Genomic DNA, 57,671 nt, shown 5'->3' with positions numbered 1-57,671 from the left:
TAATCCGTATATATATATGGATTATTTTTCCTTTAATTTACAAAAAAATAAATTTCGAAATTGAAAAAACCTCTCAGATTCCTTTGTAATAAACTTTTTTAGTTGTATTAATGACATAGGTATCAAAAGATAATCAACCCGATACGAACAATGTATGGGCCCTTAAAAGAGTTTTGGTGTTATTTGCAATTTTAATTTCATAATACTTAAGCCGATATAATAAAATGTTTTATGTCTAAATTGATATAAAGTAATAATTATTAAGTGATATTTCTTTTTTATAGAATAAGTAAAAACTGATATTGTAGTAATTACTGTTTTGAGGTCAATTTACTGTGCACCTTAATTATTGAAGTTTTTTTGTTGATTAACAACTATTATATTTGGAAATTAATAATAAGTTTATCCCGCTATTTGCCGGGCAGTAAGACCTCCACCTCAAAATTCAGCGGAAGCAAAGAAGTTAGGTGGGGGCGGGCTGCCCGTAAAAGCCCGATTGGTGAGGGCTAATAATCAGTGGGGGATGAACAAAGCCCCCACCGATTAAAGTTTCACTTTATGTGATGCGGTAATAAAACTATCTAGTTTGCTATTCTTAGTATTTGTAAAGTCTATATATTTTTCCTCTTTTGTGGAAAGTAAAACTATTGTTACGACTAGTAATATAGTGTCATGTTTTTGAATATTCCATTCGTTTTTTATTTTTAGTTGATGAAAAGACCTTTCTCTCAATTAAATATTTAATTGAGTACTTGAATTTCCTCCACCTTGTACTTTTCAAAGCATAGTGCTTCAAAAATAGCCGTATCGCTTTCATCTGTTTCCAATTTCACAAATTCTTTATTATCTTTTTCTAAAATTTGGAGCAAAATAGTTTTTCAGTTTCACATTTAAATTAGCAGTATTTATTTTTTGAATTCAATTTGTATAAATGATTGAATTGGAACTTTGACTGTTGTTTCTTGCGGTGGTACAGTATCTCCTGTTACTTTCGCTTTATTTTAAATCTTTTTCCAGCTTGGTCCTCGCATTGACTACCACTGTATTTTGAAGTACTTCACTGTTTTCTCAAGTTCAATAATTATATTTTGTAGAATTAAGAAAAGAACTTAGTGTATTTCCTTTACTTATCTACTCTGATATTTAGATGCTAACTACAATTAAATAATATATGATTTTTATAAAAAAGATATAGTAATATTTTGTTGTGAATTGTACTAATTTGATATTTTATAGTATTATTTGTCGTGAATTATATATAACAAAATATATTTTATGGATCTATAAAGGAGAATGTAATGAATACTTCTATCGATATACAACACTTGTGTGATCTTGCACATAAAGCATTTAATGCCCCTGTACATATTTTATCTGCAGACAGAAAAATTTTATATCATTCTACATCTGATAATGTTTGTAGTCCTTTTTATTCTTCAAAAGAAGAACATCTTAGTGATATTTATCAAGAAAACGATCCCTGTAACTTGCCACTTTTTCGAAGCAACAACTATCTTGAAAATTTTGTTCTAATTCATATAGAAAATCATGATGATATTAAAGGGACTATTATAATCGGTCCTACTATACATTCAAAAGATTCAGATGATATGATCATAAAATTTCAGAAAGAATTTAAATCAAATGATAACATTCAAGAAAGACTTGCCTATTATCAGTGTTTATCTGAGATTAAAAAAACTACATTAATTGATATGGGAATTTTATTACATTACATGATTTTCAATGAAAAGTTAGATGTAGATATTGTCTTGGAAAAAAATAAAGTACTAGAGGAAACTCCTAATAAAAATGTGAAACCTGATTTATATATTTTAAAACGTCGACAAAACAAACCTAAAACGCACAATATGGCATTAGTAAATGATTTCTTTTCGACTATCAAAGAAGGAAATAAAAAAAAGTTAATACAGTATATGTATGCGGTTTCGCAAGAAGATGTTGAACTTATGCTAGTAGAGGATCCGCTCAGGAATCAAAAAAACCTTGGAATTATTGCGATTACCTTAGCCACTCGATATGCAATAGAAGGAAATCTGCCACCAGATATTGCTTTTGCCCATAGTATTTTATATATACAAACCCTAGAACAATTAGATAATGTAGAATCTGTAAAGCGATTATCAGGGGACGCTTTACGTACCTTTGCAGATCGTGTGAAAGAATACAATGCAAAAAAGTATTCTTACGCGGTTACTACATGTATAAAACATATTAATAAAAATGTTTACGATGGAATATCTCTGAATGAACTTGCTAATCATTTAGAAATTACGCCTACTTATCTGTCTAAACTATTTAAAAAAGAAATGGGAATTACTTTAAGCGAATATATTCAAAGGGAACGAGTGGAAGAAGCAAAGAAATTATTAACCCTCACTACTTATTCGTTATCAGATATCTGTGCTTGGCTTAACTTTAATGACCAAAGTTATTTTATAAGAGTTTTCAAAAAAATCACTAGCATGACTCCTAGGCAGTACCGTGAAAAATATACAATAATATAAGCTTGTTATTTGCTGTCTCCAATGTAAAGACTTAAACATGGGTGTAAGTATCCCAAAAGATGAAAATACTGGACTTATTACTCTAGAAAGAGTTTGTGATTTGTCTAGAAAAAGAACTTGTATTCAAATAGACGTATGAGATTAACCAGATATTATCTTGTTAGCAGAACAGTTTCAATTTTTAGGAGTTAGAAAAATAATGGAGAAACAAAGTATATCTATTTTTTAAATAACAATCATGTGCTGAATTTATCCCGCTATTTGCCGGGCAGTAAGACCTCCATCTAAAAATTCAGCGAAAGCAAAGAAGTTAGGTGGGGGGCGGGCTGCCCGTAAAAGCCCGATTGGTGTGGGCTAATAATCAGTGGGGATGAACAAAACCCCCACTGATTAAAGTTGCACTTTATCGGTATAGTTCTGAATCAGATAAACTAGTCTGATGTCAGCTCAAACAAATAGCTCTTGAAGACTTTATAAACACATATGTGAGCAAAAGCTCAATGGAAATCTTTGTACCATATTGTTAATTTGAAAAAATACACTAACCGTTATTTTGCTAAAGGAAATAAAAAGACAGAAGGCTGCAAAGTGTTCCAAGGAAGCTTTGCAGCTTTTTTGTAATTTAAAACCTATGTTTATAACGAAGATAAGTTTATAGACTAATATCTTCATACTGTATATTTATTAATAATGATATTAGGATTTTTTGTTAAAAATCAACAATATAACATATATTACTAAATATATCTACATTTTATGCAATTATACATAAGTAAATAAAGGTAAAAAAGTATAAAAAGACCTATTATATTATTCTATAAGTATTTTTTCTAAAATAAAATTTCTTGGTTGAGCTAAAATAGTTATTTTTAACCGTATACACATTAATTTGTAATCATTCCAATTACAGAAATGAAATTTACGAATAACTATATTTATATAATTTTTTTCGGGACATATTTTTATTTAACAGTGAATTATCGAGCTTAATCGACAAAATTTTTCTATTTACGCATTAAAAATTTAATGTTTTAATGAACAACATAACTGGTATGACCATACAGAAAGGAGAAGGTTACGCTAATAGGAATTATAGTAAAGTTGTAAGTAACATTATGTCTTTAATAATTTTCTAAATAGTCAATTCATTTACAAGAGGTCAAGAATCAAATTGGTAATAAACGTGTTCTAAGTTTCTGCGTAACAAAAGTGAAGTTATTCCGCAATAAAAGTATAAGCAATGTACAGTATAATTTCATCTTTTGTTGTCTAGTAAGGAGTTTGCTGACAAAACTAAGAGGGATATTATCAAATTGAAATTAAACAATGTTATGACAAGATTAACTGTAAGCATTGGTTTATTGATCCTCACGATTCTGTAAGTTAAACCGCAACTTTAGGAAAGAATTAATAATTTACTACTCATAAGGTGCCTGATTCAAATATAGTTAATAAATTTTTGTTATTTATATTTTAAAAAATAGAGTATCGAAATGAGAGATAAATAAAATCCTTATATCCTATTAGAAGTAAAAAACAACGATATTAACGTATCTGAAAGATTTCTCCTTCTTATCCAGTTTACAAAGAGAGCGGTCGTACAAGTTATATGAATTAAGTTATAAAAACAATGGTAAAGGAGTGTACGGAATGAAAACTAAAATAATGACAGGATTTTTAATAACATCCATTGTAACTGGAGCAACTATTCCTATCAATACTCTCGCAACACCAATCGTTCAAGCAGAAACTCAACAAGAAAACATGGATATTTCTTCATCATTACGAAAATTAGGTGCGCATTCCAAATTAGTCCAAACGTATATTGATCAATCTTTAATGAGTCCTAATGTACAGCTAGAGGAAGTCCCAGCTTTAAATACCAATCAATTCCTAATCAAACAAGATATGAAGGAATGGTCATCGGAACTCTATCCACAGTTAATTCTATTAAATTCAAAAAGTAAAGGATTTGTAACAAAATTTAATAGTTATTACCCGACATTAAAATCGTTTGTAGACAATAAAGAAGATAGAGAAGGGTTTTCGGATAGACTTGAAGTACTTCAAGAAATGGCTATGACGAATCAAGAAAATGCGCAACGACAAATCAATGAATTAACAGATCTTAAATTACAGCTTGATAAAAAATTAAAAGATTTTGATACTAATGTGGCAACTGCGCAAGGCATACTAAGTACAGATGGAACAGGAAAAATAGATCAGTTAAAAAATGAAATATTAAATACCAAAAAAGCAATTCAAAATGATTTACAGCAAATTGCATTAATACCAGGGGCTTTAAATGAACAGGGATTTGCTATATTCAAAGAAGTTTATAGTCTTTCAAAAGAAATTATTGAACCGGCTGCTCAAGCAGGGGTGGCAGCGTATAACAAAGGAAAAGAAATTAACAACTCTATTTTAGAAGCGGAGAAAAAAGCGGCGCAAGAAGCGACAGAACAAGGTAAAACTGCTCTAGAGATTGAAGCAGCAAAAAAAGCAGCTCGTGAAGCAATTGAGAAAAGCAAACAAGGTGAAATAGCAGCCGCAGCCGCAGCAAAAACACAAGAGTATGACCTGATGAAGGTCATTGATACCGAAAAGATTAAGAAAACATTTGGCGTTTTTGCTGAAGTAAATAAATTAACAGCAGAACAGCGAGCATATTTAGATGATTTAGAGAAACAAAATCAAAAAATATATGATTTAACAACGAAATTATCAATAGCTGATTTACAAAAATCAATGCTTCTTCTTACACAAAATGATTTGCATACGTTTGCAAATCAAGTAGATGTAGAACTGGATCTACTAAAGCGCTATAAAGAAGATTTAAATCTAATAAAAAATAGTATTACAAAATTATCCACTAATGTTGATACAACTAACGAGCAGTCTCAAAAAGATACATTAAGACAATTAAAAAATGTAATAAGTTACCTTGAAGAACAAGTATATAAATTTTAATATTGCGTTTTTTGGTAATTCATAAAGATTATAAGCATTTAGCGAAAGAAGGAGAATAGTCATGAAAAAATTTCCATTCAAAGTATTAACTTTAGCTACATTAGCAACAGTTATAACTGCTACTACCGGTAACACTATTCATGCATTTGCACAAGAAACGACCGCTCAAGAACAAAAAGTAGGCAATTATGCATTAGGCCCCGAAGGACTGAAGAAAGCATTAGCTGAAACAGGGTCTCATATTCTAGTAATGGATTTATACGCAAAAACAATGATTAAGCAACCAAATGTAAATTTATCTAATATCGATTTAGGCTCAGAGGGGGGAGAGTTGCTCAAAAATATTCACCTTAATCAAGAGCTGTCACGAATCAATGCGAATTACTGGTTAGATACAGCGAAGCCACAGATTCAAAAAACTGCTCGTAATATTGTAAATTACGATGAACAATTTCAAAATTATTACGACACATTAGTAGAAACTGTACAAAAGAAAGATAAGGCAGGTCTAAAAGAGGGTATAAATGATTTAATTACTACAATCAATACAAATTCAAAAGAAGTTACAGATGTGATTAAGATGCTACAAGACTTCAAAGGGAAACTATATCAAAATTCTACAGATTTTAAAAATAATGTTGGTGGTCCGGATGGGAAAGGTGGATTAACTGCAATATTAGCAGGTCAACAGGCAACGATTCCACAACTTCAAGCTGAAATTGAGCAACTTCGTTCTACTCAGAAAAAACATTTTGATGATGTATTAGCATGGTCAATTGGTGGTGGATTGGGAGCAGCTATTTTAGTTATTGCAGCTATTGGAGGAGCGGTAGTTATTGTTGTAACTGGCGGTACAGCAACACCGGCTGTTGTTGGTGGACTCTCGGCTCTTGGTGCAGCTGGTATCGGTCTAGGAACAGCGGCTGGTGTCACAGCATCTAAGCATATGGACTCCTATAATGAAATTTCTAACAAAATCGGAGAATTAAGTATGAAAGCAGATCGTGCTAATCAAGCAGTTCTTTCGCTTACTAACGCGAAAGAAACATTGGCATATCTATATCAGACTGTAGATCAAGCGATATTGTCTCTAACAAATATTCAAAAGCAATGGAATACAATGGGTGCAAATTATACAGATTTATTGGATAATATCGATTCTATGCAAGACCACAAATTCTCTTTAATACCAGATGATTTAAAAGCCGCTAAAGAAAGTTGGAATGATATTCATAAAGATGCAGAATTCATTTCAAAAGATATTGCTTTTAAACAGGAGTAGAACTGAAATTTAAAACCTAAATTGGAGGAAAATGAAATGATAAAAAAAATCCCTTACAAATTACTCGCTGTATCGACGTTATTAACTATTACAACTGCTAATGTAGTTTCACCAGTAACAACTTTTGCAAGTGAAATTGAACAAACGAACAATGAAGATACAGCACTTTCTGCAAATGAAGCGAGAATGAAAGAGACCTTGCAAAAGGCTGGATTATTTGCAAAATCTATGAATGCCTATTCTTATATGTTAATTAAGAATCCTGATGTGAATTTTGAGGGAATTACCATTAATGGGTATGTAGATTTACCTGGTAGAATCGTACAAGATCAAAAGAATGCAAGGGCACATGCCGTTACTTGGGATACGAAAGTAAAAAAACAGCTTTTAGATACATTGAATGGTATTGTTGAATACGATACAACATTTGATAATTATTATGAAACAATGATAGAGGCGATTAATACAGGGGATGGAGAAACTTTAAAAGAAGGGATTACAGATTTACGAGGTGAAATTCAACAAAATCAAAAGTATGCACAACAACTAATAGAAGAATTAACTAAATTAAGAGACTCTATTGGACACGATGTTAGAGCATTTGGAAGTAATAAAGAGCTCTTGCAGTCAATTTTAAAAAATCAAGGTGCAGATGTTGATGCCGATCAAAAGCGTCTAGAAGAAGTATTAGGATCAGTAAACTATTATAAACAATTAGAATCTGATGGGTTTAATGTAATGAAGGGTGCTATTTTGGGTCTACCAATAATTGGCGGTATCATAGTGGGAGTAGCAAGGGATAATTTAGGTAAGTTAGAGCCTTTATTAGCAGAATTACGTCAGACCGTGGATTATAAAGTAACCTTAAATCGTGTAGTTGGAGTTGCTTACAGTAATATTAATGAAATGCACAAGGCGCTTGATGATGCTATTAACGCTCTTACTTATATGTCCACACAGTGGCATGATTTAGATTCTCAATATTCGGGCGTTCTAGGGCATATTGAGAATGCAGCTCAAAAAGCCGATCAAAATAAATTTAAATTCTTAAAACCTAATTTAAATGCAGCGAAAGACAGTTGGAAAACATTACGAACAGATGCTGTTACATTAAAAGAAGGAATAAAGGAATTAAAAGTGGAAACTGTTACTCCACAAAAATAGGGAAATATTAATTCTGTTGTAAAGTGAACTAAAACATAGAAAGTCTATGATTACACTGTTAAACAGAAAAGTAATAATTAATAAATCCTTATATAACAGAAAGGCGGAGTCTCATTAAAGACTTCGCCTTTCAATTATATATAAGTATGATTCGAATAAAAAATAACCTTGTAGTTTAATTGCTTTTTTAAAATTTGCAACAGAATCGGTTAATTTGAAGCAGATTATATACATTTTCTTTAATACTTAATGATTTGAAGGCTGCTAAAGAAAGTTCAAACGATACTGATAAAAGATGTAGAACTCATTTTGAAAGACATCGCTTTTTAATAAGATTAGAACTTGAAACCATACCTTATATAGGAGGAATACGAAATGATGAAAAAAATCCCTCATAAACTACTCGCTGTATCAGCATTTTTAACTATAACAACTACTTATGCAGTCATACCACTAGAAACTTTTGCAATTGAAATTGAACAAACGAACACTGAAAATATGTCTCTTTCAGCAAATGAAGAACAGATGAAAAAAGCTTTGCAAGATGCTGGTTTATTTGCAAAAGCTATGAATGAATATTCTTATTTGCTAATTAATAATCCAGATGTGAGTTTTGAAGGAATAACTATTAATGGAAATGCAGATTTACCTAGTAAAATTGTACAAGATCAAAAGAATGCAAGAGCACATGCTGTTACATGGAATACACAAGTAAAAAAACAGCTTTTTGATACATTGACAGGCATTATAGAATACGATACAAAATTTGAAAATTATTATGAAACATTAGTAGAGGCGATCAATACTGGAAATGGAGATACTTTAAAAAAAGGGATTACAGATTTACAGGGAGGAATTCAACAAAATCAAAAGTCTGCAAAAGCATTAAAAGAAGAATTAATTCAATTAAAAAATGCTATTGGAGAAGATGTTAGAACATTTGGAAGTCATAAAGAGACATTGCAATCGATTTTAAAAAACCAAGGTGCTGATGTGGAGGCTGACCAAAAGCGTCTAGAGGACCTTTTAGGACAAGTAAAATATCAGAAAGACATAGAATCTAAGGGCTTAGACATGGTGAAAATCCCCTTTATTCCAACCTTGATTGCTGGTGGCATAATGATAGGTGATGCAAGAGGTAAGTTAGGTTGGCTAGAACCTGAATTAGCAAAATTGCGTCAGACTGTAGATTATAAAATAACATTGAATCGTGTAGTTGGAGTTGCATTTCATAATATTAGTGATATGCATAGTATGCTTGATAGTGCTATCACTGCTCTTACTTATATGTCTACGCAATGGGAGGATTTAGATTCTCAATATTCGGGTGTACTGGGACATATTGATAAAGCTGATCAAAAAGCTGATCAAAATAAATATAAATTCTTAACCCCTAGCTTGAATGCAGCGGAAAACAGTTGGAAAACATTAAAAACAGATGTTGTCACTTTGCAAGAAGGGATAAAAATTGCAGAGAAAAAAGAACAGGATTTTTTGAATCAGCTTCGTCCATCAAACGTTTTCTACTTTTATAAAAAAATTCATAACGCATACACTTTTGAAATAAAGACTGGAACAAATGCGCCAAATGCGTCTTATAAAGTTATGAATTTAACTAAAAACACTGTTCATAATATGTGGAGTGGAGGGGCTAATACTAACATGTGGGCTGATTGGCTTTCATTCAATCCAAATGATGAATTTGCGGTAGTAGCAGTAGTGGATGGTAAAGAATATGTTGTGTATAAAGACAAAGTACAAAATATAATGAACTGAATCTGAAAGTAACGAAGTAATTGGAGCTGGACAATAAACTAGACAACAAGTTAATTGAAAAATCTCCTTATATCCTAGAATATTTTGCTCAAGAAAAAGAATTTGTTCAGCGAAAAAGTAAATATTGAACAAAGGAGTTAGTTGTCTTATGTGTATGGTTTTACCGAAAGGTTTCAAGTACATTACTCATACAATTATGTAGTTATCCTGAAGCATCTACAGGTGTTCTTATCGACCTTGAAGAACTACTTAGCTTCCTAAGTTGAGTGATTTTATGCAAAATTAAGTAAACGTTTTTGTACATAGATTAGTTGACATTTATATAGTTTTTTTCCATTTTTAAAGATAGTTTTGTTTTTTATGTTATTTTTCAAAAATTACTGCTGAAATTTCTATATTCATCACTCAGCATATAATCATTGTTTGATGAAATGACATACCACGTCCCTTAGAGTTTCAGACATATTACGATAAATTAAAGAAAAAAGATAATAGTAGTCAACGGTTACTATTATCTTTTTTGAACTATTTTTCATTAAAATATCTCATCTGCTGTGCCCCTTATTTACTTTTCTAGATTTTATCCTAGTTTAAAATTTATGTATTTGAACTGTTTATACAATTTGTAGGATTTTTAGCTTTTTTGTCGAATACACTTAATGCAAGGAGGGACATTACATGATTATTAAAGATTATTTCATCAACCTTTCTATTTTTTCTTTATTAGTTAGCGCAGCAATATTTATTCAAGTGTTTACAATTAATTCTAGTCGATATTTTGAAAAGCTCTATGGAGGGATTATTGCAGTTACGTTAATGTTCTTTTCTTTTCCATACATGGGATTTTCCTACGATCTTCGAGTTGTTCCTCTTATTCTATCTTTTATTTACTTTGGTCGTATTGCTGGTTGGATTACGTTAATTAGCATAATTGTAATGCGTATCTTTTACACAGGAGGGTACTGGGAACCTCCTGTGATTGCTTATTTAGGTATGGGGATTCTATTTTCTACCTTTAAAACTTATTTTAAAAAACTACATCCTTTTAAAAGTGCATCGTTATATTTTTCTGTTTTTATTGGAATAAAGTGGCTAGTTGGCGTATTATTTAATACTACATTACTTTACACAGGAGGCTTATTATATATAGCGTTAGGACTTTTAATTGGGCTATTTCTTATGGAAGCCTACCAGAGATTGTATTATTTAACACAGGACTTATCTAAAATGAATCGAGAATTAAAAAAATCGAAGCAAGAACTTGCAGATACCGTACATGAGCTTCAAGGAGGAATTTTTAAATTTAAAAAAGTGGGTAAGCACTTTATACACACTTTATGTGATGGACAGTTTTATTATCAAAACGGATTTTATTCTGAACAGGTGGTAGGAAAAAGCTTACGTACTATTGATGCTTCTATTGTTCCTCCACATTTAGTTCCACAATTGATGAAGTACTATCTTCAGGCATGGGAAGGAAAAGAAATTATATTTGAATTACCTTGGCCAAATGATAAAACTATTATTCTTATTGCGCTTAGGCCGATTAAACGAAATGGACAAGTTATTGAAGTTGTTGGTTCTACAGTTGATATAACCGAAAGGAAAAAGGTAGAATCAGAATTAAGCGCTACCAAAGAATTATTGGAATCATTTATAAAGCACAATCTAGATGCTATTACCATTTCTGATCGAGAAGGGCATATTTTACAAGCGAATAAAGCTTATGAAAAGATATTTGGGTGGTCATCACAAGAAATCATAGGTAAGAGATTACCTTGTGTACCAGATTTTTTAATGGAAGAATCGCTTAAAAATATTCAGAAAATTCTAACAGGTGAATCTGTGGTTACTAGATTAGAAACTGTTAGACAAAGGAGCGATGGGAGTCTTCTTGATGTCAGTCTGACAGTTTCTCCTATACTAGATGTAAGAGGAAATGTGATAGCTTTATCAGCAATATGTAGAGACATCTCTGAAAGAAAACAAGCAGAAAGAGAACGACATCGATTACACCAGCAATTAAGAGATAGTGAAATGAAGTACCGTGCACTAATTGAACAAGCAACTGATGCGGTATATGTAGTAGAGCTGAATGAAGATAATGCTCCAAGTCGATTTATTGAGGTAAACCCTGTTGGGTGTAGAAGATTTGGATATAGTAGAGAAGAGTTGCTCTCATTATCATTTTCAAATGTAGTACCACAAGATTCTCAAATAATCGTAAGGTTATTAGAAAAAATTAAAAAGGGACAAACTTCCTTCACTTTGCAAGATGAATATGTTTTTCCAACAGGAAAAGTAATAACAACTGAGTTTAGTGTTCGTGTTTTTAACTTAAATGGTAAAAAAGTTTTCCTAAGTATTTCTCGTGATATCACTGAACGGCTAAAAACAGAAGAATTATTACGAAAATCTGAAAAACTTGCTGTTGTAGGACAATTAGCGACTGTAATGGCTCATGAGATTAATAATCCATTAACTGCAATGAAAGGGTTCATGCAATTACTAAAATCAACGGAAAATGAAAATAATCAAGGTTATATAAATATAGTATCATCAGAGATTGAGCGTATAGAGAGTATTACAACTGAATTTATGGCGGTAGCCAAACCACAGGTGGTAAAAATAAAACCTAATGATATTAGTGTGCTAATGGATCAAGTTTTAATGCTACTACAACCTCAAGCAATGATGAATAATATAAAAATTAGAATCGATCTTAACCCTGGTATTCCATTGATTTCATGTGAAGGAAATCAATTAAAGCAAGTATTTGTTAATATATTAAAAAATGCAATTGAATCTATGCCGATGGGAGGAGAAATTCTCATTCAATTAAATATACTTGATAATAATCAATTAAGTATTCGTTTTATCGATCAAGGGTGTGGGATTCCAAAAGAACGTATACCATACCTTGGAGAACCTTTTTATAGTATTAAAGAAGAGGGGATTGGCTTAGGGTTAATGATCTGTTATAAAATCATTGAAACACATCAGGGAAAGGTATTTATTGAGAGTGAAGTGAATAAGGGAACTACAGTTGAAGTCACTCTCCCTATTTGTACACTTCAAAATTAATATGTTCTTTTACTGAAATTTTTTAAGAAACCATACAGAATGTAATGATAATGTTACTTAATGAAATAATAAAGAGAAGAACACTGGTAAATGTACCCTATAGAATAGACACTTGAAAAAGCCTGTTATAAAAACATCCTTTCTTTAGAACCAAAAGAAAGGATGTTTTTAATATTGTAATTTTTCTTGGGGATATTTAAAATTTTTACTTTTAATACATTTTTTAACTAATTTTGGTTAAGTTAGTTAAAAAGGCATTATTTTTAATGAGCATATTGACATATAAATATCCCTCATTTTTAAAATAGAAATTTCTAAAAACTATATATAGGTTCTTTTTGAAAGGAAGGGTATTATCAATTGAAACCACATGAAAAAGTACCTGTTCACTCTATAAAATCTTTGCAGGAATTAATGCAATTACTAAAAAAATCTAAAGATTTTATAACGTTGGAGATCGCTTCAAACAAATCCTCTATAGTCATTTCATATTTTAGAACCTTAATCGATGTAAATATATTTCATGAAGAGGTTTTAACTTATATAAAAGAGAAGAGCTGCGATTCATTACAAGATATTCGGTCTGTCTTACCCTTTGAAAATTCAAAAATAACAAATCAAATTGAAGATATTCAGGATAGTATTTTAAATGGCTATATACTTATTCAGTTCGATACAGATAAACTAAATTGTTTGTTAGTAAATGTGTCAAAGAAAGAAAAAAGGGATATTACAAAAGCTGAAATTGAATACAATATTGTGGGTCCGCAAATCGCATTTGTCGAAGATTTAGATGTAAATTTAAATTTAGTACGTAGAAAGCTCCCAACACCTTATTTACAAATGAAGGAATTGAAAGTAGGCTCTCTCTCTAACACAACTGTTGGGATTGTATTTATTGAGGGAATTGTAAATGATCAAAATCTACAAGAAATTATAAAAAGGGTAAGTCAAATAAAAACAGACCATGTTTTGGATAGTACTTATTTGATGCAGTTAATTGCAGACAACCCAAATTCTATATTCCCTCAATTTTTGAATACAGAACGTCCGGACCGTGTGGCAGCTGTATTAGCAGAAGGGAAAATTGCACTTTTTGTAGATGGCTCGCCTTATGCCATCACTCTTCCAACAACATTAATTGATTTTTTTTCTACGACAGAAGATTACACCATGCCTTGGATTATAGCCTCTTTTTTTCGTCTATTAAGGCTTTTTGCTTTTATATTTTCTGTCTTAACGACGCCATTATATGTCTCGATCTTAACATATCATTACGAGCTTATCCCAAAAGAACTTCTTGAAACGTTAATCATATCGAGAAGTAAAGTACCTTTTCCTCCATTAATTGAAGCACTTTTTTTAGAAATAACGATTGAATTACTGAGAGAAGCAGGGGCACGTTTACCAACTAAAGTGGGTTTAACTGTCGGTATCGTAGGTGGTATTGTAATTGGACAAGCATCGGTAGAAGCAAGTCTTACAAGTAACGTACTTATTATCATTGTTGCACTTTCAGCTCTTAGTTCATTTACAGCACCAATATATCGAATTGGTAATACAATTCGAGTAATTCGTTTTCCTTTTATAATATCTGCACACCTATTGGGCTTATTAGGAATTGTTTTAACAAGTTCTTTCCTTTTAGTACGCTTATTACGTACAGAATCATTAAGACGTCCTTATTTGTTCCCTTTTTATCCTACACGTCCTACAGATTGGAAAGACAGCATTATACGTATGCCAATCTCAGCGATGTTTCGACGTCCTATTTTTTCAAGGTCTAAACAGCGTTTTCGCTTTAATCCAGAAGAGGTAGAGAAAAATAAAATCATATCACGAAATGATTTTGATGATTGAATTTAACAGGGAGGAGCATTATGAAACAGATCCCAATTGAGTATCAAGTCTCGCCATATATGGTATTTTTTTTAATTATTACTATACAGTTGGGAGTTGGTATGCTTGGTTTTGAAAGGATTAGTGCAAAATTAGTTGGAAATGATGCGTGGATTAGCACGCTACTTTTTGGAATATCTGTTAATGTTATGATTTGGATCATATATCAGATTTTAAATCAGGGTAATGGAGACATCATTGCAATCAATCAAAACGTACTTGGAAAATGGATTGGTGGATTGCTCAACTTCATTTTTTTATCCTATATTGTATTGTTAGGTGCAACAACACTACATACTTATATCGAAGTAGTACATGTTTGGATGTTTCCTTCAATTTCATCTTGGGTTATAGCAGGGGCTTTTTTGGGTCTATGTTATTACATTGTTACTGGAGGATTTCGTGTAGTTGCCGGAATCGGCTTCTTTGGAATCGTTATCCCAAGCATTCTAATCTTCACATTTTTTTATCCTTTGCAGTATGCAGATTTCCAGAATTTATTTCCAATTGCACAGCATTCATTCCTAGAAATTATGAAAGGAATGAAAGGAAATATGTTTAGTTTTTTTGGATTTGAAATGTTATTGCTGTACTACCCATTTATTAAAAAGGCAAAAACGTCTCAAAAATATGCGCACTATGCAAATTTAGTAACGACTATTGTCTACACATACCTTATGATTTTAACTCTTGCATTTTTTAGTGAAAAACAACTAGCGAGTGCGATATGGGCATATTTAAGCATGATTAAAATTATACAATTTCCCTTTATAGAGCGGTTTGAATACATTATTGTTTCTGTTTGGGCTTTTTTTATATTACCCAATGTTTCCTTTACATTATGGGGAGTAAGTCGTGGTATAAAAGAGGCACTGGGAATAAAGCAAAAATATGTTTTGCCAGTTATCATCCTATTCATCTTTGTTTTATCATTTTTCTTGAATAATCGTAATAAAATTAACTTATTAAATACTTGGACAGGTCAAATGGGCTTTGTATATATATATGTATACCTACCTGTACTATGGCTAATTCAAGCGGCCAAAATAAAGTTAAGGAGATAAACATGAAGCGATGGATACTTTTCCTTATATTAAGTGTCTTCTTAATAGGTTGTGCTAAAACGAAAATTGTGGATGACATTGACTTAGTTCAAGTTGCGGCATATGATACCGAAGCAGAAGGTAAGCTAAAAGGAACCTTTGCGATTTCAGCTTATAAAGGAGGCGGGGAAGGTGAAACAAAAATCTATTCAGCATCAGGCCAGACTGGTAGAGAAGTTCTTGCAAGAGCATCCGAAAAATCTTCTGGACCTCTAGAGTTGGGGCAATTGCGTGTTATTATATTTAATGAAAAAATAATTGAAAAGGGAATGCAGGAAATTTTAGAGACTTTGAACCGAAATCCTAGTGTAGGAAATGCAATTTATTTAGCAATTACAAATGTAAAAGGGGAATCACTATTAAAGGGGAACTATTCTAAAGAAAAAGAAATTGCTTCCTATCTATCCTCTTTACTGGAGCAAAATATGGACAATGGAACGCAGCCCAAAACAAATTTTTTTATGTTTTTAAACCAACTTAATGATGATGCGAGAGATTCCTATTTACCGATAATATCTAAAAAAGGTAACGTGTTGGAGTTAGATGGAATAGCACTTTTTAAAAGATGTAAAATGGTTGATAAAGTGAACCCTAAAGATTTATTTGTATTTAAATTGTTGACAGATAATTTTAAACAAGGTACATACCAATTCAAACTACCTGGTTCTTCAAATACTTACGCTACGATAGAGAATATAAAAGCTAGAACAAAATATAAGATGGAGGGGAATAGTAAGCATCCATTCGTAAATGCTCATATTCAAGTTAAAGCTGAAATTCAAGAATTTACAAAAACAAAAAATCTAGATAATCCTAAAGAAATAAAAAAATTAGAAAAAATTATGGAAAAAGAAATAGAAAAAAAAGCAACTACATTGATAAAGAGATTTATTAAAAAAGACACAGATCCTATAGGACTTAGAAAGCTTGGTAGAACTCACGTAAGAAAATGGAACAGTCAAGAATGGGAAGAATCCTATAAAGATTTACGTTTTCGTGTAACAGCTGATGTAAAAGTAACCCAATCTGGTGTCACAGAATAAATCAAATAAGATATGGGAAATTTTAATAAAAAATATAGTCTCGCAGGAGATTAGGGAGAAGAGAAACGATTAACAAAGAATTTCATAAACATTAAGATGCTTTGTTAATCGTTTTTATACCTGTAGCTTTATCACTTATAGTAATCATAATTATAATAAAAGAACAACGAAACAAATTCCCGATACCACATAATTATAAGAGGACAATAAAGCATCAATATATAATGTATGCTTTGTCTGGAAAAAAGAATTAAGTACTTCAAGGTTAAACACTTAACTTTAAAATAGTAAATTCGTTGCTTGTAGCACTTCAACTAGACTGTGTCCCCGAAAGTTAGAAAGGTCGGTTTGTTAAGTAGCCTCTAGGGAATGAGCCTAGTACAATACCGGATTCATTCCCTTTTATTTTTCCTTGATTCTTTCATGATTATAGTACTTTATATACTTTGCTAATTCTTGTTTGAATTCTGTTATACTTTCAAATTCTCTCGATACAGAAATAGACATACAAAAACGCCATTCTTTCTTATAAATCTACAGAAAGAATGGCGTATTCTTCAAAAGTGAGTTCCTTTATTGAAAAGCTTTAGTTCTATATGACAGATAAAAGGGCAAGCAACGCTAAAATAGCGAGAAGTCCTTGTTTCATGATAATTGATTTATTGGATGTGAGACCTCCGAAAATAGCTGCTACCCCACACAAATGATGAAAAATAATTGAATCATATAACCAATGGGATTGTTTCCAAGTATAAGTCCCCAAATGAGGCCAGCTGCTAAGAATCCATTATATAAACCGTTTACAAATTAATTGTCTAAGTATTTCTAAGTTTAAAGAGTGCAGTGTCTTCGTTTTTTATTGAATTAACTTTTACATGTTGGTTCAATATTTTCTATTCTCTTGGAACTTAGTTCTCGTTTACTTCTCACAAAAGCAATAAAATCTATTATCTCTTCTGTTGACAGTGCTTCTCCATCTACTAAAAGTGTTGCATCTGGATCGTTTAGGAGTCTTGTAATATCAATTACATCTTTGTTTTGATGTGAATGTTCAATTCGACCTAATATATAATCTACAGATGTATCAAATAAATCGGCTATTTTAGATAAAGATTGTAATGAAGGTAATCTATAACCATTTTCATAACCAGCATAGGTGCTTTTCGCAATCCCAAGTCGATCTGCTGTCTCTTGTAAGGACCATTTTTGATTTTTTCTTAATTTAGATAAACGTTCCAGCATTCGTCTCATACCCCATCTAATTTTATTAAATTAATTATAGCATAGAAAAAGAATCAAGAATAGAAAAAAGTACGCGTATTGAATACAAAATCTTGATTAATTCAAATTAAGTTCTATAATGATAAATATAAATACGCATTACGCGAACGATATATCGTTGTTTATTTTATGGAGGGGTTGTGTATGAAGAAAATTTTATTACTTGCAACTGGTGGGACAATTGCATCTGTGGAGGGGAATGAGGGGCTTGTTCCAGGATTGTCTGCTGAGGAATTATTGAATTATTTTTCGAAGTCTTCTCGAAACTTAGAAATAGATTGCAAAATCTTAATGAATATTGATAGTACCAATATGCAACCTGAGCACTGGAAAGAAATAGCTAATGCTGTTTTTAATCACTATGATGACTATGACGGGTTTGTGATTACACATGGAACGGATACGTTAGCTTATACATCTTCCGCGTTATCTTATATGCTGCAAGGTTTAAGAAAACCAGTTGTTTTAACAGGTTCACAAGTACCTATTAGTTTTAAAAAGACAGATGCAAAGAAAAATGTAGCTGATGCTCTTAGATTTGCCTGTGAGGATGTTGGCGGTGTGTTTATTGTTTTTGATAGTAGGGTGATTATTGGGACGAGAGCAGTTAAAATGCGAACAAAAAGTTATGATGCATTTGAAAGTGTGAATTATCCATATGTTGCTGAGGTAAATGAAGATGAAGTGAAATATCATTGGAAGCCAACGTCCTCCCATAATGAACTTTCAATAAATACTAATTTATGTACGGATGTTTTTCTTATGAAATTGTATCCAGGTACAAAACCAGAGATATTTGATTGTTTAAAAGATTTGTATAAAGGAATTATTATTGAAAGTTTTGGAAACGGTGGATTACCTTTTGAAGGAAGGAACTTGCTTTCGAAAATTCAAGAGTTGACTGAAATGGGGATTGCTGTAGTGATTACTACTCAATGCCTGGAAGAAGGAGAAGACATACTTCTCTATGAAGTAGGACGGAAAGTGGCACAACATCAAGTAATATTGTCTGGAGATATGAATACGGAAGCCATCATAGCAAAATTGATGTGGGCGCTTGGGAAAACTAATAAATTAGAAGAGATTAAAAAAATTATTGAAGAGCCTTTAGCCTACGATTTAACAATAAAATCTGATAAGGATTGGTAATGACTTCATATGATTTATTTAGGTTTTACATTTAATATGGGGGAGAAATTAAAATGGCAATGACAAACAAGAACGTGCGAGTGGAGAATGATTTTTTGGGAGGAAAGGAATTACCTATTGAGGCATATTACGGAATTCAGACTTTACGCGCTGTTGAAAATTTCCCGATTACAGGGTACAAAATTCATGAAAGTTTAATTAGAGCGTTCGCAATTGTAAAAAAAGCAGCAGCGCTTGCTAATACAGATGTAGGAAGATTGGAATTGAACAAGGGTGGCGCGATCGCAGAAGCTGCTCAAGAAATTCTTGATGGAAAATGGCACGATCATTTCATCGTCGATCCAATTCAGGGTGGAGCAGGTACTTCAATGAACATGAATGCAAATGAAGTCATTGCCAATCGTGCTCTTGAATTATTAGGAATGGAAAAGGGAGACTATCATTATATTAGTCCAAATAGTCATGTAAATATGGCCCAATCAACAAATGATGCATTCCCAACGGCGATTCATATCGCGACGTTAAATGCATTAGAAGGCTTATTACAAACGATGGGTTATATGCATGATGTATTTGAATTAAAAGCAGAACAGTTTGACCATGTTATTAAAATGGGGCGTACACATTTACAAGATGCGGTGCCAATTCGTCTTGGACAAGAGTTTAAAGCATACTCTCGCGTACTTGAACGTGATATGAAACGAATTCAACAATCGCGTCAACATTTATATGAAGTAAATATGGGGGCAACTGCAGTTGGTACAGGCTTAAATGCAGATCCAGAATATATTGAAGCAGTTGTAAAACATTTAGCTGCAATTAGTGAACTACCGCTTGTTGGTGCAGAAGATTTAGTAGATGCGACGCAAAATACGGATGCTTATACTGAAGTATCTGCAGCACTTAAAGTATGTATGATGAATATGTCTAAAATCGCGAATGACCTTCGCTTAATGGCATCAGGTCCACGTGTTGGCTTAGCGGAAATTATGTTACCAGCTCGTCAACCAGGTTCATCTATTATGCCAGGGAAAGTAAACCCTGTTATGCCAGAAGTTATTAATCAAATTGCGTTCCAAGTAATAGGTAATGATCATACAATTTGCCTTGCTTCAGAAGCAGGACAATTAGAATTAAACGTGATGGAACCAGTACTTGTTTTCAACTTACTGCAATCGATTAGCATTATGAATAACGGTTTCCGTGCCTTTACAGATAATTGCTTAAAAGGAATTGAAGCGAATGAAGAGCGCTTAAAAGAGTATGTTGAGAAAAGTGTAGGAATTATTACAGCTGTGAACCCTCATATTGGTTATGAAGCAGCAGCTCGCGTTGCGAAAGAAGCAATCGCGACAGGGCAATCCGTTCGAGAACTTTGTGTGAAAAATGGTGTATTGTCACAAGAGGACTTAGAATTAATTCTAGATCCATTCGAAATGACACACCCAGGGATTGCAGGAGCAATTCTTTTAAAGAAAAATTAAAAGAAGAGGGGGACAAGTCCCTCCTCTTTGTTTACAATATAGGGATGTTATACGTGAATAGAGGTAGGGAGATTATAAGTAAGTATACAGTGGCGTTTAATGGTTCATAGAAACAACATTAAGAGGAGCAGAAATATGATCAACACCACTTTTAAATAAAGAGGATTTATTAAAATATCCTATCATGTTAACAACAAGTTTACATGAATCTTTATAAATAACTATGACCAACCATGAATCAATAGTTGGCCATAATGATCTTAAAGACCCATATCTTTTAATCCAGGACTATGCTCATTTGGTATCTCAGGAAGTTCTGGTACAGGAAAACCTTTTGGCGGGTCAGTTACTGCTAATGTTCCTTTGTTTCTACTTGGTGATTCACCTTGGAATATTTCTCCCATTCTTGTTGGATCTAAACTAAAATTAAATTGTGCGTTATGGAATCCCATGTCTACATACTTTCTGCACTCTGGGTATTTATTAATATCATAGTTGGGCACAGGGAAGAGTTTCCCCCATTCAACACCCAATGTCTCTAAAGCTTTTGCGAAAGCATTTTGATGTGCATTATCACGTACAATTAAAAATGCAAGTGTTTCTCTAAAAGTTTGATTGGAACTCATTTCATAAATTCTAGTTTTTTGAAGTACACCTGTAGATTCAAGTACTACGTTATCTAATAAATCGCTAATTAAGTTTCCATGACTATATACCCAAGAGCCATTCCATGGGTTGCCAGCTGCATCAACAGGCAATGAACTTTGAGCACCTACAATAAAGTGGTGAGGATTTGCATGTTTAACCGCTTCATCAAGTGGTGCTGTGTCAATACCAGCATTTCCTGGCGTAGGTTCACCAGATCCAGTTAATAGTTGATTAATTGTATGTTGTACAAGTTCTACATGGCTTATTTCCTCTAAAAAAACACCTCGAAGTAAATCACGATATTGCTTCTCTTTCCCTCTAAAATTTGAGCTTTGGAAGAAGTATTGCATCATTGTACGCATTTCGCCATAATGCCCACCTAATATTTCTTGTAAAACTTTTGCGGCAGCTGGATCTGGCTTGTCCGGCTTAATAATATTAATCAGTTTTTCTTTATAATAAAACATGAAGTACACCTCTTTTAAGTTAGTTAACATTGTTATCGTGTCCGCTGTTTGGTTACTTAATACTTTAATTCATGTTTTTACCAATTGATTATTATCTCAAAATGCAAAATTTTTGAAAATAACTATTTTAGATGTGAGATGAAAATAGGGGATAGATACTTAGCATTTAATAAAAAGAGATAAGATTACGAAATGTAATCTTATCTTTTCATTAAGAATAATGAATTGTAGCTTCAAGGCTTCAGAATGACTTTTATACAATCATCTTCACGATTATTAAAAATTTGATAACCGTAGCTCGCTTCTTCAAGGGGGATTTTGTGTGTAATAATCTCTTTTGGATCAAATTCTTTATTTGTTATTTTTTTAAATAGTTCTGGCATAAAATGAATGACAGGTGCTTGTCCCATTTTAAGATTAATATTTCTAACCCAAAATGCTCCGAGTGGAAATGCATTATAATTGCCACCATAAACGCCAGTCATTTGAACCGTTCCATATTTTCTTACGGCTTTCGTAGCTATTTGAATAGGGCCGAGAGTTCCGCCTTGTAATTTCAATTTTTGTTCCAGAAATTCTAGTGGCGATTTTTTTCCATCCATCCCCACACAATCAATAACTACATCGGCACCACCATGTGTAATTTCCTTTAAATGTTCTCCCATATCGGGGAATTTTGTAAACTCAAATACCTCAACATTGTTAATCTTTTTTGCATAATTCATCCGATAATCTAAGTAATCCACTGCAATTACACGTTTAGCACCTTGCATCCAAGCAAATTTTTGTGTCATTAATCCAACAGGTCCACAACCAAGGACGATAACAGTATCACCTGGCTTAACGCCTGCGTTTATTACACTCCAATAGGCTGTAGGTAAAACATCTGATAAAAATAGTAGGGATTCATCTTCAAGCTCGCATGATTCCGGTATAACAAATGGAGTAAAATTGCCAAATGGAACTTTTAAATATTCTGCTTGTCCGCCTGGATGATTACCAAATTTCTCCGTATAACCAAAGTATCCACCAGAATCGTAATGAGGATTTGAGTTATCACATTGACTTTCCATTTCATGTTGGCAATAGAAACAATGTCCACAAGAAACGTTGAAGGGGATGACAACACGATCGCCTTTTTTCACTTTAGTGACATCTGGCCCGACTTCTTCAACGATTCCCATTGGTTCATGGCCGATAATGTATCCTTGAGGTAAGGGCATGTTACCTTGATATAAATGTAAATCAGAACCGCAAATAGCGGTTGAAGTAATTCTTACAATAATATCATCTTTTTTCTCTAACTTTGCATCATCAACTTGTTTAACTTGTACTTGATTTGGTCCTTGATAGGTTACAGCTTTCATCTCATATCTCCTTTTGGATTATGTCTCAAAACATAATTTTATTTAATCTCTTGGTGAAATAGAAATCTTTCTTTTATTTACTGAAGGGAATTAGGAAGTATACATAGTGTTGTTATGAAAGTATGTTATATCAGTTATTCTTTCTTATATGTTTTGCCCTACTTTAAGAAAAAAATCAATTTTTATTCATAATCTAATTTCCATAAAAAGGATAATTATTATTTCATAATTTGTAGCATATTAAAAACATCGGAGGTGAAATAAGATGGCAAACAATAATAGTGGAAGTCGTAATGAATTGTTAGTTCGAGGTGCTGAACAAGCTCTTGATCAAATGAAATATGAAATTGCACAAGAGTTTGGTGTACAACTTGGTGCAGATACAACAGCTCGTGCAAACGGATCTGTTGGTGGCGAAATTACAAAACGTTTAGTAGCAATGGCAGAACAACAACTTGGTGGTAGAGCTAACCGCTAAGTAAATTGGCTTAAAATATAGCAAATATGTAAATCAATTTCTTTTGTGTATTCATAAAAATAAAAAAACTTATATTAAACAGATACTCACTCAAAGATTATTGATAATCTTCTTTCATAATCTTTGAGTATTTAATTTGTAAACTACTTTCCTAAACAATAAACACGCGGTGTTGGAAAGGTGTTTTCCATGCATAGTAGAAAATCTTTTGCAGGAAAAAGCATACTTAAAAATTTGATTTCAATATTGAAATCAATATTTATTATGATATTTTCGAAAGGTAGGAATTTAAAAATGGGTATATTAAGTGGAAATCCTCAAAATGAACCGTTACATTACGGTGAAGTATTTGACATTTGGAGCTATCTTCTTGCTGCACAGGGTGCGATTGCAAGCCATCAAGTATTTATGAATCATACAGGTGATGAAGACTTGAAGAAGTTTTTAGAAGGCTTAATTGAAAATGATATGAATTCGGAAATAGAAGAATTAAAAGCTCTTTTAAAGATTAATGGGGTCGCTTTACCGCCTGCTCCTCCAGAACGACCAGTTGCATCTATCGAAGACATTCCTCCGGGAGCACGTATTAATGATGTTGAAATTGCTGCTGCTGTTTCTGCAGGATTAGCAGCTGGACTTGTGACATGTAGTCAAGTGATGGGAAAATGTCTTCGAGAAGATGTAGGGATGCTATTTGGCCAATTTCATATGAAAAAAGCGCAGGCAGGTGTAACTCTGCTACGTTTAAGTAAGAAAAAAGGGTGGGTAGTTCCACCTCCGTTACATGTAAGAAATTCTGATCAAGCTTAATAAACAAAAATAAAAAAGTGGCATTGGCCACTTTTTTATTTTTTAGATGTATCCTCAAGCTTGGATTTATTTATTGTGGAAGAATCTATATATTCATCTGATATTTCCATAGCATATTTATCATGATGAATATGATTGCGATTTTTTAATTCATCGTCGTTACGTAGCACTAGCCTCTTCATATAAATATGGAAGAAAACTTCTGTTCCACCAATAATTAAAGCGGCTATAAATGAAGAAAGTCCAATGTTACGAGTAGCATCTAAATTAGTAAACAAGGATGTTAGTAACCAAGTTCCGAAAAAGCTTAAGCCGAAATCTGCCATTGTAGCAATCATATTTCCGTATTTAGGTAAAATGAAGAGGTCTCCGATTAAATAGGCAGCTCCCGTAAGAAAAAGAGAAATTAGTAATACTCTAGGAATTGAAATGCCTTGAAAGATACTGAGCATGATTAGCAATACTGCAGTTATCGCTGTGTATTTAATTAATAAGGCAACAATATGTTTCATCATTTTCCTCCATTGTTTAAACGTATATGGAATACAATATTTCATTAAAAACGGATTATGCTTTTATATAGCGTAACCCGTTTTAATCACCCCTTAATGGTAAGAAGTACAACCTGGGTAAGAAGCAGGCTTATACTATGGATAGTATTTGCGGAATATCGAGCTTTATTCATAAAGGGTAGTTCCATTCTTATAATAGAGATGTTGCCTAAGTACAGTGTTTTTTCATATTAAACTTAATATTCGTTGGTGTTTTGATTCATTAATATAAAAATAAACAAAATATTTCCGCATTTAATGCATCTTTTTATTTATATATTTTCCGTAATCAGGTACAGCAATTTTATCAAATTCTTGAACGAGTGTTTTGAAGCTTGTTGATAGCAATTCACCTGACATTGGTATCCCATGTCCAGTAATAGCGACTAGAGGCTTTAATTCTTCTAATTTAATGACTGATTCTTTAGCTGCTTTCCAGTCTGTTGTTAAATAACGAGGGGGTCCGCTTATTTCCTGTTCTTGAGTTATTACTTTATACAGATACTCCTGTTTCACTGTAACAAAAGCGTCCCCAGCAATTAAAGTTCGGTCTTTCTCTCTGAATAATGAAATATGCCCAGGAGTATGCCCTGATGTATGAATCCATCTAAACTCTGGCATATGGGGAACAGTTCCATCGGTAGGTAGTGCTTTTACGCTATTTCCTAAATCAATCGGTTCATTAGGGAACAGGGGAGACATTTTCGCTACCATACCACCTTCAACTGTAGGGTCTGGTTCTGGATAGCTTTGTTGTCCAGTCAAAAACGGTATCTCCATTTGATGGGCATAGACTGGAACATCCCAATATTTAATGAGTTCAATTATTCCTCCAACATGATCAAAATGCCCATGAGTTAAAATAATTGCTTTTGGACGGCTATTTGTACCAAATCGCTCCTCAGTAACAGAGATAATTTCATTTGCACATTTAGGCATTCCAGCATCAACTAAAACAAAATCATCGGTATGCGGATTCCCAACAAAACATATGTTGACGATTTGAATCGTGTAGCAAAATAAATCAGGCAATACTTCGAGGCCATGACCACTTTCAATTGAAGTTGCTGGAATAAACTTGTAATCACTTCCATAATTCATTTCCTTGTTCACCTTTTGTCCCCCTTAATATGTTTCAATACGACATTATAGTTCCCTAATTTCTCGAATCCATTTTGGGGGATTTGAGAAAAAAATTAGTGGGGATTACAAAAATTAAGGTGGAGACATATCAATTTATATAAAGTGCAAACAGAAAATATTGATTTCACAATTGTAGTTTTTACTATTTTTTGAGGAGGGGTTATGACTTAATAAAAGATTCATCTGAATATTTTCATGTAGGTTTATAAAAATACATAACAGTAGCTAATAGAAATCCAGAGGCGATTACTTGTACCGATGCTTTTCATAATCAAAGGATATTTAAGTTTTGTGATGTAATTGAGATTGAGTAAATTATGCTTTTCAATAGCTATTAACAGCCCTTTCAGTGATACTAATATCTCTTACTAGCTATATGATATATTCTATTTTTTATCTAACTAACGCTCTTAGTGTAGTTGGTGTCCTTGCATTGAGTACTTCATGGTTTTTATTCATTTTCACATGTTTCATCCGAAAGAAAAACGGAAATCCCTTCTTTATTAGAGATAGGAAATTCCGGTTCATCTTTTTTATAAACAGTTCAATTGTATTTCAAATTCATATGATGATTCGGTAAATCACCTTGGATAAAGTAGGCTTTATTGATAGCGAATCTGTATTTCTTGATTAATTACTGCCTATTCCTCATACATCATTTTCCTCGTCATTCCACCGTCTACGACAAGGTTTATACCTGTAACAAAATCATTTTCACTGGCTGTTAAATACAGACAGGCTCGTGCAATATCATCTGGTTTTCCTACACGCTTTGATAGATGCTGTTCATGATCAATTTTACTTAATTTTGAATAATCTCCGGTTTCAATCCAACCTGGGGAAATAGCATTCACTGTAATCCTATCTTCGCTAAATGAGGCTGCGAGCGCATGTGTAATAGCAACGATCCCACCTTTTGTGGCAGCATAAGATTCTGAATTTGGCTCAGACATAATCGCCCTTGTAGAGGCGATATTCACAATAGATCCACCTTCTTTGTTATGACGCATATACTTTGCTGCTTCACGCGAACCCAAGAAAACACTTCTTAAGTTTGTATTGATCACATCGTCCCATTCTTCTAACGAAATATCGTAAGGGGACTTGAATAACTCTTTTCCTGCATTATTAATTAAAATATCTATCTGACCGTATGTTTGATTAGCTACTTCCATTAATCGAATAATATCTGTTTCCAGCCTTACATCTGTTTGTACGAAAAGTGCTTCTTTACCCTGTTCTTTCATCTTAGTAACTGTTTTTGCACCTGCTTTTTCGTCTATATCTGCTAAAATAACATTGGCCCCTTTTTCTGCATAATGTAAAGCAATTTCTCTCCCGATTCCATTTCCAGCCCCTGTTATGATCACTGATTTATTAGAAAAATTCATTGTAATTACACTCCTTTTAAAAAAATATAACGTCTTTATTTTTTTATATAACATACAAAAATTATCCTTCTGCATAACCAATAGTTAATTAATTATGCTAGTATTTTTACTCTTCACTAATAAAAGGAGTAATTATCTTTTTTTCATAAGAAGATAACACAATATTCGTTGATGGAGTACCATATTGCATTGAATCATCAATAAATTGTTCTAAACTTTCTACAGAATGTGTTGCTATTTTGACAATATAGCTAATTTCTCCTGCTACTCTATAACACTCGAGTACATCTGGATGATTATAGCAAAAGTTAGATAATGATTTACAATTTGTTGATTTAAACAGTATAAGTGCAGAAATTGGACGATTTATTTTTTTTAGAGAAACATGTGCATGGTAACCTTCAATAATTTGTTGTTCCTCTAACTTTCGTACTCGCTCAGTTACTGACGGGGAAGATAAGTGAACCGCTTCCGCTAAATCCTTCATTGAAATTTTTGCATTTGACTGTAATAGTCCCACGATTTTTTTATCAATTTGATCCATAAATTACCCAACCTTTTTTTATAAAATAGAATAACCTAAATTCTTTATAAAATAAAGCAGAACAATCAAATATCCTTATTGAACTTATTTATCAGCCTTCTATACTTGTATAAAATAAGGGTAGAAGGAGGCGGTTTACGATATGAAAAAGATTTTATTATTATTAGCTGACGGGTTTGAAGCAGTAGAAGCTAGTGTATTTACAGATGTACTAGGCTGGAATAAATGGGAGGGAGATGGATCAACCGAGGTCGTAACAGTTGGTCTTCGGAATAAATTAACTTGTACTTGGAATTTTACTGTCATACCGGAAAAAACGGTTGATGATATTCAATTAGATGAATTTGATGCACTAGCTATTCCAGGAGGATTTGAAGAGGCTGGTTTTTATCGGGATGCATACAGTAGAGAATTCTTACATGTTATTCAACATTTTTATGCCAAGCAGAAGCCTATTGCCAGTATTTGTGTTGCATCATTAACGCTTGGAAAAAGTGGAATTCTTGTAGGTAAAAAAGCTACCACATACAGTCATCCGACGAGTAAACGAAAAGAGCAGTTAAAGAATTTTGGTGCAATAGTACAAAATGATTTAATAGTACAAGATGGAAATATTATTACATCATCAAATCCAGGCACAGCTTTTGATGTTGCGTTTTTATTACTTGAAAAATTAACATCTAAAAAGAATGCTGAACATGTAAAGGATCTTATGGGATTTTAGGCATTTATCTTCTTATGAGTTTTTGATGCTTGCTAGAAGTAATGTGAAAAGTCGCCGTGCTCTAGTTCTATTTGCTGAATCCGAGGAAAAAGAAAAAGGGTTTGATTATTACAATACTTATAATAGGAGAATTTTTATGATTATAACACTTTTCACATATATTTTGTTAGGTTTATCTTTAGCAATACCCGCAGGTGCTATGACAGTCCAAATGACGAAACAAGGAATGAGAAATGGTTTCGTACATGGTTGGTTTGTAGGTATAGGAGGAATGACTGTAGATTTATCTTTAATAGTCCTGATTTATCTAGGGTTCTCTAGTGTATTAACCAATCCGTGGGTAGAAACAGTTATGTGGCTCCTAGGTTTTATATTTTTAATGTTTATTGGAATAGAAAGCATTAAAGAAGCAAAGTCGGAAGTTAACATAGATGGAGAAGATCCTAATAAATCTTTATTATCAGCTTATTTATCTGGTTTTATGATTGCTATATCACCGGCTAATATTGTATTTTGGATAGGGGTCTTTGGCCCGGTTCTCGTTTCTTCATTAGGTAATGCAAGTACATCTACATTTATATTAATAGCTGTAGGTATTTTATTAGGTATCTTTATGCATGATATGATCTTATTAAGCTTTGTTCATTTTACTAGACGTTTTCTAAATCCAACCTTTATTAAAAGAGTATCTATATTTGCCGCAATAGTCCTATTCGGATTTAGTGGTTATTTTGGTTATGAGTTTATAAAACAAGTAATGACTTTTATCTCAAAAGCATAGTTCTTATAAACTTAAATAGGGTGGTTATAAGGTAAATGAAAAAGATACGTATTTTAAACGTAACATAATTGTAAATATGTTATATCACGTAGGCAACCCCTTAGGAATTCATTAATCCCTGAGGGGTCTTTAAATTCTTTACACGTAGCCTCTACTATAATTGATGGTGTATGAGCTTAGCTCAATAGCGATGGGGTACTACCCGCATTTTAACGAAAATATACGCTAAGCAAATTTCGATATAAAAGAAGTCGAATTTTCTACTTTAAGAAACTTTCGGTTTCAATTCGTTATGACATTGCTCTATGTTGTTATAGATATATAATTTAATTAAAGTTTCAATTAGTTTAGATCATCAAAAATAATGTCTTTTTTATCTAAATTTCTTAGAACTTATATATGAGATGAATATTAATTTATAAGCATTAAATATTTGTGAAGATTTAATTGACGAACATATTTTTTGACTTTTATTGAAAGTGGATTACACTATAAAAATTTTAGAGAATGGCTATCTATATAGAAATTACATAACAGTAGCTAATATAAATCCATTAAATAAGACGATTACTTGTACGGATGCTTTTCATAATCAAAGAATGTTTAAGTTTGGAGATGTAATTGAAGTGGATTAGAGGGGGAGAAATAAAAATAGTTATCTCTTCCTAACTTAATTATATCATGTAAATCAAGTTCGAAATAGACTGTTTATTCGTATTGACTCCTGCTACAATCAAGAACACATGCATAGTAAGGAGAGATGTTACATGAGTTCTTTTGTTCTCGATTTTCAGGAAATAGAAAACACGCAGCTTTCGCTCGTCGGTGGAAAAGGTTTGAATTTAGGGGAGTTAACAAACATTCAAGGTATACAAGTACCCGAAGGTTTTTGTGTTACAACGGTAGGATATGAAAAGGCTATCGAGCAAAATGAAGAGCTTCAAACTTTGTTGCAGCAGCTAACAAAGTTGAAAATGGAAGAGCGTGCTCAAATCGGTGAAATGAGTAAGAAGATTAGAGAAGTCATTATGGCAGTAGAAATCCCTACTGATGTAGTGGAAGCAGTAGCTCATTATCTCTCACGTTTTGGAAATGAACATGCGTATGCCGTGCGTTCTAGTGCGACGGCTGAAGATTTACCGTATGCTTCATTTGCAGGTCAACAAGATACGTATTTAAATATTATCGGAGAAGAAGCGATTTTACAGCATGTAAGAAAGTGCTGGGGGTCTTTATTTACAGAGCGAGCAGTTACGTACCGCATGCAAAATGGTTTTGAACATAATCAAGTTTCTATATGTGTTGTCATTCAAAAAATGGTTTTCCCTGAGGCTTCAGGGATTTTATTTACTGCGGATCCGATTACTTCGAATAGGAAGGTGTTGTCAATCGATGCCAGCTTTGGACTTGGCGAGGCGCTAGTATCTGGATTGGTTTCTGCCGATAATTATAAGGTAAAAGAAGATGAAATCGTCGAAAAGGTCATCGCAACGAAAAAATTAGCCATCTATGGACGAAAAGAAGGCGGAACAGAGAGAAAGAAAATTGCTCCTAATAAGCAAAAAGTTCAAACACTTACTGAACAACAGATTTTACAACTAGCACGCATCGGAAGACAAATCGAAGCTTATTTTGGTTGTCCGCAAGATATTGAATGGTGCTTAGTTGATGATACAATTTATATAGTCCAAAGCAGACCGATTACGACTTTATATCCAATTCCAGAAGTAAATGATGGGGAAAATCACGTGTATATATCAGTTGGTCACCAACAAATGATGACCGATGCGATGAAACCATTAGGTTTATCTTTTTTCCTGTTAACGACAAGTGCCCCAATGCGTAAAGCGGGCGGAAGGCTGTTTGTGGATGCTACACAAAGATTAGCATCACCTGCTAGCAGAGATTACCTAATAAATACGTTAGGAAAATCAGATCCGCTCATAAGAGATGCATTAACGACTGTAGTCGAGCGAGATAATTTTATTACATTGTTACCGGATGATGAAAAAGAAAAGAGTGTTGGTAAAGGTGTGCCACCTGCAAGCACGCAACCAGAAATCGAAAATGATCCAGCAATCGTTACGGAATTAATAAAGAATAGTGAAGCATCACTTGAAGAGTTAAAACAAAATATGCAACTGAAATCAGGAGTGGACGTACTTGATTTTATTTTGGAAGATATTCAGCAATTAAAGAAAGTATTGTTTAACCCGCAAAGTATCGCTGTCATTATGGCTGGTATGAATGCTTCAACATGGATAAATGAAAAGATGGAGCAATGGTTAGGTGAAAAAAATGCAGCAGACACGCTTTCTCAATCCGTACAAAATAATATTACATCTGAAATGGGTTTAGCATTAATGGATGTCGCTGATGTGATTCGGCCGTACAAAGAAGTTATTACGTATTTACAACATGTAGAAGATGATAGCTTTTTAAATGAACTAGTTCAGTTTAAGGGTGGAGAAGAAGCTCGAGATGCTATTCTAACTTTTCTAAATAAATACGGAATGAGATGTAGTGGCGAAATAGATATTACGAAAACGCGCTGGAGTGAAAAGCCAACTACAATTATCCCGATGATTTTAAATAATATAAGAGATTTTGAATATGGTGCGAGTAAGCGGAAATTTGAAGAAGGACTGCAAGAAGCTTTGAAAAAAGAAGAAGAGTTAGTAGATCGATTACAGCACTTATCGGGTGGAAAACAAAAAGTAGAAGAAACGAAGCGAATGATTCGTAATATCCGTAATTTTATCGGCTATCGTGAATATCCAAAATACGGTATGATTAATCGTTATTTCATATATAAGCAAGCGTTACTGAAAGAAGCTGAGCAACTTGTGCAGAGCGGTGTCATTCATGAAGTTGATGATATATACTATCTAACTTTTGAAGAGCTTCACGAAGTTGTTCGCACGAATAAACTAAATTATGAGCTTATTCATAAACAAAAAAATGATTATAAATTATACGAAAAACTAACGCCTCCTCGTATCATGACGTCTGATGGAGAAATCATTACAGGTAAATATAAACGAGAAAACCTCCCAGATGATGCGATTATAGGTTTGCCTGTTTCTTCAGGAGTGATTGAGGGGAGAGCTCGCGTTATTTTAAACATGGAAGATGCGAATTTAGAAGAGGGAGATATATTAGTTACGGCTTTTACTGACCCTGGCTGGACACCATTATTTGTATCTATAAAAGGATTAGTTACTGAAGTCGGCGGACTTATGACGCATGGAGCAGTTATCGCACGTGAATATGGATTACCAGCAGTCGTTGGAGTAGAGAATGCTACGAAATTAATAAAAGACGGACAACGAATTCGGGTACATGGAACAGAAGGGTATATTGAAGTGTTGTAATGAAATAAAAGAACATCCGCTATTATAGTGGATGTTCTTTTATTATATAGCTGACTTATTTCTTTAAGCCAGCCGCATAAAAAGGTCCATGAACTGCGATTGTTGATAATATGAACAATAATGTTCGTACGCAAATATTAGAAGGGTTAAAAGCAAAAGGAGATACTGTAACAACAGATCAAGCTGCGAAATTAGTAACACCTATTGTAAAGAACGTGAAAAATATGAATGAGGTCGGCAAAAATAGTGCGAACGGTAACTCACCAATATCATTGTTCCAGCCGTTATGGATTGCAAGTTTAGCTAGTGCAGCGATTATTTTTATTGCGATTAGTAAAATGCCAGTAAGCTCAAGAAAAGAAAACTTTCTGTTAAAAGTAAACCAAATCGTAACAGGAGCTATTGCGACACTTGTAATTGGATTTGGTCTTACATGGATTGCGGATGGGATGGTAGGGTTAAATATTTCGAACTTCACGGATACAGCTCTATTCTTATCCATTACTTCTTTTAGTTTCTTCTTAATGATATCTGCGGTACTTTCATTGGTTGGGCTAAAAGGAATCGGTTTATTCGCTTTATTACTATTCTTCGGGGCGCCGTTACTATCATTAGCACCTGAGATGTTGTCTCCGTTTTATCAAGACTGGGTTTACTCATGGTTACCAATGAAATTTATGATTGAAGGCCTAAGAGAAATCTTCTTCTTCGGAAAAGGGTTAAGTTGGAATACTCCTGTTACTGTACTCGTTTGGATTGGTATAGTAAGTATGGTTACTATATTAGCAACTGCATTCAAACGTAGTGTAGTAAAAGGGCATAAAACAGAATTGAACGCTTAAAAAAAAAGCCGTTTCACTAATTAGTGAAACGGCTTTTTTTGATGAAATCTATAAGCTGAAGAATGAATATTTGCTGATAATAAAGTTTGTTAATTTTTCTGGCTTTTCCTCAATGTAAACACCTAATTGTTGAAAAGTGTTATGTTTAGAATTAAGTCGGGATCTCTAAAGGTCACGTACATTCCAGACAATCTCACCACGTTCGTCATCCCACGTACTGTGATGACGCTTAAATCCTATCTTTTCTAGTACCCGGAGGGAAGCGATATTCCAAGCACCTACAGTCGACCAAAGTCTTTGGCGCCCAGTAGCAATCGCCGCGTCCAGTACAACAGATGCCGCCTCAGTCGCATAACCTTTACCATGAGCGCTGCGGAACAACTCGTATGCAATCTCCGGCTCTTCAAGTGTGGAACGACCGATAATCAAGCCGCAGTATCCGATGAAATCGCCTTCGTCTCTTCTTCGAATAGTGAGAAGGGAAATGCCATTTTCATCTGCCTTCTTACGCATCTCAATAAGCCGGTTACGAACGGAGTCGAGGGTCGGCATGTCCACACCACGTTCGCCAATTAATTTCCTCATCCAAACTGAATCGGATTCCTCCCACATACTCAGGTCAAGTCGTTCGGTTTTTAGCTGGAACTCCATAGTTTTAAATAAAGATGGCATAGTGGAACCTCCTAATTATGTCACTTAACTCATAATAGCTTCGCACCGCATCATGTTGAACCAATCGTTGATTCGCGAATTTATTTTCCTAACTCCCGCGAGAGTTTATAGCAACAGTATACAATAGTATTATTTTATGCATAAGCAATTCCTTTGCAAAATAGACCCTTTTCTCAAACTTTTCTTTCATTCTAAAGCCGTCCCGTTAAATACACAGGCTCCTACTATTTCTAAATGCATAAAATGTTAAGCGAAAGTATGGGGGGATACGATGTATAATTCAAATTATTATGATTGGTATAGGCAAAATGATAAGTTGATAAGTGATATTGAAAAAGCTATAAATGGAGAGTATAGCGCCATAAGCTGCTATGCAAAATTAGCGAATATGGCTCCAAATCAAGTAGAACAAAAACAAATTCTTGAAATTCGTAATGATGAAATAAAGCATTTCCACAACTTTGTACAAATTTATACGAACTTAACTGGTAGGCAGCCGAAACCACAAATTACTGAAGACTGCCCAAATACGTATTTACAAGGATTAGAGTTCGCTATACAAGATGAACAAAAAACAGTAGATTTTTATTTGGAAATTTCAGATGAGACATCAGATGCACATTTGAAAGAGCTATTACGGAGAATAGCTGCAGATGAACAAAACCATGCGGTATGGTTTTTATATTACTTTGTAAAGTCGAAGTGAGCATTAAGAATGAACGAATGATGTGGTGCATATATTAAAAATTATTTTAAAACGCAGTGCAACAATTGAATGAAATATTTAAATGTAAGCAAAAGGAAACCGTTTCGCTAGTAGTGGAGCGGTTTTTTATGATGTACATATGTATCGACAAAATATAGTAATTACATTTCATATATAATGTATGAAAATGAATAAGTTAGGAGCAAGCATATGAAAAGAGGGATTACAGTAGATATTCTAGATGGATATGATAATTTACTTTGGAAAGTATTAAAGTCAATTGATATTACTGTATTTGATTGGCAAGTCATGGGAAGGGAGGAAGCTTATATAATAATAGGGAATGAATTAGGTCCAGAATTATTTTCAGAAGATAACGAGATCATGGAAGGATCAGAATTAAAAAAGCTAATAAAAGATAACATATATTATCTTTTATTTTTAGATCTAAAAGCATGTCCAAAAGGAGAGGTACTAGGAGAAATTGCAACATTTGAAGAATTTAAGGAGAGTAAGTGTGAAGTAGTCGTATTAGTAGCGGATGGTGAGTATATACAAATTTATGCGAAAAACCAAGAAGAGATTGAAATGATGTATGAAAACGCAGTGAATCAAGGATTTTATGTAGAATATATTACAGATGAAAATGATGGAAGGACTCGTTTGTCAGTATGGTAGCAATTTGAAAGGGGAAAGGCAATATGGAGAGCAATATAAGTAAAGAATATGCAATTCGAATTGCTACTGAAAATGAAAGTGATAGTATTATCCTTTTATTAAAAGAAGTAGCACAATGGCTACAATATAAAGAAGTGGATCAGTGGCAGTATCTTTTAGGAGAGGAAGCTACGGCTGAAATACTAGAATGTATAAGAGAGAAATATACGTATATTGTTATGAAAGAAGATGAAATAGTTGGTACGATTACAGTTTCTCCTAAACAAAATGAATGGGATGAACATATTTTTGGTAAAGAGGAAGTTTCTAATTCATTATATATTCATAGATTTGCGGTGAAACGGAAGTATAAGGGGAACGGAATTGGAGAATGGATTTTACAGTGGATAGAAGAGAATGTGCAACATGACAAAGAGTATTTGAAGTTAGATTGCGTGGGGCATAATCGTACGTTAAATGATTTTTATAAGAAAAATGGTTTTGAATATGTGGGAAGTACGGATGGGCTTAGTAAGTTTCAAAAGAAAAGGAGAATGTGAATGCATCCAATTAACGTAAGTTTAGTTGAAAAGTTAATACAGGAACAGTTTCCCGAATGGGCCCATTTAGAAGTGAAACCTGTAAAGTTTAGTGGGCATGATAATAGGACGTTTCACTTAGGGTATGAGATGAGTGTAAGATTGCCAAGTGATGCGGCATATGCACCGCAAGTAGAGAAAGAAAATAGTTGGCTTCCTATATTAAGTAAGGGGCTTTCTTTACCGATTTCTACCCCACTTGCGAAAGGAAATCCGTCTGAAGCGTATCCATTGCCTTGGTCTATTAATAAGTGGATAGAGGGAGAAACAGTTACGAAACAAAACGTTCGGGATTTAAATGAATTTGCGGCGGACTTAGGATCTTTTTTAGTAGAATTGCAATCTATCAATGCGAGTAACGGACCTTTAGCTGGAACACATAATTTTTACCGAGGCGGACTTATATCTGTATATGATGAAGAGGCGAGAGTTGCTATTGAAAATAATAAGGATGTTTTTGACGAGGCATTATTAAAGCACCTTTGGAATGTAGCACTTAGTTCAACATGGGACCGTAAGCCAGTTTGGGTTCATGGAGATGTAGCACCGGGGAATTTACTCGTTAAAGAGGGAAAGCTTTGTGCCGTAATTGATTTTGGTATTTTAGGAGTAGGGGATCCGGCTTGTGATGCAGCGATGGCATGGACTTTTTTTGATAAGAATAGCAGAAACGTATTTAAAGAAGTGTTACGTATGAATGAAGAAATATGGAATAGAGCAAGAGGATGGGCACTTTGGAAGGCGTTAATTACATATGATACGAATAGGGATAGTAATGAAAAAGTAGCAGAAGAATCGTATCGTATCATTCAAGTGATTGTGGATGATTATGAGAGGGAGTAGAAAAAGCCTATTTTAAAATAGGCTTTTTCATATGATTAAATAGTAGAAATGGAAAGAAGGAATATAACATAATTATACAGAATATTTAGATAATAGGAGGTGTCGAATTTTGAGTGAAATTGAATTAAAGAGTAATGTAATTAAGACAGGGCGAGAGAAGGGGATTATTCTTCGGTTTATACTTGCTAGTCTCGTTGGAGTGTTTATGTTTTTCGTTCCTGTTACGATAAACGGTGCATCGTCTATTATGATTGATCATATCGTATCGTGGATTAGGGCTTCGGTTCCAGGCGTAGTACCTTATTATGCATTGTTCGTTATGGCGATTGGTGCGATTTATCCATTTTATACGAAGAAATGGAATGCATCTATCGTAGACATTTGTTTTTCTATTTTAAAAGTAGTTGGCGTTGTATTTGGCATATTATATTGTTTAAAAGTAGGACCAGCTTGGTTCTTTGCGCCAGATGTTGGACCGTTTTTGTATGAGAAGCTAGTCATATCAGTAAGTTTGCTCGTTCCAATTGGCTCGGCGTTTTTAGCGTTATTAGTCGGATATGGATTGCTTGAATTTATCGGTACATTTTGTCGGCCGATTATGAGGCCATTATGGAATACGCCGGGGAGATCGGCAATCGACGCAGTTGCGTCCTTCGTTGGAAGTTATTCGCTTGCTCTCCTTATTACGAATCGCGTGTATAAAGAAGGAAAGTATACGACAAAAGAAGCGGCGATTATCGCTACAGGATTTTCTACAGTATCCGCTACATTTATGATCATCATCGCAAAAACATTAGATATTATGCATTTATGGAATGTTTATTTTTGGACTACACTTGTTGTAACATTCATCGTGACTGCTATCACCGTAAGAATCCCGCCCCTCAGTAGAAAACCAGATACATATGTAACAGAAGAAGGGTTCCCAGAGCCTATTTATAAAGAGAAAATGTTAGGACGTGCTTGGGAAGATGCGTTAGAAGTATCAAAGTCTGCACCGAGCATTATGAAAAATATTGCATTAAATTTAAAAGACGGATTTATTATGACGATGGGAATTTTACCATCCATTATGTCAGTAGGATTAATTGGTATCGTCTTAGCGAAGTTTACGCCAATATTTGATTGGATCAGTTATATTTTCTATCCGTTTACATGGCTATTACAATTACCAGAAGCAGACTTAGCCGCTAAAGCTGCATCAGTTGGTATTGCAGAAATGTTTTTACCGTCATTATTAGTAGTAAGTGCACCAATTGTGACAAAGTTTGTTATTGCAGTTGTTTCCGTATCATCTATTTTGTTTTTCTCCGCTTCCATTCCTTGTATATTATCAACAGATATTCCATTAAAAGTATCTGAACTTATTATTTTATATGTGCAGAGAACGATTTTAACGTTACTTATTATTACGCCGATTGCTTATTTATTGCTTTGAAGTTTTAATAAGATAAAGTTAAACAAAAGAAGCCGTCTGTAAAAAGAGGGCTTTTTTTGTTTAAAAGCGGGATATTCTTATTTATTTTTCGTATACGACGTAACGCTTCTTAAGAAGATTCCTAGTCCCGCAAAAAAGAACCCTAAGCATAATAAGCTGCCTGGCGTTCCCCAAGTAATTTGATCTAGCATTTTTTATCCCCTCCCGTTTATCATTATATAGAATTTATTGGAAATTATCAAAAAATTATTTTTTAAGGGTTACTGATGGGTCTTCCTACCTTATACGAGAAGAATATATTTGAAAAGAATTCTTTTCGTTATATTTTTTTATTCTTATAATACGTTTTTGATTCTTATGATATAGTAACAGCAAAGGGGGCTTAAAAATGGAAATTATTCACGAAAGAGCAAAGTTGCGGTTAATGGATAATACTGATGTCGAAACTTTGTTTTCGATTGTAGAAGGAAATCGGGATATTTGGGCGTATTTAATCTCTAAAATGGATAGTGTGCAAGATATGCAACAATACGTTCAAAAAGCGATAAAGGGCTACGGAAGAGGTAATCAAATACCTTTCGTAACCGTAGATCAACAGTCGAATAAGATTGTAGGAAGTACACGTTTATATAATATTTCAGTAGAAGATAAGACAGTTGAGTTAGGGCAAACGTGGTATCATCCGAGTGTACAACGTACGAGTATAAATACAGAGTGTAAGTATATGCTTCTCCAGTATGCTTTTGAAAAACTGCATATGCTGAGAGTGCAAATTAAGACGGATGCAAGAAATGAAAAAGCACAACGAGCAATTGAAAGATTAGGCGCAGTAAAAGAAGGTGTGCTTAGAAATGAAAGAAAATTACCGAATGGTTATGTGAGAGATGCGGTGGTGTACAGTATTATCTCGAGTGAATGGCCAGGCGTAAAAGAACAATTGTTAGAAAAATTAGAGTTATATAAAGAAAAGTTATAATTCGTGTTTTGAAAGGTATATTGTTCGTGAGACATGAAAAATATACCTTTTTTCTTACAAAATGCTACTTTATTTTAATTCCTTTTGTTTCATCGTTCCCTTCTGAGAAAAAATTCGTTACAATGTAGTTGTATGGTAATAAACTTATGAATTTAAAAAATGTAATGAAAACCGCAAATGAAAATGAATTGATAATCCTCAATCTTAAATGAAAACCCTTTTATACATAAATAACAAGTAAAGTTCCTTCTTTTAAATAAACTCAAACAAAACGATTTGATATAAATGTTTTTTATAGAAGTATGGATGATGTACGGAGGCAATTACAAATGAAAGAAAATAAGAAGAGTAAGAAAAGACGAATCTTTCAAGTATTTTTACTAATGATTTGTTCTGCTATTTTATATGTAAGTTATGCAGCTTACGATATTTGGAGTTATCGTTTTAAAGCAAATGATGACGTGAAAACGGATGCTGGTATCGTACTAGGAGCAGCTTCGTGGAACGGAAAACCATCTCCTGTATTTAAAGAAAGAATTAATCATGCGATTTCTTTATATAAGAACGGAAATATTAAAAAGATTATTTTTACAGGTGGTACAAAGTTCGAGGCAGAACTTGAGGAAGCACGTACTGCAAGAGTATATGCAATGAAACAAGGTGTAAAAGAGGAAGATATTTTAATTGAAACTAAATCCCTTTTCACTGAAGAAAATTTAAAAAATGCGAAGCAAGTTGGAATAGAGAACGGAATACGCACATACACGATTGTAAGTGATCCACTTCATATGAAACGCGCAATGAGAATTGCAAAACATATTAATATTGAAGCGTATGCTTCACCAACGCCGACATCAGCATATAAAACGTTAGACACAGAAATTCCATTCTTCTTTAAAGAATTATTCTCGTATATTGGATATGTAACCTCTTTGCCATTAAAGGCATTGAAGGGAGATTAACATAAGAAAAGAACCTATCCTTAAATAGGAACTTTTCTTATTAGTCAAAAACATTGTATTTTTATCGGAATAGTGAAACAATAGAGAGGTAGCTTCATATAATCATAATGAAAAAGTGAGCGGTTGATGAATCGAACATAAAGGAGATTATAGTATGGCACTCTCATTTGTTGAAACAGAAGAACAATCTTTCATTATTGCACAAATAAATAAATTGATTCCGAAGTTCATGGAAAGGGAGCATCAGCTAAGTGAATTGGGATCATTTCCGTATGAAAATATAAATGATTTGAAAGATATCGGATATACGAAATTAACGTTACCGAAGGAATTTGGTGGTAGTGCGATTTCTTTATATGACTTTGTTTTATTTCAAGAGAAAATCGCGGAAGGCTGCGGAGCTACTGCATTATCGATTGGCTGGCATCTTGGCATTGTGAAAGAGCTAGCGGAAAATCGCTCTTGGAATGATGAGATGTTCAAATGGTTTTGCGAAGAAGTACGTAATGGTGCGCTCTTTAACAGGGCAGCAACAGAACCGAAAACAGGGAGTCCGACGCGTGGCGGCAAACCAGAAACAATAGCGGTTCAACAAGGCGAGAAGTGGGTTATAAATGGAAGAAAAACTTTTACAACGATGGCGCCAGTACTTGATTATTTTATTATTTCAGCAAGTATGGAAGGCCGTGAAGAAGTTGGTGAGTTTGTTATTCCGAGAAATACACTCGGTGTATCTATTGAAGAAACGTGGGATAGCGTTGCAATGCGAGGGACTGCTAGCCACGACATTGTCTTACAAAATGTAGAGATAGACAACCGCTTTTTTACGGATGTAAAAGGCGGGAAAGTGAAACAAAAGGGTATTGGCTGGTTGCTACATATACCAGCATGTTATTTAGGAATTGCACAATCAGCAAGAAATTATGCAGTTCAATTTGCGGAATCATACAAGCCAAACAGTTTAAACCATTCTATTAGTTTATTGCCGAATGTTAGAAGATTAGTTGGAGAATTAGAACTCGAGCTTATGCAAGCTCGCGTCTTTTTATATCAAATTGCGAAAAAGTACGATGAGGCAGAAGATAAACTATCACTGCAAGTAGAATTAGCAGCCGTGAAATATGCTGTAACAAATGCGGCGATATCTATAGTGGATAAATCGATGCGCATCGTAGGAGCAAAAAGTTTATCAGAAAAAAATCCGCTCCATCGTTACTATTTAAACGTCAGAGCAGGACTGCATAATCCACCGATGGATGATGCAACATTGTCTATGCTGGCGGATGCGGCGTTTCGGTCGTAGTTTTTAAAGCTTACATTTTATTGTTTATGGATATTATAGTTGTTTTGAAAGCACGGGTTTGATTAGTAATCAAACCCGTGCTTTTTATGTGTATGAAGTACTTAGTTGAGATGTAGGTTTTTAATATAAATGATTATCATGGTTTTGTGATTGTTTCTTGTTGAAAAATTCTTATTGTAATGCCAGTTTGGAGGCTGTATAAACATTTTTCGTATTTAATCCCAAATTAATGGTCTTTCTAAGTTTACCGTTCGTAAATATTGTAAAAATTGACCTGCATGGACCGCATCATGATAGGCAATTCGTAATAGCATATCGCCTAAATATCGTTGATAGCCAACATCGCTTCGATCAATAAGTCTTGTATCTAGCTCTGCTATGCTTATTGATTGAACATATTCTATGAAATCGGCAAAACATGATTGTGCTAATTCAATTTCTTTTTTTACACAAGTAATTGGCTCGTCATCATACGGGGTACGTATGTCGTTTATTGAGCCGTTGTTTTTTATAATCATATGATAGTAAAAAGTTGAGCTCCATACGTGACGAATCATTTCACCAAAGGACATAGCCTCAGGATCAGGCTTCCAATTAAGAAAATTATCGGGAAGAGAATTCCATAATTTTTCTGAGCGCCTTCTCGTTTCTTTTAAATTTAATATACTAAGATCAATTGCATTCATAATACATTCTCCTTTACTATTAAACTTAAAATAATTGTATCAATTTAATAGTTAGGGTATCATCGAAATATGAATGTATATCCGAATATCTCATATATAGCTAAACTAATTGCTGAACCTACAAGAGCAATCATCTTAGATTGTCTAATGAATAATCAGGCACTACCTGCTAGTGAATTGGCTTATATGGCAAAAGTGTCACATCCAACAATTAGTTCGCATCTTTCTAAATTAGTAGAAGGGAATTTACTTACAGTTGAACAACATGGTAGACATCGTTACTATCGACTTGCTAATCAAGAAGTTGCAGAAGTGCTTGAAAAGTTAGGGACAATTGCACCAACAGTTCAAGTTCGCTCTTTAAAACAATCAAGCCAACTAAAACAAATTCGTTATGCTCGAACTTGTTATGATCATCTTGCAGGCAAACTCGGTGTAGAGATAACTGAAAAATTACTAGATAGGCAATTTATAATTTTAGAGGGTGGAGAATACATTGTAACGGAACAAGGTAAGGAATGGTTTCTGAATTTTGGAATAAATGTTGATGAGGCAGATACAAAAAGGAGGGTATTTGCAAAACCTTGCCTTGATTGGAGTGAACGGCGTTACCATATTTCTGGTTGGTTAGGGTCTGCAATTGCAAAACTGCTTTTTGAACAGGGATGGATTACGAAAACGGATAAGAACCGAGCTGTCCATCTTACAAAGAAAGGTGTAAATTTATTGGAAGATCAATTAGGCATTGATATGAAAACTGAGGAAAGAAAAGCTTGAAATTAGAAAAGCCCGTCAAAATGACGGGTTTTTTCATTATGGTAGGAGTGTACATGAATAATAGGATGTTACCAATAATTGTTGCCAATAAAAAAATCTTTCTTTTCATTCTTCTTTTTTAAGTTTTAAAGGAGAAAGCTAGGCTTCTTATTTTTACTAATGTTATAATAAGAAAAAAGCACGAAAAGAGGTCATCTCATGCTAGAGATTATTGCAACATGTTTAGAAGATGTAAAACGAATTGAAAGCGCTGGCGGGAAGCGGATTGAATTAATTTCATCTTATACAGAAGGTGGTTTAACACCGAGTTATGCTTTTATAAAAAAAGCGGTAGAAGCGGTAAGTATCCCAATTCATGTTATGATTCGTCCGCATGCGAAGTCTTTTACATATAAGGAAGAAGAAATTGAAATGATGAAAGAAGATATTATAGTTGCACAGAAGTTAGGAGCAGCTGGTGTAGTATTAGGCGTATTAAATGAACGAAATGAAGTGGATGAAGAGAAATTAGCGGACTTACTATCTGTTGTAGATGGAATAAATGTAACGTACCACCGTGCGATAGATGATATAGAAAATCCAGTAGAAGCGATGAGAACTTTAAAGAAGTTTCATAAAGTGACTCACGTTTTAACTTCAGGTGGACAAGGAAATATAGTAGAGAATATTCCGGTGCTTACAGAAATGCAAAAGGTAAGTGATGGTCAAATTCAGCTTGTAGCTGGAGCTGGCGTGACGAAAGAAAATATAAAGCGATTGCTAGATGAAACTGGAATCACGCAGGCGCATGTCGGTACAGCGGTAAGAGAAGGAAAATCATGTTTTTCTGAAATAGATCCTAATTTAGTACAAGAATTAGTTGAAATAATAAAATAAGTGCTTAAGAAAGAGGAGAAACGATGAAGGAAAATACGAAGAAAGAATTATTCTCTTGGGCTAAAACGATAGGTTTTACCCTTGTATTAATTGCTATTATTCGCGGTGTTTTATTTACACCTTCTTTAGTGCAAGGTGAATCAATGATGCCCACTTTAAAAAATAACGAACGAGTTCTCGTGAATAAGATTGGTTATAGTATAAGTGGATTAGATCGCTTTGATATTATCGTCTTCCACGGAAAAGAAGGATACGATTTAGTAAAACGAGTAATTGGTTTGCCAGGCGATACAGTTGAGTATAAAAATGATGTTTTATATGTAAACGGAAAAGCGATGGAAGAACCATATTTAAAAAAGTTTAAAGAAAAAGCAGTAGGTCGTGTATTAACTCCAGACTTTACGTTAGAACAAATCACTGGGAAAACGAAAGTGCCAGAAGGCCAAGTATTTGTTTTAGGGGATAATCGTGAAGTTTCTAAGGATGGTCGCATGTTTGGCTTTATTTCAGAAGATGAAATTGTCGGAAAAGGACAAGCTGTTTTCTGGCCGTTGGAACAAGTAAGAGCGTTATAAAGTGTGGTGAAGTATGGGAGAGATATTCTTCCATACTTTTTTATTTGCTTAAAATCTATTGATTGAATTGAAAGAATATTTTATAATTTTAAATTATATGTTTGTTTCGAAAAACGGAATTTAAGTTCCGTAATTTGGAACGAAAGGGAGATAGAATGAGTATAAATAAAACGGCAGTTAAGACAATGGATATTTTAGAGTTGTTTTATGAGCATGAAGAGCTAAGTTTAACTGAGATGGTTCAGCTTACAAATATGCCGAAAACATCTGTTTATCGTTTAATTGGTTCGTTGGAAGAGATGGAGTTTTTACAAAAAAACGAAAAGGGGAAATATCGTTTAGGGGTCGTATTTTTACGGTTCGGTCAACTTGTTTCACACCGATTATCAGTAAGAAATATAGCAATTCCTTATATGAAAGAACTTAGGGATAGTTTAGGACAGGCAGTTAATTTAATAATTCAAGATGATAATGAGGCAATTTACGTTGAAAAGATGGAGGGTGTTCAGCCGGTACGCGTGTATACGGCGGTTGGAAGAAGAGCACCGCTTTATGCTGGTGCATGTCCAAGAATTTTACTATCGTATTTCTCCGAGGAAGAGAAACGGAGATACATAGAGGAAGTGGATTTAAAACAGTTTGCAGATGGAACAATCGTGGATAAGGAACAATTGTTAGAAGTGTTGCAAATGGCAAAAAAGGAAGGCTACACAATTAGTTATTCTGAGTTAGAAAATCATACAGCCGCGATAGCAGCACCCATTTTCGCGAGCGATGGAACGGTTGTAGCAGGCATTAGTATTTCGGGATTAGCAATTGAGTACAACGAAAGTAACATTTCATATTTTATTGCGAAGGTGAAAGAAACAGCGCATCGCATTTCGAAAGAACTCGGCTTTTTGGCATAGAAAGAGGGAGTAGGATGAAATTTTCTGCGTTAGGGGATCAAGCAATTATTGTTACATTTGGTGAAGAAATTAAGAGGGATATATATGAGAAAGTACAGCGGTTATTTCAAGCACTGCAGCAACATCCGTTTGCAGGAATGATAGAGTGCGTTCCGTCGTTTACTTCATTAGCTGTTTACTACAATGTATACGAAGTATGGAAGGGAAATGAGAGAAGTGAAAGGTCACATGATTACGTTCGCCAGTATATAAAGGAGCTGTGTGATTCTTATAAAGAAGAAGTAAAACAGGATGTGAAACATATTTCTATACCAGTGTGCTACGGGGGAGAATATGGACCAGATTTAGAAGAAGTCGCGCATTATCACGGTTTACAAGTAGAAGATGTGATTCGAATACATAGTGAAACTACATATTTTGTATATATGGTAGGTTTTACACCAGGGTTCCCGTATTTAGGAGGACTATCAAAAGAATTAGAAACACCTAGAAAAGAAAAACCACGGTTACAAATCTCTCCTGGTTCAGTAGGTATTGGCGGAAATCAAACAGGTATTTATCCGCTTGAAACACCAGGTGGATGGAATATTATCGGCCGAACACCTATTACTCTATTTAATCCGAAAGAAGAAATGCCAACATATATTCAAAGTGGTATGTATTTACGATTTATCCCGATAACGAAGGAAGAGTACGTATCACTTGAGGGGGCTAAAGAATGGATGTAGAAGTTTTGCATGCAGGAATGTTTACAACAGTCCAAGATTTAGGGCGATCTTATTATCAACAGTTTGGTGTACCTGTTGGGGGTGCTATGGATAAAAATGCGCTTAGGCTCATCAATATGTTAGTCGGTAATGAAGAGAATGAAGCAGGATTAGAAATGACGATTTTAGGTCCTAAATTGTTAATAAAGAAAACGACTTTACTCGCAATTGGTGGGGTTGATATGGAACCGTTGTTAAATGGAGAACGTATCCCATTATGGCGTCCCATTTTAGCGGAAGAAGGTAGTATGCTTTGTTTTGGAAAAGTGAAAAGTGGTTGTAGAGCGTATGTGACTTTTGCGGGTGGTATACATATTGAGGGTACAATGGGAAGCAAAAGTACGTACATACGTGCTGCGATTGGTGGTATAGAAGGAAGAATGATGAAAAAAGGAGATTGTTTTCAAATTGGTACGTACTCAGAAATGGCGAATCGTTTCATTCAAGACTTACAAAAAGATGAGCGAATAAAAACGAAATGGGTAATTAGCAACAGCGTACTACCAAAGTATAAGAAACATCCTAAGCTTCGTGTCATAGCTGACTTTGAATACGATCAATTTACAGAAGAAAGTAGAAAGGCATTTTTTACGAAAGAGTATAAGGTATCTAATTATGCTGACCGTATGGGCTATAGGGTTGAGGGAGAAGTTTTAAATAGGATTGAAGAAAAAGAGATTTTATCGAGTCCTGTTACATTTGGAACCATTCAAGTTCCTAATGGCGGACAGCCGATTATATTAATGGCAGATAGGCAAACGACAGGTGGCTATCCGAGAATGGGAAATATCATTTCAGTAGATTTACCTCTTCTTGCCCAGCTAAAGCCGGGGGACTATGTTTCTTTTGAGAAAATTACGCTTGAAGAAGCGGAACAATTGTACATAGAACAGGAAGTAAATATGAATCTATTAAAGAAATTCATCGCTTTACGAAGCTGGAATTAGGAGGAATACATTGTGACTACAATCGATTTAAACTGTGATTTAGGAGAAAGTTTTGGAGCTTATAAAATGGGGAATGATGATGAAATTCTTCCGTTCGTTTCCTCTATAAACGTTGCTTGCGGTTTTCATGCGGGTGATCCGTCTATTATGCGTCAAACTGTTGAAAAAGCTTTGGAGCATAACGTAGCAATAGGGGCGCATCCTGGATTTCCTGATTTAATTGGATTTGGTAGAAGAAACATGAATGTTTCAGCAAGTGAAGTATACGATTATGTTTTATATCAAATCGGCGCATTAGACGGGTTTGTAAAAGTGGCTGGCGGGAAGATGCAGCACGTAAAGCCGCACGGTGCTTTATATAATATGGCGGCGTCTAATCCGGAAATTGCAGATGCAATCGCAAAGGCAATTTATCATATAAATCCAAGTCTATTACTTTACGGATTAGCAAATAGCGAGGCGTTTATACAGGCTGCAGAAAAATACAAAGTAACTCTCGTACAAGAGGCTTTTGCGGATCGTACATATAAGCAAGATGGTACATTAACGAGCCGTACAGAAGAAAATGCGCTTATAAAAGATGAAGACGAAGCGATAAAGCAAGTACTTCAAATGGTGAAAGAAGGCCAAGTATATGCGGTCAATGGAAAGAAAGTAGCAGTTCAGGCGCAAACGATTTGTTTACACGGTGATGGGGAAAAAGCAGTGCAATTTGCAGAAAGAATATACAGAACATTCAAACTTAACGGTGTTTCTATTTGTGCACCGAAATAAAAAATAGGGGGAAGTGCTGGGATGATTAAATTAATCGGAATACTACTTGTTGCAGTGGGCTTTTTATTTAGATTAAATACACTTTTAGTAGTTATGGTTGCAGGTATTGTTACTGGTATGGTTTCAGGGTTAAGTTTTTATGATGTGATCAGCATGTTCGGTAAATTTTTCATAGAAAATAGATATATGTCTATGCCAATTATATTAACTTTACCAGTAATCGGAATTTTAGAGCGTTACGGTTTAAAAGAAAGAGCAGAAGCACTTATAACGAAATCAAAAGGAGCAACAACTGGAAGAGTATTAATGTCATATTTTACGATAAGAGAATCGTCAGCAGCACTAGGGCTTAATATTGGTGGGCATGCGCAAACAGTAAGGCCGCTCGTTGCACCGATGGCAGAAGGGGCCGCGCAAGGTAAATACGGTAAACTTCCTGAAAAATTAAGAGAAAAGATTAAAGCAAACGCAGCAGCTGCTGAAAATACAGCTTGGTTTTTCGGAGAAGATATTTTCATCGCAACTGGAGCTATTTTATTAATGAAAGGATTCTTCGATTCAGTAGGTATGCATGTCGGAGTATGGGATATGGCACTTTGGGGCATTCCGACAGCAATATCTGCACTTATTGTAAGCTGGATTAGATTTAGAAGGTTTGATAAATATATAGAGAAAACAATGAAGGCAGAAGGAAAAGAAGAGAAGGAGGCAATCTAATATGAACATCATCACAATGGATACAATCTATTATGTATTAGGGATAATCGTTGCTTTTATCGCTGTTCGTATCGCATTCGATCGTGAACATCCAAACAGATTCGGTTCTAGTTTATTTTGGGCATTGTTTGCAGTTACATTTTTATTCGGAAATGTAATTCCTTCGTTTTACGTTGGCTGTATAGTGCTCGCTATGGTCGTTTTAGCTTCAATGAATAAAGTAACAAAATCAGAGGAGAAAGAAGTACCTGTGCAAGAACGTGTGAAACATGCTGAGAAATTAAAAAATAAAATTTTTATGCCTGCACTTTTAATTCCTATTTTTACAATTATCGGTACGTTGACGTTAGGGAAAATCAAATGGGGAAATGTCTCTCTTGTTGATCCAGATAAAGTAACGTTAGTTGCATTAGCGCTTGGTGCATTACTTGCATTTGTTGCGGCGATGCGTATTACAAAATCAAAAATAACAACGCCTGTACAAGAAGGAAGCAGACTATTACAAGCTGTCGGCTGGGCTGTAATTTTACCACAAATGTTAGCAGCACTTGGCGGTATATTCGCGAAGTCTGGCGTTGGGCAAGTTGTTTCAGATTTAGTCGGACAAGTGCTGCCGACAGAGTATCCGTTCGTTGCTGTTATGGCGTACTGTTTAGGCATGATGCTATTTACAGTCGTAATGGGAAATGCATTCGCAGCGTTTGCTGTTATTACTGGCGGAATTGGCTTACCTTTAATTGTTCAAATGCACGGAGGAAACCCGGCAATTATGGCAGCACTCGGTATGTTTGCTGGATATTGCGGAACGCTACTTACTCCAATGGCAGCAAACTTTAATATCGTACCTGCGATGCTTTTAGAGCTAAAGGATAAAAATGCGGTTATTAAAGCGCAAGTACCAATTGCTCTTTCAATTTTTATCATAAATATGTTTATTATGTACGGCCTTGTATATCGTTTCTAATTAGGAGGATAAAACTATGAAAACAGTATTATTAACAGGGTTTGATCCGTTTGGCGGAGAAAATATCAATCCAGCTTGGGAAGTAGCAAAAGGTTTGCATGAAAAAACAATTGGAGAATACAAGATAATAAGCAAACAAGTCCCAACAGTATTTCATAAATCAATAAGCGTATTAAAAGAGTATATAGAAGAACTAGCGCCGAAAATTATTATATGCATTGGACAAGCTGGGGGCAGAACAGATATTACGATAGAACGTGTCGCAATTAATATTGATGATGCAAGAATTGCTGATAATGAAGGGAATCAGCCGGTAGATGTACCGGTTGTAGAAGAAGGAGCGATTGCGTATTGGTCCACACTCCCGATGAAAGCAATCGTAAAAAAACTTCGCGAAGAGGGCATACCGTCATCTGTTTCACAGACGGCAGGCACATTCGTTTGTAATCACTTATTCTATGGACTTATGCATGAACTAGAGAAACATGATAAGAAAATAAAAGGCGGATTCATTCATATTCCGTTTTTACCAGAACAAGCGAGTAACTATCCAGGGCAACCGAGTATGTCACTTTCTACTATTCGTAAGGGGATAGAATTGGCAATCGAAGTAACGATGACAGTTGAAGTAGATATTGTAGAGGTTGGCGGCGCAACGCATTAAGTAAAATGAATTGTACAACACCTCCTGTAAACAACTGGTATAATAAGAATAGGAAAATACATAGAGGTGATTTTTGTGCAACAATTTGAAGAGGTACGTTCAATTTTAGAAAAAGCGAAGAAAATTACAGTATTAACAGGCGCTGGTGCAAGTACGGAAAGTGGTATCCCAGATTTTCGTTCAGCAAATGGATTGTATGCTGATGCGAATGTGGAGATGTACTTATCAAGAGGGTACTATAACCGAAGTCCGAAAGAATTTTGGAAGCATTATAAAGAAATCTTTCAAATTAATACGTTCCATCAATATAAACCAAATCGTGGACATCGTTTTTTAGCTGAGCTAGAAGAACAAGGGAAAGATATTACGATTTTAACGCAAAATATTGACGGTTTACATCAATTAGGTGGCAGTAAGCATGTTATTGATTTACATGGAACACTTCAAACAGCACATTGTCCAAAATGTAAATCAGGCTATGATTTACAGTATATGATTGATCATGAAGTACCGCGCTGTCAGAAGTGTAATTTCATTTTAAATCCAGACGTTGTTTTATACGGAGATACACTGCCTCAATATCAAAATGCGATGAAACGTTTATATGAAACAGATGTACTTCTCGTTATGGGAACGTCATTAAAAGTACAACCTGTCGCTTCATTCCCGGAAATCGCAAAGAGAGAAGTAGGGGCAACAACTATTTTAGTAAATGAAGAGTTAACAGGACAGGAATATAACTTTGACTTTGTTTTTCAAAATAAGATTGGTGAGTTTGTTGAAGGGTTATCTTCAATGAAATAAGTTAACGAAAAAACTGAGGTATCTACCTCAGTTTTTTATTTGGGTAATCGCTGTTTTAAGCCATATGAAAACATTTTGATAATGTAGTAACAACATCTCTATAATTTATAAAAATCAATTTGCCCCATTTTTCTTTTAGAATAATATTCATGTTATTTTGCATTCAGGGAATGGTAATAAATAGGATATAAAAATAGAAAACTGAAAATTAAATCTTTTATTTCTTTTATAATTAATATAAAATTCTATATATATCATATAAATAAATTTGATACATAATGACTTTGCGTAGAAATGTTAATAGAATGAAGCGAGGGAGCGAAATGAGACAGAAAAAGGAGCAGAAAAAACTATCGAAAAAGAAAAAGACTCATATTCCATTTCGGTTAAATGTACTATTTTTTATTGTCTTTCTTTTATTTTCAGCTATTATAATTCAATTAGGTAAAGTACAAATCATTGATGGAGAAACGTATAGAAATGAAGTAAATAAAAAGGAAGATGTAACGGTAAGCACTCCCGTTCCTAGAGGGAAAATGTTTGATCGGCAAGGTCACGTTATTGTAAATAATAAACCATTGCGAACCGTTACATATACGAAAATGAGAGGAGTAGACACGAAAGAAGTTTTACAAGTAGCAAGAGATTTAGCCAAACTAATTGAAATGTCGCAAGAGGACATAGACAAGTTAACAGAAACAGATAAAAAGGATTTTTGGATGCAGTTAAATGAAAAGCGGGCAGCAGCGAAAGTAACGAAAGAAGATGAGAGTAAATTTAGAAAGCAGGAGATAGAAGGGAAAGAATTAGATAAAAAAGTTGAAGAGTTACGTAGGGAAAGAATTACACAAGAAGAATTAAGTGAACTTTCAAAAGAAGACCTAGAAGTACTAGCCATTAAAAGCAAAATGAATGCGGGATATAAAATGACGCCGCAAATCGTTAAAAAAGATGTAAGTCAAAATGAATATGCTGTCGTTAGTGAAAGGTTGGCAAGTTTACCGGGGGTAGATACGACAGTAGATTGGGAACGTGAATACCCAAATGATAAAATACTGCGCTCTATACTAGGTAGCGTTTCTAATGAAAATGAAGGGTTGCCAAGAGAACAATTAGATTATTATTTAGTTCGTGATTATAATCGAAACGACCGTATTGGTAAAAGTTACATTGAAAAACAATACGAAGATGCACTACATGGAACGAAAGAACAGTCTAAAAATATTATGGATAAAGCAGGGAAGATTGTTCGAACAGAAAAAGTGACTGAAGGAAAAAGTGGAAATAACTTGATGTTAACAGTCGATATGGATTTACAGAAAAGAGTAGAGGGAAGCCTTGAAAAGAATTTACGAGCCTTTCATGCTGCAGAGCCGATGATGGATCGTGCGTTCGTAGTAATGATGAATCCGAAAAACGGTCAAATTTTATCAATGGCAGGAAAGAAAATTGTAAATAAAGATGGCGGTATGCAAATAGAAGATTATGCATTAGGAACGATGACAAGTTCTTATGAGTTAGGGTCAACTGTAAAAGGTGCTACTTTATTAACTGGATATCAAACAGAAGCGATTAAGCCGTATACACATTTCTTTGATGCACCAATGTATTTTAAAGGAAGTTCTAAGCCGAAGAAATCGTGGAAAGAATTTGGGGATATTGATGATTTAAGAGCTTTGCAAGTGTCATCGAACGTTTATATGTTTAATACGGCTTTAAAAATGGCAGGCATTAATTATGTCCCAAACAATCCATTAGATATTAAACAAGAAACATTTAATAAAATGCGCTACTATTTTAGACAATTTGGCCTAGGTGTGTCGACTGGTATTGACCTGCCAAATGAATCAATTGGTCAAGTAGGTAGAACTGATAACATACCCGGATTTTTACTTGATTACGCGATTGGACAGTATGATACATATACGCCGCTTCAGCTTGCACAATATATTTCAACCATTGCAAATGGCGGTTACCGAATGAAGCCACAAATTGTACAAGAAGTTAGAGAGCAACCGAATAGACCAGAGGATGTAGGAAAAGTCGTTCGGTCGATTGAACCAGTTGTATTAAATAGAGTGGATATGGACACTTCGTACATTAATCATGTAAAAGAAGGATTTAGAAGAGTTTTTCAAGAAGCTGACGGAACAGGTACCGGAACGTTTAAAGGTCTACCATATAAACCAGCGGGAAAAACAGGAACAGCTGAGACAGTATATGGTGGAGAAAGTGATATTGGAAGAGATGAGAACAACAACCGAAAAAAATGTTATAATTTAACTCTTGCCGGTTATGCACCATATGATGCTGATCCGGAAGTAGCTTTTTCAGTTGTTGTACCATGGGTGAATGATGATAAATCAGGAATTAATTCTGCGATTGGTAAAGAGATTTTGGATGCGTATTTTGAATTAAAAACAAATAGATCAAATACAAATTCAATTCCAGTAGAACAACCGAACAAGACACAGTAAAAATAGTATCACTGCATGGAAACATATTGTGCAGTGATATATTTTTTGAGTTAAAAAGCGCTTTATAAGGTGGGAATGGATATGAAAAAGGAGATTAAGAGAGGCTGGGGAAAGTACATACTATTTATATTGGTGATAGTCATAGGCTACCATTCTTTTACTTTATGTAAGGTGGAAGGGGAATCGATGCAGCCGACTTTATATGAAGAAGACTACGTATTTGTAAATAAAGCAGTAGTACGTCTTTCTAATTTACAACACGGAGAAATTGTCATTATAAAGGAAGCGGATGAATCGAAATATTATGTGAAACGTGTAATAGGGCTTCCTGGTGATGTAATTAACATAACGAACGGAAAGGTATATGTGAACGATAAAAAGCAAGAAGAACCATATACAAACAAAGATTTATTTAACAACACACAAGTGTTTTATAACTTTCAAAAGACAAAAATTCCGCCAAATAAGTTATTTGTAATGGGAGATAACCGCGAAGTAAGTAGAGATAGTCGAAATGGCTTAGGATATATTGAAGAAGATAACATAATTGGCAAGGTGGAATTTGTATATTATCCTTTTTCAAAAATGAAAATAATAGAATAAGTGGGAAAGGAGCAAAACCCCACTTATTAAAGTTTCACTTTATTTTCTTTAAAAAACCTTTTGGATTAAATGATATGAAAAATTTATGTTTAGACTCGTCGATACTTGAAAATAAGCCAAATAACTCATGTGGAAAATGAAAGGAAATGATCGTATGTACAAATACACAATTTGCTTTATTAGAAAAAGCGATAAAATACTGCTATTAAATAGAAATAAAAAACCGAATATGGGGATGTGGAACGGTGTTGGAGGAAAAATAGAAGATAATGAAACGCCATACGAAGGAATAATTAGAGAAACGTTTGAGGAAACGGGCATAGAACTTTCAAGTGTAACGTATAAAGGGACTGTTGGTTTTAAAGGTAAAGATGAGCCCCAGGCTAGTGAAGGAATGTATGTGTTCGTTGCTGATTTACCAGATGGAATGCAAATGAATACACCATTACGTACGGCTGAAGGCTTATTAGAATGGAAAGAAATTGATTGGATATTAGATGGTGATAATAGAGGAGTAGTTAGCAATTTACCAAAATACTTACCGACAGTATTAACAGAAGAAAATAAGTTAGAACATATGTTTACGTATGATAACCGGAATATTATTCATTACACAACTGCATGTTTGACAGAAGATTATACGAACAAACGATATGAAAAACAACTTGTTTCTCAATAGAAGAGGAAAGTGAAAAATCACGTTTTTGCTCTCATCATATATGCGAGGTGATTATATGTTTCAGAAATACAATTCATTGGTCATAATTGTAATATGCATGATATAACTTTTCTTATTATGAAAGAGTAGAGAACATATGTAAACGGAGCAAAAAGGAGGTGGCTTTGCCACCTCTTTTTGTTAGCTACAAATCGCCTTAATCATAAAACGATGTTGCTTCACATCAAAATAACCTTTTTGTAAGATGATTTCATGTATACGATATAATTCCTCACAATACCTTTCAACAGTAAAATCAGGAATTTGCCACGGAATCGCTTTTAAATAATAGACGATAGCGCCAATGTCATAAAAGCGTTGGAAAGGGAATTCCTCTTTTGCATCTAAGATAGTAAATCCATTTTGCTTTAACTCACTGCATGCGGTTTCGAGAGACCAACTTGCAAATTCGCTATTTAGTGGTGAGCCAAACTGCTCATTAAGTTCCGCGCAATCAAGACCGCCAACTTGTTGTGTAAGAAAAACGCCACTTGGAGAAAGAATTCTGTTTACCTCAGAAGCAGCATACGATTCATGTTGATTTATAATTAAATTAAATTGACCATCTTGAAATGGCAAAGCGGTATCATCGGTCACTTCTACAACGGTAACCCCTAAAGGCTCTAATTTCTTTCGAGCAATTGGCACATTTGGAGCGTAGCCCTCAGTAGCGAATATAGTTGACGGGAACGGTTGTAACATAGATAAAAACTCTCCGCCGCCAGTACCCATATCGAGCATTGATTCTGCACGTTGCATAAGCTGAAAAGCAGTACTGCCGTATGACCACGATAAAGGCTCGCTCTTCATTCGACCTGTTTCTGAAATGAAAGAAAAATCCCAGCCGCTAAAATGTGTATTTGCACTTTCTAATAAAGTTAAAAATAATGGATCACGTTTCATAATTATGTCCTCCTATTTTTTTTATGGATGATATGATGAGAAAAGAAAAAGGGAGGACCTCTTATTAAAGTGGAACGGTTTTATGTTTCGTGTTCGAATAGATTCATATAAAGTTACTCCTTGTGAGAATTGTTATTTATATATTCGGGTTAATTGAGTGAAAATCCTTTGAGGGTATAAAAGAAGGCAGTTGTTTAATGAAAAAATAAATTGAGTTATCTAATTTTATAGTGTAATTGTTCATCCATACGCATAAAAAAATTATTCTCTCCATAAAATAGTAAAATTATATTGGAGGTTGAATTATGGAAAAATTTAGTGTATTTTCAATAACCTTGATGACTTTTGGAATGTTATTATTTGGATTAAATAGGATAATAGATAGCTATTCTGAGCCTATTATCCTATTAGGATATATTTCTTTTTTAATTGGAGTGGTTCTGAGTATTATAGCGATTGTTAGACGTGAAGATGGAAGATTAAAATTCATATCACTTATCTCTTTCTTTGTTTTCCTGTTTTTCATTACTTGGTTTGAGTCGTTTCAGGTACTACGAATTATTACTTGGCTAAAAAATATCTATTAAAATTTAAATTGTTGGTAAAAATGGGAAACCTTAAATTTAGGTTTCTTTTTATTATATTCGATTATCAATATTAAAACTTATTAGAGCCATTAATAAAAGAAATAGATATATAAACCGAGTGTAAAAATATTTTAATTCTTTGAAAACATTCAGCGATTTAGTATTCTTTATATATGGAATATTTTGTTTATGCGAAAAGAGGGCAAGGTGCTATATGAAAAGAATGAAAAATGTAATGTTAGTATTGTTATGTTTCTTATGTTTAAGTGGGTGTAATTATAAAGATGACGATCAGGTGAAAAAATATGTGAAAAAAAAGCACGGAATTGATGTGATTGTAACACATTGGGGTGCTATAAACGAAGGGAATATGGGGCATACATATCATACTGTTCAAGCAAAAAATAACAAAAATATTCAATTTAGAGTAGAGGTAGATGGCTTCTTATATTCAAGAATAAAAGGTGATGAATATCAATACGGAAAAAAAACATATGAGGAATATAAGAAATTTAAACCAATGCTAGAAGAAATTAAAAAATTAGGTTACGTGGAACCTGAAAATAAAAATGTTTTTCAATATATAGTGGATGATGATATAGAGGAGAAACCAACGGATAAGTTATTATTAACTTTAAAAATGAGTGACAAGATTGATTACAGTCAATTTGAATCAAAAGAATTAGATCGTTTATATGCTCTAATCCAATTCATTCAGAAGAGTAATAGAAAGATAACAACACTTGAAATTGAGGATTATAATGGTGAATCTATAGGCTTGCCTTTTCAAAATGTGCAAAAAGCTATAACGAAAGAAGAACTGCTTTTAACAATGAAAAACACAGTAAGCGGTTATTGGACATATTTGGTTCAAACTGAAACAAA

General features: G+C 34.0%; 52 protein-coding genes and 6 pseudogenes (1 of these 58 only partly in view). 44 read left to right on the top strand and 14 right to left on the bottom strand.

All coding sequences use genetic code 11. From position 1 onward, the window contains the following. Positions 1-740: 740 nt before the first annotated feature. Entirely contained in the window at positions 741-869 is a 129-nt protein-coding gene (locus tag AB6801_RS18630) for a peptidase (RefSeq protein ID WP_097999695.1), read from the bottom strand. Positions 870-1,298: 429 nt separating this feature from the next. Between AB6801_RS18630 and AB6801_RS18625 the strand changes: the two genes are divergently transcribed. The 11 genes and pseudogenes from AB6801_RS18625 to AB6801_RS18575 form a co-directional block, all read left to right on the top strand. Beyond that, positions 1,299-2,528 carry a helix-turn-helix domain-containing protein gene (locus AB6801_RS18625; protein WP_001097905.1) on the top strand — a complete coding sequence of 410 codons (1,230 nt, stop codon included), beginning with the start codon at positions 1,299-1,301 and terminating at the stop codon, positions 2,526-2,528. Between the two features lie 1,650 nt (positions 2,529-4,178). Further along, a complete protein-coding gene (gene hblC / locus AB6801_RS18620) occupies positions 4,179-5,498 on the top strand; it encodes a hemolytic enterotoxin HBL lytic component L2 (protein ID WP_000850227.1) in 1,320 nt (439 codons plus the stop codon). A 61-nt stretch (positions 5,499-5,559) separates the two neighbouring features. Continuing rightward, the gene (gene hblD / locus AB6801_RS18615) at positions 5,560-6,780 is read left to right on the top strand and encodes a hemolytic enterotoxin HBL lytic component L1 (RefSeq protein WP_000714435.1); all 1,221 of its coding nucleotides are present in this window, start codon (positions 5,560-5,562) and stop codon (positions 6,778-6,780) included. Between the two features lie 36 nt (positions 6,781-6,816). Further along, the gene (hblA, locus tag AB6801_RS18610) at positions 6,817-7,944 is read left to right on the top strand and encodes a hemolysin BL binding component B (RefSeq protein ID WP_061655838.1); all 1,128 of its coding nucleotides are present in this window, start codon (positions 6,817-6,819) and stop codon (positions 7,942-7,944) included. A gap of 375 nt (positions 7,945-8,319) precedes the next feature. Further along, on the top strand, positions 8,320-9,720 hold the full coding sequence (gene hblB, locus AB6801_RS18605) for a hemolysin BL regulatory component HblB (RefSeq protein WP_098330448.1): 1,401 nt from the start codon (positions 8,320-8,322) through the stop codon (positions 9,718-9,720). Between the two features lie 20 nt (positions 9,721-9,740). Continuing rightward, positions 9,741-9,968, top strand: a pseudogene (locus tag AB6801_RS18600) (hypothetical protein); the annotation flags it as partial. Between the two features lie 430 nt (positions 9,969-10,398). Continuing rightward, positions 10,399-12,804: a PAS domain S-box protein gene (locus tag AB6801_RS18595; RefSeq protein ID WP_097998414.1), complete on the top strand. Its 2,406-nt coding sequence runs from the start codon at positions 10,399-10,401 to the stop codon at positions 12,802-12,804. A 360-nt stretch (positions 12,805-13,164) separates the two neighbouring features. Further along, on the top strand, positions 13,165-14,664 hold the full coding sequence (locus tag AB6801_RS18590) for a spore germination protein (protein ID WP_097999684.1): 1,500 nt from the start codon (positions 13,165-13,167) through the stop codon (positions 14,662-14,664). Positions 14,665-14,684: 20 nt separating this feature from the next. Next, the gene (locus tag AB6801_RS18585; RefSeq protein WP_097999683.1) at positions 14,685-15,767 is read left to right on the top strand and encodes a GerAB/ArcD/ProY family transporter; all 1,083 of its coding nucleotides are present in this window, start codon (positions 14,685-14,687) and stop codon (positions 15,765-15,767) included. 2 nt (positions 15,768-15,769) lie between these two features. Beyond that, a complete protein-coding gene (locus AB6801_RS18580) occupies positions 15,770-16,849 on the top strand; it encodes a Ger(x)C family spore germination protein (protein WP_000832860.1) in 1,080 nt (359 codons plus the stop codon). A 146-nt stretch (positions 16,850-16,995) separates the two neighbouring features. Beyond that, positions 16,996-17,126, top strand: a pseudogene (locus AB6801_RS18575) (excinuclease ABC subunit C); the annotation flags it as partial. Positions 17,127-17,251: 125 nt separating this feature from the next. Here the strand turns inward: AB6801_RS18575 and AB6801_RS18570 are convergent. The 3 genes and pseudogenes from AB6801_RS18570 to ansR all read right to left on the bottom strand — a co-directional run. After that, a pseudogene (locus tag AB6801_RS18570) lies at positions 17,252-17,338 on the bottom strand (IS3 family transposase); the annotation flags it as partial. A 103-nt stretch (positions 17,339-17,441) separates the two neighbouring features. Next, positions 17,442-17,647 (bottom strand): annotated as a pseudogene (locus AB6801_RS18565) (DUF1304 domain-containing protein); the annotation flags it as partial. A 66-nt stretch (positions 17,648-17,713) separates the two neighbouring features. Continuing rightward, on the bottom strand, positions 17,714-18,091 hold the full coding sequence (gene ansR / locus AB6801_RS18560) for an HTH-type transcriptional regulator AnsR (RefSeq protein ID WP_000893567.1): 378 nt from the start codon (positions 18,089-18,091) through the stop codon (positions 17,714-17,716). Positions 18,092-18,274: 183 nt separating this feature from the next. Between ansR and ansA the strand changes: the two genes are divergently transcribed. Then, positions 18,275-19,279 (top strand): asparaginase, encoded by a 1,005-nt coding sequence (ansA, locus tag AB6801_RS18555; RefSeq protein WP_000722299.1) that lies wholly within the window; start codon positions 18,275-18,277, stop codon positions 19,277-19,279. A 53-nt stretch (positions 19,280-19,332) separates the two neighbouring features. Continuing rightward, positions 19,333-20,763: an aspartate ammonia-lyase gene (gene aspA, locus AB6801_RS18550; RefSeq protein ID WP_065703755.1), complete on the top strand. Its 1,431-nt coding sequence runs from the start codon at positions 19,333-19,335 to the stop codon at positions 20,761-20,763. A 260-nt stretch (positions 20,764-21,023) separates the two neighbouring features. On the opposite strand, the gene AB6801_RS18545 is transcribed toward aspA, so the two are convergent. Both AB6801_RS18545 and AB6801_RS18540 read right to left on the bottom strand, forming a co-directional pair. After that, positions 21,024-21,878 carry a manganese catalase family protein gene (locus tag AB6801_RS18545; RefSeq protein WP_097999177.1) on the bottom strand — a complete coding sequence of 285 codons (855 nt, stop codon included), beginning with the start codon at positions 21,876-21,878 and terminating at the stop codon, positions 21,024-21,026. A 233-nt stretch (positions 21,879-22,111) separates the two neighbouring features. Further along, positions 22,112-23,245, bottom strand: a complete 1,134-nt coding sequence (locus AB6801_RS18540; RefSeq protein ID WP_000649093.1) for a zinc-dependent alcohol dehydrogenase — start codon at positions 23,243-23,245, stop codon at positions 22,112-22,114. Positions 23,246-23,510: 265 nt separating this feature from the next. Here AB6801_RS18540 and sasP point away from each other — a divergent pair, with 265 nt between their 5' ends. Continuing rightward, complete coding sequence (gene sasP, locus AB6801_RS18535; RefSeq protein WP_000002840.1) at positions 23,511-23,723, top strand: small acid-soluble spore protein, SasP family; 213 nt, start codon at positions 23,511-23,513, stop codon at positions 23,721-23,723. Between the two features lie 294 nt (positions 23,724-24,017). After that, positions 24,018-24,533: a DUF3231 family protein gene (locus AB6801_RS18530; RefSeq protein WP_002101091.1), complete on the top strand. Its 516-nt coding sequence runs from the start codon at positions 24,018-24,020 to the stop codon at positions 24,531-24,533. 35 nt (positions 24,534-24,568) lie between these two features. Here the strand turns inward: AB6801_RS18530 and AB6801_RS18525 are convergent, their stop codons facing one another. The 4 genes from AB6801_RS18525 to AB6801_RS18510 form a co-directional block, all read right to left on the bottom strand. Further along, positions 24,569-25,045, bottom strand: coding sequence for a YndM family protein (locus AB6801_RS18525; RefSeq protein WP_000680670.1), 477 nt, complete (start codon positions 25,043-25,045; stop codon positions 24,569-24,571). A 294-nt stretch (positions 25,046-25,339) separates the two neighbouring features. Beyond that, complete coding sequence (locus AB6801_RS18520) at positions 25,340-26,197, bottom strand: MBL fold metallo-hydrolase (RefSeq protein ID WP_097999178.1); 858 nt, start codon at positions 26,195-26,197, stop codon at positions 25,340-25,342. A gap of 671 nt (positions 26,198-26,868) precedes the next feature. Then, positions 26,869-27,618, bottom strand: coding sequence for a glucose 1-dehydrogenase (locus AB6801_RS18515; RefSeq protein WP_001011723.1), 750 nt, complete (start codon positions 27,616-27,618; stop codon positions 26,869-26,871). A gap of 106 nt (positions 27,619-27,724) precedes the next feature. Further along, positions 27,725-28,162 (bottom strand): Lrp/AsnC family transcriptional regulator, encoded by a 438-nt coding sequence (locus AB6801_RS18510; RefSeq protein ID WP_000372089.1) that lies wholly within the window; start codon positions 28,160-28,162, stop codon positions 27,725-27,727. Between the two features lie 142 nt (positions 28,163-28,304). Here AB6801_RS18510 and AB6801_RS18505 point away from each other — a divergent pair, with 142 nt between their 5' ends. The 5 genes and pseudogenes from AB6801_RS18505 to AB6801_RS18485 all read left to right on the top strand — a co-directional run. After that, entirely contained in the window at positions 28,305-28,886 is a 582-nt protein-coding gene (locus AB6801_RS18505; protein ID WP_000722336.1) for a DJ-1/PfpI family protein, read from the top strand. Between the two features lie 136 nt (positions 28,887-29,022). Next, a complete protein-coding gene (locus AB6801_RS18500; protein WP_000587494.1) occupies positions 29,023-29,667 on the top strand; it encodes a LysE family translocator in 645 nt (214 codons plus the stop codon). A gap of 473 nt (positions 29,668-30,140) precedes the next feature. Continuing rightward, the gene (locus AB6801_RS18495; protein ID WP_255262015.1) at positions 30,141-30,302 is read left to right on the top strand and encodes a YolD-like family protein; all 162 of its coding nucleotides are present in this window, start codon (positions 30,141-30,143) and stop codon (positions 30,300-30,302) included. Between the two features lie 132 nt (positions 30,303-30,434). After that, complete coding sequence (gene ppsA / locus AB6801_RS18490; RefSeq protein ID WP_097995004.1) at positions 30,435-33,041, top strand: phosphoenolpyruvate synthase; 2,607 nt, start codon at positions 30,435-30,437, stop codon at positions 33,039-33,041. Positions 33,042-33,136: 95 nt separating this feature from the next. After that, a pseudogene (locus AB6801_RS18485) lies at positions 33,137-33,883 on the top strand (ABC-2 transporter permease); the annotation flags it as partial. A gap of 165 nt (positions 33,884-34,048) precedes the next feature. On the opposite strand, the gene AB6801_RS18480 reads toward AB6801_RS18485, so the two are convergent. Then, on the bottom strand, positions 34,049-34,555 hold the full coding sequence (locus AB6801_RS18480) for a GNAT family N-acetyltransferase (RefSeq protein ID WP_001139531.1): 507 nt from the start codon (positions 34,553-34,555) through the stop codon (positions 34,049-34,051). A 271-nt stretch (positions 34,556-34,826) separates the two neighbouring features. Here AB6801_RS18480 and AB6801_RS18475 point away from each other — a divergent pair, with 271 nt between their 5' ends. From AB6801_RS18475 to AB6801_RS18440, 8 genes are all read left to right on the top strand, one after another. Then, the gene (locus AB6801_RS18475) at positions 34,827-35,261 is read left to right on the top strand and encodes a ferritin-like domain-containing protein (RefSeq protein ID WP_000282830.1); all 435 of its coding nucleotides are present in this window, start codon (positions 34,827-34,829) and stop codon (positions 35,259-35,261) included. A gap of 210 nt (positions 35,262-35,471) precedes the next feature. Continuing rightward, entirely contained in the window at positions 35,472-35,939 is a 468-nt protein-coding gene (locus tag AB6801_RS18470) for a DUF2691 family protein (protein WP_097999179.1), read from the top strand. A 23-nt stretch (positions 35,940-35,962) separates the two neighbouring features. Next, positions 35,963-36,478: a GNAT family N-acetyltransferase gene (locus AB6801_RS18465; protein ID WP_061655644.1), complete on the top strand. Its 516-nt coding sequence runs from the start codon at positions 35,963-35,965 to the stop codon at positions 36,476-36,478. After that, positions 36,479-37,360, top strand: coding sequence for an aminoglycoside phosphotransferase family protein (locus tag AB6801_RS18460; RefSeq protein WP_097999180.1), 882 nt, complete (start codon positions 36,479-36,481; stop codon positions 37,358-37,360). 109 nt (positions 37,361-37,469) lie between these two features. Beyond that, entirely contained in the window at positions 37,470-38,798 is a 1,329-nt protein-coding gene (locus AB6801_RS18455) for a YjiH family protein (RefSeq protein ID WP_097999181.1), read from the top strand. A gap of 388 nt (positions 38,799-39,186) precedes the next feature. Beyond that, a complete protein-coding gene (locus AB6801_RS18450) occupies positions 39,187-39,774 on the top strand; it encodes a GNAT family N-acetyltransferase (protein ID WP_000402584.1) in 588 nt (195 codons plus the stop codon). Between the two features lie 329 nt (positions 39,775-40,103). Continuing rightward, positions 40,104-40,736 carry a YdcF family protein gene (locus AB6801_RS18445; RefSeq protein WP_000662216.1) on the top strand — a complete coding sequence of 211 codons (633 nt, stop codon included), beginning with the start codon at positions 40,104-40,106 and terminating at the stop codon, positions 40,734-40,736. Positions 40,737-40,890: 154 nt separating this feature from the next. Beyond that, positions 40,891-42,039 carry an acyl-CoA dehydrogenase family protein gene (locus AB6801_RS18440; RefSeq protein ID WP_097999182.1) on the top strand — a complete coding sequence of 383 codons (1,149 nt, stop codon included), beginning with the start codon at positions 40,891-40,893 and terminating at the stop codon, positions 42,037-42,039. Between the two features lie 215 nt (positions 42,040-42,254). Here AB6801_RS18440 and AB6801_RS18435 read toward each other — a convergent pair whose 3' ends face one another. After that, on the bottom strand, positions 42,255-42,725 hold the full coding sequence (locus AB6801_RS18435) for a DinB family protein (protein WP_098559398.1): 471 nt from the start codon (positions 42,723-42,725) through the stop codon (positions 42,255-42,257). Positions 42,726-42,794: 69 nt separating this feature from the next. Here AB6801_RS18435 and AB6801_RS18430 point away from each other — a divergent pair, with 69 nt between their 5' ends. The 13 genes from AB6801_RS18430 (at position 42,795) to lepB (AB6801_RS18370) (ending at position 54,578) form a co-directional block, all read left to right on the top strand. Next, positions 42,795-43,502: an ArsR/SmtB family transcription factor gene (locus tag AB6801_RS18430; RefSeq protein ID WP_063547792.1), complete on the top strand. Its 708-nt coding sequence runs from the start codon at positions 42,795-42,797 to the stop codon at positions 43,500-43,502. A gap of 198 nt (positions 43,503-43,700) precedes the next feature. Beyond that, positions 43,701-44,378, top strand: a complete 678-nt coding sequence (locus AB6801_RS18425) for a copper homeostasis protein CutC (RefSeq protein ID WP_097999184.1) — start codon at positions 43,701-43,703, stop codon at positions 44,376-44,378. Between the two features lie 23 nt (positions 44,379-44,401). Then, positions 44,402-44,953, top strand: coding sequence for a signal peptidase I (gene lepB, locus AB6801_RS18420; protein ID WP_000662498.1), 552 nt, complete (start codon positions 44,402-44,404; stop codon positions 44,951-44,953). Positions 44,954-45,108: 155 nt separating this feature from the next. After that, positions 45,109-45,861 carry an IclR family transcriptional regulator gene (locus tag AB6801_RS18415; protein ID WP_097999185.1) on the top strand — a complete coding sequence of 251 codons (753 nt, stop codon included), beginning with the start codon at positions 45,109-45,111 and terminating at the stop codon, positions 45,859-45,861. 14 nt (positions 45,862-45,875) lie between these two features. Then, positions 45,876-46,589, top strand: a complete 714-nt coding sequence (gene pxpB, locus AB6801_RS18410) for a 5-oxoprolinase subunit PxpB (protein WP_097999186.1) — start codon at positions 45,876-45,878, stop codon at positions 46,587-46,589. Then, positions 46,580-47,575, top strand: a complete 996-nt coding sequence (locus AB6801_RS18405) for a 5-oxoprolinase subunit C family protein (protein ID WP_000382255.1) — start codon at positions 46,580-46,582, stop codon at positions 47,573-47,575. Before pxpB ends, AB6801_RS18405 begins: the two co-directional genes overlap by 10 nt. 12 nt (positions 47,576-47,587) lie before the next feature. Beyond that, complete coding sequence (gene pxpA / locus AB6801_RS18400) at positions 47,588-48,349, top strand: 5-oxoprolinase subunit PxpA (protein WP_098559397.1); 762 nt, start codon at positions 47,588-47,590, stop codon at positions 48,347-48,349. Between the two features lie 21 nt (positions 48,350-48,370). Continuing rightward, the gene (locus AB6801_RS18395) at positions 48,371-49,066 is read left to right on the top strand and encodes a DUF969 domain-containing protein (protein ID WP_000593392.1); all 696 of its coding nucleotides are present in this window, start codon (positions 48,371-48,373) and stop codon (positions 49,064-49,066) included. A gap of 1 nt (position 49,067) precedes the next feature. Beyond that, positions 49,068-50,030, top strand: a complete 963-nt coding sequence (locus AB6801_RS18390; protein ID WP_001021668.1) for a DUF979 domain-containing protein — start codon at positions 49,068-49,070, stop codon at positions 50,028-50,030. Positions 50,031-50,046: 16 nt separating this feature from the next. After that, positions 50,047-50,694: a pyroglutamyl-peptidase I gene (gene pcp, locus AB6801_RS18385; protein WP_097999188.1), complete on the top strand. Its 648-nt coding sequence runs from the start codon at positions 50,047-50,049 to the stop codon at positions 50,692-50,694. A 75-nt stretch (positions 50,695-50,769) separates the two neighbouring features. Beyond that, the gene (locus tag AB6801_RS18380) at positions 50,770-51,498 is read left to right on the top strand and encodes an NAD-dependent protein deacylase (protein WP_065224602.1); all 729 of its coding nucleotides are present in this window, start codon (positions 50,770-50,772) and stop codon (positions 51,496-51,498) included. 323 nt (positions 51,499-51,821) lie between these two features. Further along, on the top strand, positions 51,822-53,975 hold the full coding sequence (locus AB6801_RS18375; RefSeq protein WP_097999189.1) for a peptidoglycan D,D-transpeptidase FtsI family protein: 2,154 nt from the start codon (positions 51,822-51,824) through the stop codon (positions 53,973-53,975). A gap of 81 nt (positions 53,976-54,056) precedes the next feature. Then, positions 54,057-54,578: a signal peptidase I gene (gene lepB / locus AB6801_RS18370; protein ID WP_001986493.1), complete on the top strand. Its 522-nt coding sequence runs from the start codon at positions 54,057-54,059 to the stop codon at positions 54,576-54,578. A 34-nt stretch (positions 54,579-54,612) separates the two neighbouring features. Here lepB (AB6801_RS18370) and AB6801_RS18365 read toward each other — a convergent pair. Next, positions 54,613-54,681 (bottom strand): annotated as a pseudogene (locus AB6801_RS18365) (cephalosporin hydroxylase); the annotation flags it as partial. 51 nt (positions 54,682-54,732) lie between these two features. Here AB6801_RS18365 and AB6801_RS18360 point away from each other — a divergent pair. Beyond that, a complete protein-coding gene (locus AB6801_RS18360; RefSeq protein ID WP_087966911.1) occupies positions 54,733-55,257 on the top strand; it encodes an NUDIX hydrolase in 525 nt (174 codons plus the stop codon). A gap of 180 nt (positions 55,258-55,437) precedes the next feature. Here the strand turns inward: AB6801_RS18360 and AB6801_RS18355 are convergent, their stop codons facing one another. Continuing rightward, positions 55,438-56,199 carry a class I SAM-dependent methyltransferase gene (locus AB6801_RS18355; RefSeq protein ID WP_074625304.1) on the bottom strand — a complete coding sequence of 254 codons (762 nt, stop codon included), beginning with the start codon at positions 56,197-56,199 and terminating at the stop codon, positions 55,438-55,440. A gap of 305 nt (positions 56,200-56,504) precedes the next feature. On the opposite strand from AB6801_RS18355, the gene AB6801_RS18350 reads away from it, so the two are divergent. Then, the gene (locus tag AB6801_RS18350; protein WP_097999190.1) at positions 56,505-56,786 is read left to right on the top strand and encodes a hypothetical protein; all 282 of its coding nucleotides are present in this window, start codon (positions 56,505-56,507) and stop codon (positions 56,784-56,786) included. Between the two features lie 214 nt (positions 56,787-57,000). After that, on the top strand, positions 57,001-57,671 hold the 5' portion of the coding sequence (locus AB6801_RS18345; protein ID WP_000827153.1) for a hypothetical protein. 310 nt of this gene lie beyond the right edge of the window; 671 of the gene's 981 nt are visible here — the first part of the coding sequence; its start codon is at positions 57,001-57,003; the stop codon falls past the right edge of the window.

The sequence above is a fragment of the Bacillus sp. RCC_6_1 genome (assembly GCF_041360755.1).
In the GTDB taxonomy this organism is placed as follows: Bacteria; Bacillota; Bacilli; order Bacillales; family Bacillaceae_G; genus Bacillus_A; species Bacillus_A cereus.
Note: the sequence above shows the minus strand (reverse complement) of the source record. Positions and strands in the feature narration are given on the sequence as shown.

Excerpts from the sequence above, each read along its gene's own strand:
- AB6801_RS18500 (WP_000587494.1), top strand. The coding sequence starts at position 29,023 with ATGATTATAACACTTTTCACATATATTTTGTTAGGTTTATCTTTAGCA.
- hblC (WP_000850227.1), top strand. The coding sequence starts at position 4,179 with ATGAAAACTAAAATAATGACAGGATTTTTAATAACATCCATTGTAACT.
- lepB (WP_001986493.1), top strand. The coding sequence starts at position 54,057 with ATGAAAAAGGAGATTAAGAGAGGCTGGGGAAAGTACATACTATTTATA.
- AB6801_RS18350 (WP_097999190.1), top strand. The coding sequence starts at position 56,505 with ATGGAAAAATTTAGTGTATTTTCAATAACCTTGATGACTTTTGGAATG.
- AB6801_RS18580 (WP_000832860.1), top strand. The coding sequence starts at position 15,770 with ATGAAGCGATGGATACTTTTCCTTATATTAAGTGTCTTCTTAATAGGT.
- AB6801_RS18530 (WP_002101091.1), top strand. The coding sequence starts at position 24,018 with ATGGGTATATTAAGTGGAAATCCTCAAAATGAACCGTTACATTACGGT.
- lepB (WP_000662498.1), top strand. The coding sequence starts at position 44,402 with ATGAAGGAAAATACGAAGAAAGAATTATTCTCTTGGGCTAAAACGATA.
- AB6801_RS18395 (WP_000593392.1), top strand. The coding sequence starts at position 48,371 with ATGATTAAATTAATCGGAATACTACTTGTTGCAGTGGGCTTTTTATTT.
- AB6801_RS18360 (WP_087966911.1), top strand. The coding sequence starts at position 54,733 with ATGTACAAATACACAATTTGCTTTATTAGAAAAAGCGATAAAATACTG.
- AB6801_RS18375 (WP_097999189.1), top strand. The coding sequence starts at position 51,822 with ATGAGACAGAAAAAGGAGCAGAAAAAACTATCGAAAAAGAAAAAGACT.
- AB6801_RS18470 (WP_097999179.1), top strand. The coding sequence starts at position 35,472 with ATGAAAAGAGGGATTACAGTAGATATTCTAGATGGATATGATAATTTA.
- AB6801_RS18390 (WP_001021668.1), top strand. The coding sequence starts at position 49,068 with ATGAACATCATCACAATGGATACAATCTATTATGTATTAGGGATAATC.
- aspA (WP_065703755.1), top strand. The coding sequence starts at position 19,333 with ATGGCAATGACAAACAAGAACGTGCGAGTGGAGAATGATTTTTTGGGA.
- AB6801_RS18510 (WP_000372089.1), bottom strand. The coding sequence starts at position 28,162 with ATGGATCAAATTGATAAAAAAATCGTGGGACTATTACAGTCAAATGCA.
- AB6801_RS18430 (WP_063547792.1), top strand. The coding sequence starts at position 42,795 with ATGAATGTATATCCGAATATCTCATATATAGCTAAACTAATTGCTGAA.
- AB6801_RS18525 (WP_000680670.1), bottom strand. The coding sequence starts at position 25,045 with ATGAAACATATTGTTGCCTTATTAATTAAATACACAGCGATAACTGCA.
- AB6801_RS18405 (WP_000382255.1), top strand. The coding sequence starts at position 46,580 with ATGGATGTAGAAGTTTTGCATGCAGGAATGTTTACAACAGTCCAAGAT.
- pcp (WP_097999188.1), top strand. The coding sequence starts at position 50,047 with ATGAAAACAGTATTATTAACAGGGTTTGATCCGTTTGGCGGAGAAAAT.
- AB6801_RS18545 (WP_097999177.1), bottom strand. The coding sequence starts at position 21,878 with ATGTTTTATTATAAAGAAAAACTGATTAATATTATTAAGCCGGACAAG.
- AB6801_RS18440 (WP_097999182.1), top strand. The coding sequence starts at position 40,891 with ATGGCACTCTCATTTGTTGAAACAGAAGAACAATCTTTCATTATTGCA.
- AB6801_RS18505 (WP_000722336.1), top strand. The coding sequence starts at position 28,305 with ATGAAAAAGATTTTATTATTATTAGCTGACGGGTTTGAAGCAGTAGAA.
- pxpB (WP_097999186.1), top strand. The coding sequence starts at position 45,876 with ATGAAATTTTCTGCGTTAGGGGATCAAGCAATTATTGTTACATTTGGT.
- AB6801_RS18475 (WP_000282830.1), top strand. The coding sequence starts at position 34,827 with ATGTATAATTCAAATTATTATGATTGGTATAGGCAAAATGATAAGTTG.
- AB6801_RS18465 (WP_061655644.1), top strand. The coding sequence starts at position 35,963 with ATGGAGAGCAATATAAGTAAAGAATATGCAATTCGAATTGCTACTGAA.
- AB6801_RS18450 (WP_000402584.1), top strand. The coding sequence starts at position 39,187 with ATGGAAATTATTCACGAAAGAGCAAAGTTGCGGTTAATGGATAATACT.
- ansR (WP_000893567.1), bottom strand. The coding sequence starts at position 18,091 with ATGCTGGAACGTTTATCTAAATTAAGAAAAAATCAAAAATGGTCCTTA.
- AB6801_RS18460 (WP_097999180.1), top strand. The coding sequence starts at position 36,479 with ATGCATCCAATTAACGTAAGTTTAGTTGAAAAGTTAATACAGGAACAG.
- AB6801_RS18415 (WP_097999185.1), top strand. The coding sequence starts at position 45,109 with ATGAGTATAAATAAAACGGCAGTTAAGACAATGGATATTTTAGAGTTG.
- hblD (WP_000714435.1), top strand. The coding sequence starts at position 5,560 with ATGAAAAAATTTCCATTCAAAGTATTAACTTTAGCTACATTAGCAACA.
- AB6801_RS18355 (WP_074625304.1), bottom strand. The coding sequence starts at position 56,199 with ATGAAACGTGATCCATTATTTTTAACTTTATTAGAAAGTGCAAATACA.
- AB6801_RS18445 (WP_000662216.1), top strand. The coding sequence starts at position 40,104 with ATGAAAGAAAATAAGAAGAGTAAGAAAAGACGAATCTTTCAAGTATTT.
- AB6801_RS18435 (WP_098559398.1), bottom strand. The coding sequence starts at position 42,725 with ATGAATGCAATTGATCTTAGTATATTAAATTTAAAAGAAACGAGAAGG.
- AB6801_RS18595 (WP_097998414.1), top strand. The coding sequence starts at position 10,399 with ATGATTATTAAAGATTATTTCATCAACCTTTCTATTTTTTCTTTATTA.
- AB6801_RS18625 (WP_001097905.1), top strand. The coding sequence starts at position 1,299 with ATGAATACTTCTATCGATATACAACACTTGTGTGATCTTGCACATAAA.
- ansA (WP_000722299.1), top strand. The coding sequence starts at position 18,275 with ATGAAGAAAATTTTATTACTTGCAACTGGTGGGACAATTGCATCTGTG.
- ppsA (WP_097995004.1), top strand. The coding sequence starts at position 30,435 with ATGAGTTCTTTTGTTCTCGATTTTCAGGAAATAGAAAACACGCAGCTT.
- hblB (WP_098330448.1), top strand. The coding sequence starts at position 8,320 with ATGATGAAAAAAATCCCTCATAAACTACTCGCTGTATCAGCATTTTTA.
- AB6801_RS18585 (WP_097999683.1), top strand. The coding sequence starts at position 14,685 with ATGAAACAGATCCCAATTGAGTATCAAGTCTCGCCATATATGGTATTT.
- AB6801_RS18515 (WP_001011723.1), bottom strand. The coding sequence starts at position 27,618 with ATGAATTTTTCTAATAAATCAGTGATCATAACAGGGGCTGGAAATGGA.
- AB6801_RS18425 (WP_097999184.1), top strand. The coding sequence starts at position 43,701 with ATGCTAGAGATTATTGCAACATGTTTAGAAGATGTAAAACGAATTGAA.
- AB6801_RS18480 (WP_001139531.1), bottom strand. The coding sequence starts at position 34,555 with ATGCCATCTTTATTTAAAACTATGGAGTTCCAGCTAAAAACCGAACGA.
- sasP (WP_000002840.1), top strand. The coding sequence starts at position 23,511 with ATGGCAAACAATAATAGTGGAAGTCGTAATGAATTGTTAGTTCGAGGT.
- hblA (WP_061655838.1), top strand. The coding sequence starts at position 6,817 with ATGATAAAAAAAATCCCTTACAAATTACTCGCTGTATCGACGTTATTA.
- AB6801_RS18540 (WP_000649093.1), bottom strand. The coding sequence starts at position 23,245 with ATGAAAGCTGTAACCTATCAAGGACCAAATCAAGTACAAGTTAAACAA.